The sequence below is a fragment of the Enterobacter cloacae complex sp. IR5384 genome (genome assembly GCF_049237265.1).
GTDB lineage: Bacteria > Pseudomonadota > Gammaproteobacteria > Enterobacterales > Enterobacteriaceae > Enterobacter > Enterobacter cloacae.
In genome coordinates, this window is sequence record NZ_JBMKHJ010000017.1 from 1 (window position 1) to 57450 (window position 57450).

Sequence of the window (57450 nt, forward strand, 5' to 3'; positions counted from 1 at the left end):
AACAGTAAGCGTCGGCATGGTTCTAGCGAACAGATGTCACCGACAGAATATGAAAACCAGTATTATCAACGGCTCGGAAGTGTCTAGATTATCCGTGGCGATTCAAACTCCATCGCATTGACAGTGCCAAACCAGTTGCCCCATTGCTGCTCCTGGCCCATGGCGTGCACAACACAGCTAAACAATGTTGCACCGAAAAGAAGTACAGATGTGATCTTCAACATAGAAATTCCTTACTATTGTTTTACAAACGAAAAATGGCCTTTTGTAGTACAAAGGGCCATTCGATCGTATGCATTTTGTCCGGGGCGGGATAATCGTTATTACTGATCAGTTACCAGGAATTGATCGTTATTATCTATGCAAATAACGATCAATAATTCACTATCGATAGGTAGTGACTATCATTATTTGAAGTATCGATCGGTGTTGCAGATCAATGCGGTGAGACACTCCAGAATCTGTCCGGAATGATCTCACCGTGGTAATACAGGTCTGAAAAAAAATGGGATGCGTCAGAACGCGGGGATGCTCAGTCTTCGTCCTTGTCACCTTCCATCATCGCTTTTTGCAACCTCGTCCAGATTTTTTTTGAGGTTGAGCCCGGATTTTTATCTGGCATCGGTGCTGAGTGTTCATCACTGCGAGGTAATTTCCCCATACGTTTCAGAGCTTCCCCAATGGAAATATGCGTAACCTGGCCATCGCTGGAATTATCAGTAGGAGAGGCGTGCAGTACCGTTGCATTATGAGTTTGACAGTCCTTTTCTTCCTTTTCCGTTATTTCATTGACCGGAGCATATTGGCTATAGGACTGTATTTCCGGTATGAAGGACATGTTACTGATAGTAGCAAGCTCGGTAAGTGTTGTGACTGTAAATGGTTCAGAAACGGGATTGGGCGCGGATGTTTTATTCTTTATCCGGGCACGCAAAGATGCTTTTCTTTCTCTGGTATCAGAAGTTGCTCTGTACTGATGTACCTGCCATGCCTTTTTAAAACGTTGCATAAATAGTTCATCTTTTAAAAACAAATAAATGAACAAAAAATAAAACTTAACAGCCATGTATTTTTCAAAGGAGCCTGACGGCCTCAGCATGGACAGCATACTGCTGTTAGTAAAAGGTGCCGGATTGGTTTCTCCTGTATAATGCCCCTCACGGTCTTTTCTCCGGGTATTCATTCGACTTCTATCTTTCTGAATGTATTTCCATGCCCAGTCGCATTTTTTCTTGCTTTTTGGTGAAAGAGGGAAATTTATACTCGAAGGATAAATTTCCTCCCACTTGTTACGAATCTGGCGCATCAGATCGAGCCTGGCTTTAAGGGTCGCAGGTGCACGGTCAAAAAAATCCTCTATAACTGATAGACGCTCTTTATTATCGACAGGGTAAGCATCCAGTTCCAGTTTATTGTAAAGGGAATCATGTATATTGGGATAGCGTTGGTTCCTTATTCTACCAACTATAAAAACGTCCAACTCAAGCAATTTGAATGAATCGTGTATCTGGCTTTTGATAAACAGCCATGTGAAGTAGCAAGCATCAGGTGATTTTTTTACCCAAGAAAATTCAGATGCGGGTATCTGGAGTGATTTAAACTCATTAAAATCTATTGTGTAGATCCTCTTAACCTCATTATCTTTTATCAGTCGCACAGCCTGATTAATTGCCTCTTCAGCGATTTCAATATTACTGCCAAATATGTCATCTGCATTGTAAATGTTTTTAGTTGATGCCAGTTTATTGGTCAGTATGGCCAGATCCTGATCAGATAGATACCACAAGAATAATCTCATGGCCCTCCTGTTATTTATTATTGCACTGTGCAGTGAATTTTCCACAAGTTACGTCCTGTAATACGTTTCGATTAAATTTCAATCATCATAAGGTCAGGTATAAAAATAGTCAAAAAAGAAGAGTGAAAACTAGTTATTTTCATAGCTATAAACGTAGTTTTTTATGTAGTAAAAAATGTAGTACATGACTGGCCTGTAAGTCTCGTAACGTCAGGGCTTTTACCATATTTATGGATGTGATTTCAGCATGGATTTCTGCTTCCAGTTTATCAAAGTGTGACGACAGGGTGACTTCTGAGCATCTGCAGTAAAAGGTTGCAGCTTTTCAAATGCTGCCCAGATCACTGGGAATGTAAAATCGTACATACGCGACCAATGACATGAAAGGATGCCGACCGGTGTCCTCCTGATAAATTACGGAAACATGTCATGAGCACTATTAATATTCACGAAGATAAATTCGTTAGCATGCAGTTCATTACTGAACTGACAGGGTTATCTGATAAATGGTTTTATAAGCTGGTGCATGAAGGTAAGTTTCCAAAGCCGGTGAAGTTTGGTCGCAGCTCCCGCTGGATTGAAAGTGAAGTAAAAGAGTGGATCGAGGAGAGGATTAAATTATCGCGTTCTGGTTCTATTGTAATCTTTAATGAGGAAAACAAGTAAGCCCTTTCCTTATGAAAAACCAGCTAACTTCGGAGTGAATTCTAAATATAGAATGTGAATATCTCCTGGAATTCAGCGGTCGTTTAATACACCAGTTGTGTTGGTATGGTAATATATACTCATCAGTACATACCTGCTATACATGCGTAATATAAACATCAACACCAAGTATCACACTAAAATAAGCAACAATAATTACCACATAAACTTCATTAATATCACATCAGTGATATATGTCCGATACGTTTATCAGTTAAACATGGCATCTACACTCTAACAATCTGAAGTGATATCACTCCCATCCTTTAAAACATTATGGCATCAGCAATGATGCTCTTCATTCTGAGAAAAGAAACAATGAATAATATCTATACACTCAATATGAACCATGCACCATTCAACACTCATTACTTACATCGATTGTCGAATGTCATTCATAACGCTGTGCGTGAACATCCAAGAACAACAGCCATTCGTGTTGACCTTCATGTACCCAATTATAAAGATACCGGTGATAGCATTTCTTGCATCATCGATATGAATAAAGGACTCATGTCCCGTTTTATTGAAGCACTTGATGCCCGTATACAGATATTCCTGAAGAACAAAAGTAAAAATGGCATGAGAGTCTATCCGTGCCATTTACGCTACGCCTGGGTTAAAGAAATTGATAAAGATAAAAGTGATAAACCACACTGGCATGTGGTGTTATTCCTCAATAAGGATGCCTTTCTCGGTCTCGGTGATTATACGGGGAATGATTATAACGTGGCCTCTATGATTCAGGCTGCATGGTTGAGCGCTTTAAAGCTACCTTTAGCTACTGAATATTTAACGCTGATTCACTTCCCTGATAATCCCTGTTATCACCTGAATATCAATAATCCTCCAGCCTACTCTGAGTCATATAACGGTTTAATGTACCGCCTTAGCTATCTGGCAAAGGAACGTACGAAAGTATACAGCAATGAGGAACGGTCATTTGGCTGTAGCCAGTCTTGATCGAACAGGGGCTGGTCAGGGTGTTACCGCCAGCCACATCTCTCAACCAAACACAAAGCCAGCTAACCATGCTGGCTTTTTTATTTTTCTCCGGAGTTCATGATGAATTACTTCGTTTTAGCCACTCATGCCGTCACCGCAAAGGGCGAATGGGTTACACCAGAATCTGTTCAACAGGTTGATTTTGATTCAATGTATTGTATTTACTGCAAACTGCAGATCGGCGTTCAAGTTGATCCACTGACATCTACAAAAACGTTTGTGCACCTACCGGGACATATCAACAATGTTGCTCGGCTCAAAACATGTCGATTTAACAAGCTACAAACAGCACCAGAGCAAACCTCGCTAAAAATCATCCCAACTTCGGAAAAGCCCATTCGACCTACCAACACGAAGATAAGGCAATGGCGATGCTGCTGGTGCCATGTTTGTTGGCATGGAGAGAAGATATGTCCTCAATGTGCTGACTGGATCTATGCAACTGATGTGTAAGAGCTGTATCGATTGCTTGACGCCAAAAAGCGGAAGTTATGCCAAGTAATTATTAAAACAACATCCGGCTCCAAAAGACCTATTGAAATGCGGTCAGCAAAACAGATACATTACGCACGTTGTTACCTTGTATCACCAGGATGTCGTTGACTGTGTTTTTTAGCCGTGAAGTCATTTCCAGAATCGTGCTTATCATCATGGCTGTTGCCGTGCTGAGCAGTTCGCTTATGGCAAAACCACAGGCTATGTATAACGTTCAGGATACAACGTCTGTCAGTGAGCATCAGCACGACAGCGATGAGCCGCTGAATGAACACGATCCGCTACTGTTCCACTCGCACGGTAATGTGCATCACCTCAATGCCGATCATTCCCACGATCTGAACAAGCTCTTCACTCTGACTGCCTTGCAGGCCTGGAACGCAGGTATGCGCGCGACGTTTGCACTGAGTTCAGAACAAATTCTGCGAATGCCACAGGCCACCCCCGAACGCCCTCCGAGATCCCTGTCTGCGTAATAACTGCTGTTAATTCGTTATTATTCAAACTGTAAGGATTTTGTATGAACACCTGCCTTAATTTACAAGGCCGGTTGAGCGGTGGCCTGTTTTCGACTCAGGCGCGTTCGGCTTGTCTGTTTTTCTTATTGTTATTGCTTTTCTACAGCCAGGGTGCGGCCGCACATGGCGTAGCCGAAGGCGACAAAGGGTACATTCAGGAAATCACCGGGATTAACATCATCCCGTTTATCTACCTTGGCGCGAAGCACATGGTCACCGGCTACGATCATCTGCTATTTCTGTTCGGCGTGATTTTCTTTCTCTACAAAATGCGTGATATCGGGCTGTACGTCAGCCTGTTTGCTATCGGGCACTCCACGACGCTGCTTATTGGTACGTTCTTTGATATCAGCGTCAGCGCCTATCTCATTGATGCCATTATCGGACTGTCCGTGGTCTACAAAGCCCTTGATAACCTTGGCGCATTCCAGCGCTGGTTTGGCTTTCAGCCTAATACGAAGATGGCTACGCTTATCTTTGGTTTCTTCCATGGCTTTGGCCTGGCGACCAAAATCAAGGAGTTCGAAATTTCCCCCGATGGCCTTTTCGTCAACCTGATTGCCTTCAATGTCGGGGTCGAGATAGGTCAGCTTCTGGCGCTGAGCGCCATCCTTATCATCATGAGTTACTGGCGGCAGACGGCGAGCTTTTTCCGCCATGCCTACACCGCCAACGTAGTGATGATGAGCGCCGGTTTCCTGTTAATGAGTTACCAGATTTGTGGCTACATTTTAGCCTGAGGGAGAAAAGAGAATGTATAACACCGATTTACCGACCCGCGCAGAGCTGCCGTCTGCGATGAAGCTGATGCAGTCCACTATTCTGGCGGCTATCGTCGCTTTGACGCTGCTGATAACCATCGTGATGCCTTCAGAATACGGTATCGATCCAACGGGCGTTGGCCGTCTGCTGGGCCTTAAACAGATGGGCGAAATCAAAACGCAGCTGGCGGAGGAAGCCGCCACGGACAAACAGGCGAGTACGAGCCAGTGGGGACAGTCAACCACTCCGGTGAATGAACGTCCGGTGCCGGATAACCCGCCGACAATCACGCAAAACAACTATCCGGAGCTGAGCGTTCCGGCGACAACTCGTGCGCCAGAAGCCCCAACTGCCGGTTCTCAGCGCAATCAGCTGTTAATTACTCTGAAACCGAATGAGGCGGCTGAAGTTAAGATGGAAATGCGTAAGGATGCCCGGGTGACTTACCAGTGGACAAGCTCTGGACCTGTCAACGTGGATGCACACGGCGATCCGGTTAACGCACCGAAAGGGTTTTACCACGGCTATGGTAAGGACCGGCAGATAACCTCAAGGGATGGTGTGTTGCAGGCCGCCTTTGACGGTAAGCACGGCTGGTTCTGGCGAAATCGTGGTTCACAAACGATTACTATCCAGCTTGATACCAATGGCGAATACCAGAGCATTAAGCGCGTAATCTGATTAATCAGGCCCGCATTATGCGGGTCTTTTTACACACTTCGGCAATACAAGACTTTACACTCCAGCCTCTTACATCCCCCCCAGGGGGATGCTAATATTTTTAAACCGTTGTCACTGTCCATTGAGAGAAGCACTCAGCGATGTACCTGATGTTTAAACGTTCACCCCGTTATATTCTGATGATTGTCATCATGGCCGTTGGCATGATGATGTCGTCGATGGGCACGTTTGCGTCACACGGTACCAACGGCCTGACAGGTTACGAGATGAATCTGCATGATGCAGAAGTCACCATGACAGTGCAGGATCACTCCCACGACTCGGATATCCCTCAGTCTGGTCACGCAGGCCATCATCAGACAGACCATTTCCATGAAACCCCTCAGCAGCCGCCCTCTGTGGAGATCACCCTCTCTCCTATAGCAGACAGATGGTTGCCGCTCGCCGATCTTCGCAGCCCGGTTAAGGCTACGGACATAATTTACCGCCCTCCAAGCACCCGCAAGATCTGATCGCTGTTGCCGGTAGCAGTTTGCTGCCTGGCGTTTACCAACTTCAGATTTAGCGGAGAAGCTATGTACACAGACTCCATACAGGCGCGTCGTGAGATTGCGCGTAATTTTACTGAACTTAATTATCGCATTAACCCTCTGCACTGGCAGACACTGTGCATGGGCGTGAATCGCGATCTCCAGGCCAAAAAACTGCGTCCGAACGTCCCTGTTCCTTCGCGGCGTAAGGTCATTCCGTTCCTGAAAATGATGCACAAAGAAACGGGTTCGATGCTGAAAGCTATTCTTGCTTTTGGTTTCGATGGTCCCTGGACCTCCAGCGGTGGTTCTTTTCGTCTGGCGCGAGAAATTGGGTTCGACATTGCCCACCATGCGAAAAATATTCACCACAAAAACGGTACCGTCACCTTCCTTGAAATTGGTGCTGCCTGGGCAGGTTTTCGTGCTGAAGAAGCGACCAGCCATCAGGCGACGATTTCCGGGCTTGCCCAGAGTTTCAGGGAGCAGCTTGGGGAGAGTGCATTCCTGCATTTCACCAATCTCACGCCATGGCACGAATCGCTGCCAAAGGGGGTGACTGAGCATCCCTACGTGACGGCAGCCGGTCTCTGCGCACTGGAAAATCGCGGCGTTCAGGCCGGTGGGGTCGATATTATTTATTCCCAGGCCGCAGCCTATTTCGAGCAGGACTACACAACGTTCCTTCGCAGCGCAGCCCGTCTGCTGAAAGGGGATGGCGTCTTAATCTTCAACCATGATCCTGTTCTGGCGAGCGCGATGGATGAAGTCGCGTGGGAGCACGGACTGCGGCTGGTCAGACGTAAGCAAATGGGCGGAATGAATGGCGCGATTGCCCGTTATCACCGGCTTCGTTCATCCCCAGTGAGTCAAATGGTTTTCCCCGGCGTAAACCGGGAACAGGACGATGAAGTGGTCTGTGAATCACTGGTTATGTCGGCACTTCGTCGCAGCGTGGAGGTGTAACGCCCGATATGTTGACGCGCAGACATTTTCTCACCACCACAGGAGCGTTGCTGATGACAACATTACTGCCGGGGGAAACCCTGGCAGCCTCTCTGGCCGAAAAAGTCAGTGATACATGGCAAAGAATTATTGCTCGCCGCACTGCTAAGGAGACGATAACGCCGGGCTGGATTTTGCAGTCGCTCGGGCTTCAGCCGGGCTCAACGGAACTGCGGAGAGCCATTTTTGAACTGGTCAGGCGCGTGCCCTATCAGCTTGGGTCATGGAATAACCAAAGCATGAGCCTGTTTGAGCAGGGTTTTGGCGACTGTCGTCATAAAGCCGCCGCGGCCGAACGATTGCTGGTTGCCGGTGGGATTACGGCGAAGAGAAAACTGGTGCAGTTTGACTGGGCTGATTTACCCGTTCCTCCGGAAATACTGGCTATTTTGCCGCAAACCCAGGGATTTCATGACACAGTAACTTTTGAGTTAAACGGGAAAACCTGCCTGTTTGATGCCACCTGGGATATCGCCCTGCGCGGCGCGGGCTTCCCGGTGATGCCTTCCTGGGATGGCAACTCTGATACCTGGTCGGTGACCTCCCGGATGTCGACGCAGCAAACCGTACAGATGCCACAGCCCGGTCAGGATATTTACAGCGCTAACCAGATGAGCTGGCCTCAGCGCGAGAAAACCATGGCCTTCAATCAGGCGCTGAATAGCTGGCTGGACGACGTTCGGGCTAACCGTGATGACTGGTGCACCATCGTCCATAGCGATGTTGAAGCCACGCGGCTGAGTCTGAAAACCTGCCTGGGACTTCTGAGTTAACACCTTTCTCGTCAGAAGGGGCTTCGCAAGGAAGCGGTGATAACACCTTCGACACTCTTTATGCTGCTTCAGGTATAACGCTGGGATACCTGAAGCTTTTTTTATTCTAAATATCAGATGATTGGTCAACTTCCTATCCTCCCCACCAGGATAATGCTTGTCATTTTTTTCAGGTCGCTCTATGCTTTCAATATCCCCCCCAGGGGGATATAAATTTAAGCCAAGAGAATTCCTGATGCTCAATATTCTATCTAATCGTACCTATCGCCACCTGTTTATGGCACAGGTTATCGCCCTTATCGGCACCGGTCTGGCGACCGTCGCGCTGGGTCTGTTAGCTTATGATCTCGCCGGAGACAGGGCCGGTGCTGTGCTGGGTACCGCGCTGGCGATCAAGATGAGCGCCTATATTCTGGTTGCGCCGGTGGCGGCAGCCTTTGCCGACAAATTCCCGCGTCGCACTATGCTGGTGACGTTGGATCTGGTTCGCGCTCTGGTGGCTATTGCGCTGCCGTTCGTCACCCAGATCTGGGAAATCTATATTCTGATCTTCGTACTTCAGTCTGCCTCGGCGGCGTTCACGCCAACCTTCCAGGCAACTATCCCGGATATTCTTCCTGACGAACGCGAATATACGCGGGCGCTGTCTTTGTCGCGTCTGGCCTACGATCTGGAAAGCGTTATCAGCCCAATGCTGGCGGCGGCGCTGCTGACGGTCATGAGCTTCCACAATCTGTTTGCCGGGACGGCGGTCGGGTTCCTCGCCTCTGCGGCTTTGGTTGTTTCCGTCACATTACCAAAGATGAAAGCGTTAACGGTTAAACGCAGCATCTATGACAAAACGACGCGAGGCATGCGTATCTTCCTGAAAACACCAAGACTGCGTGGCCTGCTGGCACTCAACATGGCCGTAGCAGCGGCGAGCGCGATGGTTATCGTCAACACCGTTGTTCTGGTTCAGGCTGATTTTGGTTTCTCACAGCGATCTACCGCCATTGCTCTGGCCTTCTTCGGTGTGGGTTCCATGGTGTCGGCGCTGGTTCTCCCAAAACTCCTCGACAAAATGAGCGACCGCATGCCGATGCTTGTGGGGACCGCGCTTTTAGTGATTGGACTTGGGCTGGGTATTTTCCTGAAGGATTACGTCACGCTGGTTGTGCTGTGGGCGCTGCTGGGTGTGGGCTATTCGCTTTCTCAGACGCCAAGTGGTCGCCTGCTGCGCCGCTCATCAACGGCTGAAGACAGACCTGCGCTGTTTGCTGCCCAGTTTGCACTGTCGCATTCCTGCTGGCTGGTCACTTATCCGCTGGCCGGGTGGGTAGGTGCCACATGGGGAACACAGGCTTCGTTTGTCGCCCTGACTATTGTGGCCGTGCTGTCGCTGCTTGCCGCCGTACTGATCTGGCGTCCTGAGCATGAAGCTTACGCTCAGATTCACCGTCATACCGATTCAGACACAACCCATGAGCATGATTTCGTCATCGACGATGAACATCCGTCATGGCCGAAGAAAGATAAGTAATTAACCCAAAAAGACAAAGAATCAGGAGAGGATAAGCCGATAAAAAGTGTGACCCTGGCGTTGATACACATTATCTTATCCCCTCCACCTGGAGAGGATAAATCATGACCGTTCACGCATCACACCCTGACATTATTAAAAGACTTAAACGTGCCGCAGGGCACCTGAAAAGTACCATCCAGATGCTCGAAGATGAAAGAGCCTGTCTGGATATCGCCCAGCAACTGCACGCAGTGGAAAAGGCGATAACGAATGCGAAGCGTACCTTAATTCATGACCATCTGGATCACTGCCTGGAGGACGCCCTTCATGCCGACCACAGTGAGTCTGATAACACGCTTAGCGAATTTAAAGAGATAACTAAATATCTTTAAGGCAAGCGAAACATGACTGATTTTTCTGCTCTTTTACAGCAAGGCGTGGCGAATGCCTGGCTGTTCATCCCCAGTGCGATCCTGCTGGGTGCGCTTCACGGACTGGAGCCGGGACACTCCAAAACGATGATGGCCGCGTTTATTGTGGCTATCAGGGGAACGGTGAAACAAGCCGTATTACTGGGGCTTGCCGCGACCATTTCTCATACGTCTGTGGTCTGGCTCATTGCTATGGGCGGGATGTACATCAGTCAGAAATTCACCGCCGAGTCCGCTGAACCCTGGTTCCAGCTGATTTCAGCCATCATCATTCTTGTCACGGCGGCATGGATGTTCTGGCGCACCTGGCGCGGTGAAAAACTGTGGAAAATGGAGCAGGAAGAGGAACATGGCCACGGCCATCACGAACATGACGAAACCCGCATAATCGATACCGGCCACGGCAGCGTTGAACTCTCTATTTTCGAGGAAGGGCAACCGCCTCACTGGCGTTTACGCACACTCAGCGGCAGGAAATGGGAAGCCAGCAATATCTCTGTGGCCACAAGGCGGGGGACTGGAACGTATTCTCAGGTTTTCGACTTCGTTGAAAAAGACGGGTTTATGGAATCAGTCCTGGCAATCCCTGAGCCACACAGTTTCGATGTGCGCCTGTCTTTAGGCCATCGTGGGCATGTACACGATTATGATGTGGAGTTTCGCGAGCATGAGCACGGTCACGACCATGACCACTCCGCGCTGGAGGGGCTGGATGTTAATTCCCGCGAATACCAGGACGCTCACGAAAAAGCCCATGCTAACGACATCAAAAAACGTTTTGCCAATCGCAGCGTAACCACAGGGCAGATTATCCTGTTTGGGCTAACCGGTGGACTCATTCCTTGCCCGGCGGCCATCACCGTTCTGCTGCTGTGCATCCAGGTGAAGGAATTTACGCTCGGCGCTGCACTGGTACTGTGTTTCAGTATCGGCCTGGCGATTACGCTGGTTTCTGTGGGTGCAGCGGCGGCGTTTAGCGTTCGCCAGGCAACCAAACGCTGGAGCGGTCTGGATACTCTGGCACGCCGAGCCCCATACTTCTCAAGCGTACTGATTGCCCTTGTCGGCATTTACATGGGCTACCATGGCTGGATCGGCGTTACCCGCTGATTTTCTCTTGTAAAAGCCACATGCCTGAACCCACCGACCGGTGGGTTTTTTTATCTCTGAAGCCTGTCACATTTTTATCCCCCCGCAGGGGATAGCAATTGAGCTTTTATAGACGCTCATTTATGATTAAGTTATCCCCCCTGGGAGGATGTGAAATCATAAATGGAACCTGCTATGCAAAAACAATACTTCAGTCATATTCGTCGCCAGTTCGTCAACGTCACCGGCGTATTGCTCGCTTCATCCATCGCCATTCCAGCCCTGGCAGCGCAAGGCGGTTTCTCCGCAGAGAAAGATCCAGTCGCCACTGAGCGCATGTATGCCGGTCATAAGGTTCAGCAGGAAAACAGTCAAAGCCGCATTCAGGCCGTGTCGTCAATGCACGAAGGGGCGTGGATCACGCTGGAAGGCAATGTCATCAGCCAGCAGCAGGAAGAGTGGTACACCTTCCGCGATCCAACCGGAACCATCAAAGTTCGTATTCCGCAGAAAGTCTGGAACGGGCAGCACTTCGATGCGCAGGATCTGGTGCGGGTGAGCGGGCAGATAAGCCGTGAGAATGGCACCACGAGCGTTAATGTTGAAGTGATTAAAAAGCCTTAATGTGAAGAGTCATTAGAACTGTGAGTTCAACGGGTCGATGGAACGCTATCTTTATAGCAGCATATGCCAGTTCAAATACCATTAACGCTTTCATTCTAATACCTCACATTTGAATAAACACATATGTACAGGCAAATTTTTTAAATACAAACAGCCTTACTGCTACCCGAGCAGTTTGCTGATGCCAGCTTACGGGCGATGGCCTGTACGTCGTCCTGTTGGCTTAACCAAGCCTGCTCAATTACCTGAGCAGCCCAAGAAGAAATATGCGGAGATAAGCGGTAGTGAACCCACTTGCCCTGCTTGCGATCCAGCAATAGGCCACTTTCCCGAAGCATCGCCAGATGACGAGAGATCTTAGGCTGCGACTGTTCCAGCGCCGTGCAAAGTGAAATCATCTCCAATTTTGCTAATCATAGGTTTACAACAATGAATGAGAGGATATTATCACTAAGAGTGTTCATCATGGATGAGAGGAAAATGAGTTCGACACAGCAAGATTACCTCTACAGACAGTTCTTTCGGTTAAAAGTACACGAATGTATGGGAGACAGTTTTCAGGCGCTCTTTTCGAAGGTTATGCAATACGCAACTCCTGGCTTTCAAGCTGTTTCCCCTTGGGGAAACTGGGGAGATGGCGGGAATGATGGGTGGATTGCTCATGAAGCTCATTACTTCCAAATTTATGGGCCTAAACCTTCAAATCAAACCAAAGAGCTAGAAGCTGTTAATAAATCGATTGGCGACTTTGATAAATTAGTCGCCAAATGGGGGAAAGTATCAAAATATACTTTTGTAATGAATGATTATTTTAAGGGTATTCCAGCACCTGTTGGACTTTCATTAAATTCGCTTGCAATCAGTAAAAGTCTTAATCACGCAGGTGCAATGGGCGGGATGGAGCTCCTTCAAAAATTTATGTCATTATCTGAGGGTGAAAAGCAAGATATTGTAGGTTTCATTCCTGAGGTTGATTTGGATTTTACAGATAGTCGAGCTGTTGGCGAAGTGTTGACTTTTTTAGCACAAAAATCTTCTTCACCCATAAATTTTTTAAGTGAAACCGCCCCGGACTTCGAAGATAAAATAAAAATAAATGGTATTACAAAACCAATAAAGAGCAGGCTGGAATCTTTTAGTTATCAACTATATTTGATAAATGAATTTTTAGATTCTGTTGATAGCGGTCTTGAACAAACTATAGCTCAAGAAGTTAAAGAAACTTATGCAAAAAGCAAATTGGCGATAACTGAAGATAACCACAATTATGCAGATTTAAGATACACTTGGATGATAGATAAACTCCTTCCCCCTCAAGTTACCACAAGTGCGGTCGCGAGTTATCGATTTGCAGCAGAGTTAATTTTAGCTAAATATTTTGAGACATGTGATGCTTATGAACATCCAAGCAATGCTTCTGCCACATAAGCATGTTAGGTTTAGTAACTCCCTAATTGCGATTGCAGGATACACCCGTTCGTTAATTGATGGACCGGTATCCATAGAAGAACTATGGACAAAAGTAGAGCGAAAAAATAAATCAACGATAATCACGCCCTCTTTTACACAATTTATGCTTGCCGTAGACATTCTTTTTTGCATCAAACAAATAATGCTAGATAACGAAAACAGAATAATGCCAATATGCAGCATTGATGACAAATTACAAAATAAGGAAAGTTAAATGAAGTTAATTCGCTTAACTTGCGATCAGCCAACCTTTCATCCAGTGCATTTCAATGACACAGGGCTAACGTTGATTATTGGTGATAGCTCTAAAGAAAAAGAAGGCAGTAGTAACGGAGTCGGCAAGACACTTATTCTCGGCCTCGTTCAACATTGCTTAGGCGCTAATGCTGATAAAAAATTAACTTCAGCAGTTCCAGATTGGTGGTTCTCGTTACTTTTTTCTCATAATGGAGTTGAATACTTAATATCTAGAACGGGAAATGGGAAAAAATTATTATTAAATGACAAAACAATATCTCTAAAAGCATTTAAAGATCTATTAGACAAAATAGGGATATTTAATCTTGAGAATAACATTCCGTATTTATCATTTAGATCTTTATTTAAGCGTTTTTCGCGATATACCAGAGATGACTGCATCAGTCCAACTAGGACAAAAAAGGAGCAAGACTTTGAAGCATTGCTTCGCACCGCATTTCTTCTCGGCATAGATCATAATTTAATATTATCCAAAAGAAATAATAAGCAAGAACTGGATAAAGTAAGTCAATCCCTAAAAAATTGGCAAGACGATGATATTCTTAAAGACATGTTTAGAGCAGGCTCTCAACCTAAAGTACGCTATGAATGGCTAGAAAGAGAGATCCCAAGACTGCAAGATGAACTTAATACATTTCAAGTTCACGAGCAATACAGAGCTATTGAGAATGAAACAAACAGTTTAACTATAAAATTACGAGAAGTTGAAAAAAATAAAAATATAGCTGAATTTAAAGTTAGTAATATAGAAAAAACTTTATTATCACACCCTGATATTTCAAGAGAAGATCTTCTTGAACTGTACAATGGCTTACAAGAGATTTTCAAGCCAGAAACATTGGCCCATTTTGAGTCAGTTGAAAATTTTCACAAATCATTATCTTTTAACAGAAAGAAAAGACTTGAAAATGATAAAATAAAACTTTTGTTAGAAATTGAATCTCTTAAAATTGACATTAATGATATTTCGGCATTACGTGATTCATATTTGGAATCCCTGCAAGGCAAGAAAGCATTTGATGAATACGCAGTCATAGCGAGACAACTGGCTGAATTTAAAGAAGAAAAAGAAAGGCTGCATGATTATTTAAATTTCTCTATTAACCTTCAAAAGAAAGCTCAAAATCTAAGAGAAAGAAAAGTTGAACAAGACAGATTAGCGGTGAACTATGCTTCTACAAATCCTCTTTCAGAATATGATAAATTTTTTGCTGAACTCGCAGAAATAATGTACCCGAGGGTACCAGCAGGAATAGTTTTAGATGTTAATACTGGTGACAACAAAATCCGTTATGATCTAAGCATCCAAATCGAGGGTGATGATTCGGATGGGATCAATGATGCTAGGATATTATGCTTTGACTGGTTAGTATTTACATGTGGCGAAAACCATGCCATGGATATGCTATGGCATGATAATCGTCTTTTTGCCGATATAGATCCAGGTGTTCGCGCAAGATGGTTCTCTTTTGTCAATCAGTCATTAAAACGAAGCGGAAAGCAATATATAGCATCTTTAAATACTGAAAACTTTAATGCTATGGAAACAACTTTATCTGAAATCGAAATGTTAGAACTGAAATCAAAAATTGTCCTTACTCTTCGTGGTGATAAAGCAGAGAATAAACTTCTCGGCATTCAATTTGGAAGTAAAAAGTAATCCTCAGGCAGGCACTGCCTGCCGAGTATCAGTTGCTTGCTCGTTATCGGTAGCAGTATTAACCGACCTCGAGACTCAAAATTCACTCTCATCTTTTTTCTGTAATGCCACACCAAGGCTATCAAACAATTTTTCTCCAAGAGCTTGTGCGTGATCCAGCAACATTTCTAAATCTTGTTCGGTGATCACTACCGAATTACCTTCTTTATCTTTTCCGCCACGATGGACTAAATGATTACGCTTTTGTGTAGCTATTTCTATCGCATCTATTGGCCACTCTTTATGTACATTAATATCAAATGTAGCTTTATAACGACCTACAACTTTGTTTGTACTATGCCAACTTGCACTAATCAGATGTTCTTTGATTGCTTTAATCAATTCCGCCCTCATGTTTTCAATAGATTCTCCTTTGAATGGCAAAGCCAATATTTCTTTACTTACCTTAAATTCCGTCTTACCTTTTTCTATGAAATCTTTAAGGTATGAGTCATTTTTATCTATGGAGTTAATAAACAACTCAACATAAAGAGTTTCCAAAGCTGTAATGACGTTAATGTATAAGATGCTAAGCAGATGTTCTTTTTGCTTATCTTTAAATTCGCCTTTAGCCAGCATTTTTATTCCATCAATGCTTTCAACGAACTTAGAAAAGGGTTGTTCGGAAGATGTAACAGCATCGTACAAGTCTTCGTCGTACCAATCATTAATATTATTTGAATTACCTGACCACTCGTAGCACTGTTCTTGTAAATCATTAACTAGTTCTTGGATATAATCAAATTTCACGTACCCTTCAAACATCGCTTGCAACTCTTCACTTGCTTCGTATGGGCCACCATAAATGTAAGCATATCCGCCTTCACGGGATTCATACGGACAAGAGTTTGCGGGATCTTCGAAATTTTCAAAAAACCAATTCCGCATAACTTCAAGTTGATTTGCTTTACTTATATATTGCAGAGATTCGAGCGGGACTTTTTTACCATTAACATTAAAGACAACTTTCACGATACAACGCCTCTTTGAAAAAGTTATAACATTTTGACTCACTCCTCAGTGACTAACATAGCATGATTTTCATCTCTAACCTCCGCAGATCTTCACATCCTACGGTACAACAAAAAATTTGCGTAAAGCATTAACTTCGAAGGCAAAAAATAAACTCACGTTGGTTCAGCCTCTTCGATGAGAAGAGGCTCTACTTGCCCCTTACCACTCTATCAAGCAATCAAGCTAATAGCTGCATAAGCTAGGGGTTAGCTGGAATTTGCCTACTTGACCGATGAAATCTGCATACCACTGCATCATCTCCCTTCGCCCTTCTAGATACAACGCATGGTTATACGTCCCTCGAATCGCGTTCTTATCAACATGCGCAAGCTGGGTTTCGATCCATGCCGTATTGAACCCTTCCTCGTGCAAAATCGTACTCATCGTGTGACGGAAACCATGCCCCGTTACCTTCCCCGTATACCCAATCCGTTTGAATACCTGATTAATACTCGCTTCGCTCATCGACTTGCGGGGATCATTACGCCCTGGGAACACCAGCGGATATTGCCCTGACATAACTTTGAGTTGCTGTACGATTTCCAGCGCTTGGGTAGAGAGAGGCACAAGATGGGGCCGCTTCATTTTCATTCGTTCGGCAGGAATTTCCCACACCGCTTTTTCAAGATCAAACTCACTCCAGAAAGCACCTCGGAGCTCACCGGTGCGTACTCCCGTAAGAATCAGCAGACGTGCTGCAAGAACAACTAACGGGCTTCCTGTATAGCCTGCGAGAGCTTTAAAGAAGTCTGGTAACTCCTCAACAGTAAGGAAGGGATAATGCTTCGATTCATGCCCTGACATCGCGCTGGTTAGATCCGCTGCAGGATTGTATTCCGCACGACCGGTGACGATGGCGTAACGAAAAACTTCGCTGCAGCGCTGGCGAACCTTCTTGGCCTTCTCTGTCGCGCCACGGTTTTCCATTCGACGTAGCACATTCAGCAGAACCAAAGGTTTGATATCATTCACCGGCTGCTGGCCGATATAGGGGAAAATATCTTTATTGAAGGCTTCGATAATGTCAGAAGCATACCCTTCTGACCATCGGCTCACCTTCGTTCCGTGCCATTCAAGCGCCACTGCCTGAAACGTATTATTGAGCTGGACATCGCGAACCAACTTTTCTTCTTTCTTAGCAAACGATGGATCGATACCCTCGGCCAGTTTTTTCTTGGCTTCATCTCGTAGTGCCCTCGCTTGTGCAAGGGACACTGCTGGATAGACACCAAAAGCCATACGCTTCTCTTTTCCATTGAAGCGATACTTCATCCGCCAATATCTGGAACCAGAGGGAACAACCTCAAGATACAAGCCAGCACCATCTGCCAGCTTGTAGGCCTTCTCTCTGGGTTTAGCGGCGTCTACCTGCCGTGCATTTAGCTTCATTGGGGGCATCTCCCTGGACCGAACACAGAATGCCCCCACTTATGCCCCCAACTGTAACTTGATTCCGGTTGAGTCCAGTTGATAACAGGAGATAAGATACGGGCTAGAAACCGCATTATACGGGCTTTAAGTTGATTTCGGTAGACTTGAGAAGAGTTTGAAATGGTGCCGATAATAGGAGTCGAACCTACGACCTTCGCATTACGAATGCGCTGCTCTACCAACTGAGCTATATCGGCCCTGAGAGGCCGGTTACGAGCGTAACCACGGGGCAAAAGGTTAGATCTATCCGGGTGATGCGTCAATGCCCTTTTGAATCAAACGGCTATTTTTGCATCACCCGTGATTATTTACGCACGAATCGTATCGTCGCCGATGCCGATCCACTTGTAGGTGGTCAACGCTTCCAGGCCCATCGGACCACGCGCGTGCAGTTTCTGCGTGCTGACGGCCACTTCCGCGCCCAGACCAAACTGTCCACCGTCGGTGAAGCGGGTTGATGCGTTCACGTACACGGCAGAAGAATCCACTTCGTTTATAAAGCGGTCGGCATTGCGCAGCGTGCGCGTCAGGATGGCGTCAGAGTGCTGAGTACCATGCTCACGGATGTGTGCTATAGCGTCGTCGAGATCGGCCACGATCTTCACGTTCAGATCCAAAGACAGGAACTCGTCGTCATACTGCTCCGCGTTTACCGGCACCACCGTCGCCGGGCCGTCTTTCAGCAGCGCCAGCGCCTTCTCGTCCGCATGCATCGTGACGCCACTCTCGGCCATCTGCTTGCTCAGGGCTGGCAGGAAGGTGTTCGCGATACCCTGATGCACCAGCAGCGTTTCAACGGTATTACAGGTGCTTGGACGCTGGGTTTTGGCATTCACAATAATCTTCAGCGCCGGTGCAATTTCGGCGCTCTCGTCCACCACGATATGGCACACGCCGATACCGCCGGTGATCACCGGGATCGTCGACTGCTCGCGGCACAGCTTGTGCAGGCCCGCGCCACCGCGTGGGATCAGCATGTCGATGTATTTGTCCATGCGCAGCATCTCGTTCACCAGCGCACGGTCCGGGCTTTCGATGGCCTGCACGGCACCTGCCGGTAAGCCGCACTCCTGCAGCGCCTGCTGGATGACCTTCACCGTCGCGGCGTTGGTGCGCCAGGTCTCTTTCCCGCCGCGCAGAATAGCGGCGTTACCGGTCTTCAGGCACAGGGAAGCGACATCCACCGTCACGTTCGGGCGGGCTTCATAAATCACGCCGATAACGCCGAGCGGCACGCGACGGCGCTCCAGACGTAAACCGCTGTCGAGCAATCCGCCGTCAATCACCTGCCCGACCGGGTCGGCCAGATTACAAACCTGACGGACATCGTCGGCGATGCCTTTCAGGCGTGCCGGGGTCAACGCCAGACGGTCGAGCATCGCTTCGCTCAGACCATTGCGGCGCGCTTCCAGCAGATCCTGTTCGTTGGCGAGGAGGATTTCCTGCGACTGCGATTCCAGATAATCAGCGATTTTTTCCAGCACGCGGTTTTTCTCGCGGCTGGAAAGGAGCGCCAGTTTGTAAGAGGCGGCCTTGGCGGCGGCACCCATTTGTTCCAGCATTTTCTGGCTCCTTAACGAATAATCATGTCGTCACGATGCACGGCAACCGGGCCATACTCGTAGCCCAGAATGGCGTCGATCTGCTGCGAGTGGTGACCCGCAATACGGCGCAGGGCATCGCTGTTGTAGCGACTTACGCCGTGAGCGATGTCGCGACCTTCAAGGTTACGGATACGGATCACTTCACCACGGGAGAAGTTGCCTGTCACGTTTTTAATTCCTTTAGGAAGCAATGAACTCCCTCTTTCCAGAATCGCGGCGGTCGCCCCTTCATCCACGGTCAGTTCACCTGCCGGCGGCGCGCCGAAAATCCAGCGTTTGCGGTTTTCCAGCGGGGATTCCTGGGCGTGGAAGCGCGTGCCGACGGAAATGCCTTCCATCACGTCGCCAATGACGCCAGGACGGCTGCCCGCCGCAATGATGGTGTCGATACCGGCGCGGCAGGCCACATCCGCCGCCTGCAGTTTAGTGCCCATGCCGCCCGTTCCCAGGCCAGAGACGCTGTCGCCGGCGATGGCGCGCAGCGCATCGTCAATGCCGTGTACATCGGTAATCAGTTTAGCTTCCGGGTTGGAGCGCGGGTCTGCGGTAAACAGCCCCTGCTGATCGGTCAGGAGCAAGAGCTTGTCGGCACCGGCCAGGATCGCCGCCAGCGCAGAGAGGTTATCGTTGTCACCCACTTTGATTTCAGCGGTAGCCACGGCGTCGTTTTCGTTAATCACCGGGACGATATTGTTGTCCAGCAGCGCGCGCAGCGTATCGCGGGCGTTCAGGAAGCGTTCTCTGTCTTCCATATCCGCGCGCGTCAGCAGCATCTGCCCGACGTGAATGCCATAGATTGAGAACAACTGTTCCCAGAGTTGAATGAGTCGGCTTTGTCCCACGGCGGCCAGCAGCTGTTTAGAGGCGATCGTCGCGGGGAGTTCGGGGTAACCCAGATGTTCACGCCCGGCGGCAATCGCCCCGGAGGTCACAATAACAATACGATGCCCTGCGGCATGCAGCTGAGCGCACTGACGTACAAGCTCAACAATGTGGGCGCGATTTAGGCGGCGCGATCCGCCTGTTAAAACACTGGTGCCGAGTTTTACCACCAGCGTCTGGCTGTCACTCATGATTCTCTGCCGTTCAACGATAAGGGAAAGTGATGTCGAACGAACGTTTTAACAGGTGTCAGGCCCGTTGCCAACTGCCACAGCACATCGCGAAACACTTTGTTGCGCGGGATCAGGAAGCGTAGCGGCGGACTTTGACAATTTTATTACCGAAATAATAAATCACAGTTTTTTAAAATTAATCTTACTTTGTCATAAAAGTTTCATTCCGTAACGTTAAAACCCTTTCTGTTTTTTCACGGGACTTAAGCATGAGCTTATCGTCCAGCGAATTTTTAAGCGCGTTTATAAGACAGGATCGAAAATGAAAAAGAGCACTCTGGCATTAATGGTTATGGGCGTTGTGGCTTCCGCATCTGTTCACGCTGCCGAAGTTTATAATAAAAACGGCAACAAACTGGACGTGTACGGCAAAGTTAAAGCAATGCACTACATCAGTGATGACGATTCAAAAGATGGTGACCAGACATACGTGCGTTTCGGTTTTAAAGGTGAAACTCAGATTAACGATCAGCTGACGGGCTATGGCCGTTGGGAAGCGGAATTTGCGGGCAACAAAGCAGAGAGCGATTCCACTCAGAAAACACGTCTGGCATTCGCCGGTCTGAAGCTGAAAGACTTTGGTTCTCTGGATTACGGTCGTAACCTGGGCGCGTTGTATGACGTGGAAGCGTGGACCGATATGTTCCCTGAGTTTGGCGGCGACTCTTCCGCGCAGACCGATAACTTCATGACCAAGCGTGCAAGCGGTCTGGCCACTTACCGTAACACCGACTTCTTCGGCGCGGTTGATGGTCTGGATATGACCCTGCAATACCAGGGTAAAAACGAAAACCGCGACGTCAAAAAACAGAACGGTGACGGTTTTGGTACGTCTCTGACCTATGACTTTGGCGGCAGCGATTTCGCGGTAAGCGGCGCGTACACTAACTCTGACCGTACCAACGCGCAGAACCTGCTGACCCGCGGCGAAGGCAAAAAAGCCGAAGCCTGGGCAACCGGTCTGAAATATGATGCGAACGATATCTACCTTGCGGCGATGTACTCCGAAACCCGCAATATGACCCCAATTTCTGGCGGCTTTGCCAATAAAGCGCAGAACTTTGAAGTGGTCGCACAATATCAGTTCGATTTCGGTCTGCGTCCATCCCTGGGTTATGTCCAGTCTAAAGGCAAGGATATCGAAGGTATTGGCGATGAAGATCTGGTGAAATATATCGACGTCGGCGCGACCTATTATTTCAACAAAAATATGTCCGCGTTTGTTGATTATAAAATCAACCAGATTGATGACGATAACAAACTGGGCGTGAGCAGCGATGATATCGTTGCCCTGGGTATGACCTACCAGTTCTGAGTCGGCAGTAATAAAAAAACCGGCATTAAGCCGGTTTTTTTGTGCCCGGTGGCGCTGCGCTTACCGGGCCTACGGGATCATCACCCGGCATTATTTCGTCTTTACGCCGTCAATTTCGCCTTTTCACTGGAAAAATCATCGGCAGGCTCAAGCTTCAGGTCCAGCGTGGCCAGTAAATCGCGCGCCTTGTCGTGGAACTCTTTCAGGGTATATTCCAGGCGGTCAATCACTTCCTGATCTTTGATGGTGGTGGCCTGCCAGTTGCCGTCTTTATTAAACAGGCCAAACTGGTAGCTATAGGTAAAACGTTTCTCTTCTGCTTCCATTTCCATCCACCAGCCCCAGAATTCACGTTTTTCGGGTGCAGGCTTCACGTTGACGCATACAGCCAGGCAGTCGAAAAAAAAGCGATTCTCTTCACACTGCTCTTCTCGAATATACGGGCCAAGAGCCATGAACTTCTTAATCAATCTACTTTTCGGGTGTCCACTCGGTAACGTCATTACGATCTCCTTTTGTGAAGCCACTGTTTTACCAAACCATCAAAATTTAGCAATCTCTTAACACAATCTCTGGGCGATCCAACGCGTAATCTCTTTTAATGCTTTGTCAAAATTCTGATACACCGGGCTGAAGGGAACTTCCAGCAATTTGCCATCCGCAGATGACGATGTGATTAAGCGTGACTCCTCTTCCGGGCTAAACGGATCGTTTTTCCAGAAGCCGGACAGCATCGGCGTTGGACACCGGCGTCCCAGCAGGCCCTGCGTTTTTAACGAATAGCGATTGAGTTCCACGCGCAGCGCTTCGTCTGAAGCATCATGCATGCCAAGGCGGCTGGCCAGCACGTCGAGGTACATTTCCGGCACGCTGCCCTGACGGGCAGGATCGCTGAGCAGAGCGTGAACCACCGGCCCAAGACAGGCTACGGCCTTCAGGCGTGACGCCTCAAGATAGGCCAGACGCACGGCCACGTTCGCCCCAAAGCGGAAACCAAACGCCGCGACGCGGGTGTGGTCGACCCAGGGAATGTTTTCCAGCGCTTTTAGCGCATGCTGGTGCAGAAGACTGGAATCCTGCGTCAGTTTCCATTTAGAGGAAAAACCGATAGAGGGCATATCAAGCGTCAGCATCGCGATCCCTTTTGGGGCGAAGTAACGCTCATACAGGCTGTAATAGTCGATTTGCAGCGAATCCAGCCCACCGCACATCAGCACGGTCGGAAACGGGCCGTCGCCTTCAGGCATATGCAGGAACCCAGTCACGGGCGCGCCGCCGGGGATGGTGAACTCAAGCTCGCGCATCCGGCCCGGCAAGCGTTGGGCAGCCTCTTCATAGGCACGGTTTGCCAGCGCCTGCGCCTGCTCCGCCAGCTCATCCCCTTTTAAGTGCGGATAGGCGGCAATGGCGTAAAGGTTGGCTGCGTGCAGCCAGTGCTTGCCGCTGAGGGTGGCGTCCTCTTCCTGGCTGGCTTTTTGCTGCCAGAGCATCGCCTGTTTCGACCATTCGTAGATCCAGTTGCCGCCGCGGTAACCCACCACCGTATCGTAGAGTTCGCTGTCGGTACGTTCGGCTTCACTCATGACGATACGCGCCTGCACATCAAGGATTTCACGCGGATCGATACCGCGCCAGATCCACATCAGGCGGTTAATCATGCGATACCAGTGAGGCACGTTTTTACCGTCTAATGCAGACTGGACGGCAGGCTGGTTCCCCGGATTGAAGCGACGCACCAGCGTCGAGGTTTCAGGGTGCTTGAAACGGGGTTTGAAGAGTGTCTCGGTGAGATTCGCCTGCGTCATTGCGTTGCCTCCATGGATACGTCATATAGTGTCCATTGTAACGCGTGGCAGGATAAAAAGAACAACGCCCGGCATAGCCGGGCGTGTAAAGTTACGTACGGAAATTAACGGCCGGAAATAGGCGGTACGAAGACCACGCCCATGTCCCATGGCTGTTCAATCCAGGTATCCTGTGGGATATCAATCACGTAATCATCCACCAGTGGGCGGCCCGCCGGTTTCGCAAAGATGGTGACGAAGTGTGCTTTTGGGTACATTTCGCGGATAGCCACCGCGGTACCGCCGGTATCCACCAGGTCATCAATAACGATGAAACCTTCACCGTCTCCTTCCGCGCGTTTCAGCACTTTCAGCTCACGCTGGTTGTCGTGGTCATAGCTGGAGATGCAGACGGTATCGACATGACGAATACCCAGCTCACGCGCCAGCAGCGCCCCCGGTACCAGACCGCCACGGCTAACGGCAATAATGCCTTTCCACTGTTCAGAAGGCATCAGACGCGCGGCCAGTTTGCGTGCGTGGATCTGCAACATGTCCCAGGTGACGACGTATTTTTCGCTCATGTGAAGTGTCCCAGCCTGTTTTTATACGGCTTAAAAAGTGTTCGAGGGGGAAATAGGTTGCGCGAGATTATAGAGATCTGACGCACTAAAAACCAGTGTTTAGCGCCCTCTGCCTGAGTTTTTACATGCTTTATGCTACCAGCCATCGGAGAAAGTGGTATTCTCAGTTGCATCTCGCAAGCCTGACTTGTGGTAACTATTAACCTGCTAACCCTGTGACCTGCAACTCGCTTTGCAGGGCATCGACAAGGAGACTTATCGTGTCTGAACTGTCTCAATTATCTCCCCAGCCGCTGTGGGATATTTTTGCCAAAATCTGCTCCATTCCACACCCGTCTTACCATGAAGAACAGCTTGCCGAACATATTATGGGTTGGGCGAAGGAAAAAGGTCTGCACGCTGAACGCGATCAGGTTGGCAACATTCTGATCCGCAAACCGGCGACCGCAGGCATGGAAAACCGTAAACCGGTTGTGCTGCAAGCGCACCTGGACATGGTGCCACAAAAAAACAACGACACCGTTCACGACTTCACGAAAGACCCGATCCAGCCGTACATCGACGGCGACTGGGTGAAAGCGCGCGGTACCACGCTGGGTGCAGATAACGGTATCGGTATGGCCTCTGCGCTGGCGGTACTGGCGGACGACAGCGTTCAGCACGGTCCACTGGAAGTGCTGCTGACCATGACCGAAGAAGCGGGCATGGACGGTGCGTTTGGTCTGCAGGCGAACTGGCTGCAGGCGGATATTCTAATCAACACCGACTCCGAAGAAGAAGGCGAGATCTACATGGGCTGCGCGGGCGGGATTGATTTTATCTCTACCCTGCCGCTCTCCCGTGAAGCGGTGCCTGCTGGCTTCCAGACCTTCAAGCTGACGCTGAAAGGGCTGAAAGGCGGCCACTCCGGCGGTGATATTCACTTAGGCCTGGGCAACGCCAACAAACTGCTGGCACGCTTCCTGGCGGGCCACGCGGCTGAGCTGGACCTGCGTCTGGTCGATTTCAACGGCGGTACGCTGCGCAACGCAATCCCACGTGAAGCGTTCGCGACGGTAGCCGTTCCAGCTGCCAAAGCGGACGAGCTGAAAAAGCTCTCCAGCGTCTATCTGGATATCCTGAAAAACGAACTGTCCGCGAAAGAGAAGAACCTGACCGTAGTGCTGGAGTCTGTGTCCACGGATAAAGCCGCGCTGACCACCCTGTCTCGTGACACCTTTATTCAGCTGTTGAACGCGACGCCAAACGGCGTGATCCGCAACTCAGACGTCGCGAAAGGGGTGGTTGAAACCTCTCTGAACGTGGGCGTGGTCACCATGGGCGACGACAGCGCAGAGATCATCTGCCTGATCCGATCGCTTATCGACACCGGTAAAGAGTACGTAGTGAGCATGCTGGAATCTCTGGGCACGCTGGCCGGAGCGAAAACCTCTGCCAAAGGCAGCTACCCAGGCTGGCAGCCGGACGCAAGCTCTCCGGTGATGGCACTGGTGCGTGAAACATACCAGCGTCTGTTCAACAGCACCCCAAACATTCAGGTGATCCACGCGGGTCTGGAATGTGGTCTGTTCAAGAAGCCGTACCCGAACATGGATATGGTCTCCATTGGGCCAACCATTACCGGGCCGCACTCACCGGATGAGCAGGTTCACATTGAAAGCGTGGGCCATTACTGGACCCTGCTGACTGAACTGCTGAAAGCGATTCCTGCTAAGTAACACCCTCACCCCAGCCCTCTCCCAAAGGGAGAGGGTGAACAACGTCGCGCCACTGGCCTTTTTACAATCCCAATACCAGCTGTCGTTCCAGCTGCGGATCCAGCAAGGTAACGTGTAACCCCACCAGCCTGACCCCTCGCCCGCCCCGACGTTCATCCCAGGCCTTTTTCGCCGTCGCGATGAGATCCTCTTTATTCAGGCGCGGCCAGACATGCTCCTGAGTCGTCTGCTGAAAATCATTGAACTTAAGCTTCACGCCCTGACGGGCAATCAGCAGGTCCGGTTTGACCTTGATTAAGCGCCGTTCCAGCTCAGGATAGAGCTGCTCCGTAATGATGGTTTCGCATTCAGACCAGTCATGAATATCTTCAATCAGTGTGCGTTCAACCCCGACCGACTTTCGCAGCCGCTCGCTGCTGACACTGCGCTCGTCTATCCCCTGACTGCGCTCCCACAGCACGCGGCCAAATTTTCCGAAGCGTTTAAGCAGCATGGCTAAATCGCTGCGCTGTACATCTTCGCAGGTTCGCAACCCCATGCTTTCCAGCTTTGCCGCAGAGACTTTGCCTACGCCCGGGATTTTGCCGAGCGGCAGCGTTTTTAAAAACGCCGGGACCTCTTCCGGGGTGATAACGTACTGGCCGTCGGGCTTGTTGAGATCGGACGCTATTTTGGCGAGGAATTTCACCGGTGCGACACCTGCCGACGCGGTCAGATTGAGTTCCTGGAAGATAGTCCGGCGGATCTCCTGCGCCATCAGCGTCGCGGAGCCGTGACAGTGCACGCTGTCGGTGACATCAAGATAAGCTTCGTCCAGCGACAGAGGTTCAATCAGTGAGGTGTAGCGAGAGAAGATTTCGCGGATATGCAGGGACGCTTCTTTGTACGCCTCAAAGCGACCGGGTAAAAGCGTGAGATGAGGACAAAGCTTAAGCGCCATGGCGGTAGGCATGGCGCTGCGCACGCCAAATTTGCGCGCAGGATAGTTGGCGGTGCTGATTACACCGCGCTGGACACGGCTACCGCCAATGGCAATAGGAATATCCCGCAGCGCCGGGTTGTCACGCATCTCCACTGCGGCAAAAAAACAGTCCATATCGACATGGATTATTTTGCGCATTACGACCACCACACATGTATTTATATACAGTATATCAAAGTCTAAAAAATGCGACAGCAGATTTACCTTCTCTTATTTGTCATAAAAATATGATACAAAAAACAACACGTAACTTTTTGTATATATTAATTTTTTATGTGAATAAGGATATAAATTCATGAGGAAAATACTCGCGCTCTCTCTGCTGCTCGTGACGGGAACGAGCTTCGCTGGCCCACAGATCGTTGCCCACCGGGGCGGAACAGCCGATGCGCCAGAAAACACAGTACAAGCGATCAAACTGGCCTTAGAGAATCAGGCTCAGGCAGTCTGGATAACCGTGCAGCTCAGTAAAGATGGCGTTCCGGTCCTGTATCGTCCTTCTGATTTAAAAGCGCTGACGAACAAAACAGGCAAAATCTCGGACTACACGCTTGCGGAGTTATCGGCAGTTGACGCTGGATGGAGCTGGGGCGGTGAAACCCATCCGTGGCGTGGCAAAGGGGTGACGATCCCCACCCTGAAAAGCGTGCTGGAAACCTGGCCACAAACCCGGTTTTATATTGATATCAAATCACCTGACGCCGATCCGGCCACGATGGGAAAAGCGCTTCTTGCGGTGCTTAATGAGACCCAGAGACTGGGGCGGGTGAGGGTTTATTCTACTGAGGACCGTTATCTTGCCTCGCTTCCGGCAGCAATCCCACGCTTTGTTACCCGCAGTGAAACGCGCTCCAGGCTGGTAACGGTATCGCTGAGCCACCAGTGCCTGCCACCAGAGCAGACGATGCAGGAGTACTGGTACGCGCTAGAGCTGAACAGAACCGTTGACGTGGTTGAGAAATTTACCCTTGGTGAAGGGGTGTCCCGCTCAACCCTCACCTGGGATAAAGAATCCATGGACTGTTTCCGCTCGCAGGGCAACAGTCACGTTATCTTGCTGGGCGTGAACACCGCCGAAGATTATAAAAAGGCAGAGGCGCTGCAGGCGGATGCGGTGATGGTCGACTCGCCCGCCGACGCAAAAGCGTGGGCTAAATAAGCCAGCAGGCCGCAATAATGCGGCCTGCTGTTATCGTTACGTCGCGATTTACAAAATTCGGCGCTGCTGCTCCCGCGCCATCCTTTTTTTACGGGCATCGCACGGTTCCGGGCAGTCGCAGACCTTTTCCATGCCAATGGACGAGATCCCACCGCAGCTGCCCTGAATGCTTTTGCGCTTGATGATCCAGCCTAACGACATGCCGAATATGACCAGTACAAAGACCGCGAAGGTTGCCAGAAACGTCAGCATCATCAGCCTCCAAAATCATCCAGCAGGATGTTCTCATCTTCCACGCCCAGATCTTTAAGCATTTTGATCACGGCGGCGTTCATCACTGGCGGACCACACATATAAAACTCGCAGTCTTCCGGCGCAGGATGCTGTTTGAGGTAGTTTTCATACAGCACGTTGTGGATAAAGCCCGTATGGCCGGTCCAGTTATCTTCCGGCTGCGGATCGGAGAGCGCCACATGGAAGGTGAAGTTAGGGTTTTCACGCGCCAGCTGTTCGAACTCATCATCATAGAACATCTCACGCAGCGAACGCGCCCCGTACCAGAAGCTGATTTTACGCTGACTGCCAAGCCGCTTGAGTTGGTCGAAAATGTGCGAACGCATCGGCGCCATACCTGCACCACCGCCGATAAATACCATTTCGGCATCGGTCTCTTTCGCAAAGAACTCGCCAAACGGGCCGGAGATGGTCACCTTGTCGCCCGGTTTTAATGACCAGATATACGATGACATGACGCCCGGCGGCGCATGCGGTACCGCTGGCGGCGGCGTGGCGATACGCACGTTAAGCATGATGATACCCTTCTCTTCCGGGTAGTTCGCCATGGAGTAAGCACGAAGCGCGGGCTCTTTAACCTCAGAGACAAAGCGGAAGAGGTTGAATTTATCCCAGTCGGCACGGTATTCGTCAGGCACATCGAAGTCAGCGTAGGCTACGGTGTGCTCCGGACATTCAATCTGGATATAGCCCCCCGCCCGGAACGGAACGCTCTCTCCTTCAGGCACCCGCAGTTTAAGCTCTTTGATAAACGTGGCTTTGTTATCGTTGGAGATAACTTCGCATTCCCATTTTTTAACGCCGAAAATCTCCTCCGGCAGTTCAATTTTCATGTTCTGGCGCACCGCGACCTGGCAGGCCAGACGGCAGCCCTCTTTCGCCTCACGCTTGGTGATGTGCGACAGCTCAGTGGGCAGAATATCGCCACCGCCCTCTTTCACCTTTACGCGGCACTGCCCGCAGGAGCCACCGCCGCCGCAGGCCGAAGAGACGAAGATGCCGTTGCCGGCAAGCGTATTCAGCAGTTTATCGCCGGCTGGTGTGCGGATCTGGTTTTGCGGTTCATCGTTGATATCGATAATGACATCGCCGGAATTCACCAGCTTCGCGCGCGCCACCAGAATCAACCCCGACAGCACCAGTACAATCAGCGTGAACATCGCCACGCCAAGCATAATTTCCATCAGTTAGCCCTTATAGCTGCACACCGGAGAAGGACATAAAGCCCAGCGCCATGAGACCGGTGGTGATAAAGGTGATCCCTAAGCCACGCAGGCCTGCAGGCACGTTGGCATATTTCATTTTTTCGCGGATCCCCGCCATGGTGACGATAGCCAGCATCCAGCCGATCCCGGAGCCGAAACCATACACAATTGATTCGCTGAAGTTGTAATCACGCTGAACCATAAACGAGACGCCACCGAAGATGGCGCAGTTCACCGCAATCAACGGCAGGAAGATCCCCAGCGCGTTGTAGAGTGACGGGAAATACTTATCAAGGATCATCTCAAGGATTTGCACCAGCGCCGCAATCACACCGATAAAGGTGATGAAGTTCAGGAAGCTGAGATCCACCCCCTCCACCAGCGCGCTGTCACGCAGGACAAAGTTGTACACCAGGTTGTTGATCGGCACCGACAGGCCAAGCACCACGGTAACCGCTATGCCCAGGCCAAATGCTGTCGATACCTTTTTGGACACGGCAAGGAACGTACACATGCCGAGGAAGAACGCGAGCGCCATGTTTTCAACAAACACCGCGCGCACAAATAAACTCAGGTAATGAGCCATTGTCGGTTACTCCTTTTCCTGCTGTTCTGGCTTCAGGGTACGAATCAGCCAGATCAGCAAACCGATAATGAAAAATGCGCTTGGAGCCAGCAGGAACAGGCCGTTTGGCAGATACCAGCCGCCGTTCTGTACCGTGTCCAGCACCGTGATGCCAAACAGCTTACCGCTGCCAATCAACTCACGCAGGAACCCTACGGACAGCAGGATCACGCCGTAGCCGAGGCCGTTGCCGATGCCATCCATAAAGCTCGCCAGCGGGGGCATTTTCATGGCATAGCCTTCTGCACGCCCCATCACGATACAGTTGGTGATAATCAGGCCCACAAATACCGAAAGCTGTTTCGATATTTCATAGGCAAAGGCTCGCAGCAGCTGATCGACCACAATCACCAGCGAGGCGATGATCGCCATCTGCACGATGATCCTCACGCTGTTGGGGATATGGTGGCGGATCATCGAGATAAACATGCTGGAAAACGCGGTTACCAGCGTTACTGCCAGCGTCATCACCACCGCCGTTTCCAGCTTGGTGGTCACCGCCAGGGCTGAACACACACCCAGCACCTGCAGCGTTATCGGGTTATTGGCTAAAAGTGGGCCAATCAGCACCTTTTTAACTTCTTTCAGTTCACCCGTATCAGCCATGGTTCAGCGCTCCTTCACGTACATTTTTCAGGAAAGGACCAAAACCGAGTTCGCCCATCCAGAAATCAAAACTGTGCTGCACCCCTTTGGAGGTGAGCGTGGCCCCGGATAGCCCGTCAACGGCATAGACATCGTCAGGACGCGCAGACCCTTTCATCACCTTCAGCGCAGGCGCTCCGCTGTCGTCGAGCACTTTCTTCCCGACAAACTGCGCGCGCCAGTTAGGGTTCTCCACTTCTCCACCGAGCCCCGGCGTTTCACCCTGGTCATAGTAGGTGATGCCTTTCACGGTGCGGCCATCCGTATCAAGCGCCACGAAGGCGTACATCATTGACCACAGGCCGTTGCCGTAGATGGGCAGCACCACTTCCTGCACCTGTTTTTGCTCATCACGTACGAGGTAGATTTCAGCCAGATTGCTGCGACGCTTAATGCCCGCCGGATCCTGAGATGCCTCCAGCGTCATGCTCATCTTCGGGTCTTTTAATGCCAGCGCCTGGTTATATTTCGCCGGATCTTTATCCAGCAGTTGACCCGTTTTTAAATCAACCAGACGCGCGGTGATGCGCTCAGCAAAGACGGCCGACACATCGTCTGCACTCATCCCTTCCTGCATCAGCCCGGCGACGGCCAGGATGTTGCGCTGTTTATCCAGCGCGCGCTGCTCCTGCTGTCGCGGCTTTAACCCCACGGCAGAACCAGCCACCACAATGGAACAGACCAGACACAGGACCAGCACCACCAGCAGCGTTTTGCCGATGCTGTCGTTATTTTTGATTTCAGCCACGTGCCTTCCTCCGCTTAATGTTGGCGCGCACGACCAGATAATCGAACAGTGGTGCAAACAGGTTGGCAAACAGAATGGCCAACATCATCCCTTCCGGATAGGCCGGGTTGACCACACGAATCAGGACACACATCACCCCGATGAGCACGCCATAGCTCCATTTCCCTCTGTCAGTAAAGGAAGCAGAAACCGGATCGGTGGCCATGAACATCATGCCGAAGGCGAAACCGCCCAGCACCAGATGCCAGTACCAGGGCATGGAGAACATCGGGTTGGTGGCGGAACCGATAAGGTTGAACAGTGTGGCAGTCAGCACCATGCCGATCATGACACCGGCGACAATCCGCCAGGAGGCCACGCGACCAAACAGGATGATCGCCCCGCCAATCAAAATCATCAGCGTGGAGACCTCCCCAATGGAGCCCGGGATGTTGCCCATAAACGCATCAAACCAGGTCACGGGTTGGCCTGTCGCATTGTTCACCAGCGTTTCACCGCCGTGCGCCGCCCATTGTGAAAGCGGTGTCGCCCCAGAGAAGCCGTCCGCAGCGGTCCAGACCAGATCGCCGGAGATTTGCGCCGGATAGGCAAAGAACAGGAACGCACGCCCTGCCAGCGCAGGGTTGAGGAAGTTACGCCCGGTTCCCCCGAAGATCTCTTTCGCGATGACCACACCAAAGCTGATCCCCAGCGCGGCCTGCCAGAGCGGTAACGTTGGCGGGACAATCAGGGCAAACAGAATGGAAGTAACAAAGAAGCCTTCGTTGATCTCATGTTTACGAATAATGGCAAACAGCACTTCCCAGAATCCACCCACGATAAATACCGTGATGTAGATCGGGAGGAAGAACACCGCCCCCAGCGTCATCATGCTGATCCAGCCCGCGTCTGGGGCAAAACTCACGCCAAGCGACTGTGCCAGACGGTAATGCCAGTCAGACTGGAGCACCTGCGCCAGTTGCTGAGCATCGTACAGATGATGCAGCGCCGGAATGGTCTGCAGCCCCACGTTGTACATGCCCCAGAACATTGCCGGGAAGACGGCAAACCAGACCAGAATCATCATTCGCTTCAGGTCGATGGCGTCACGAACGTGCGCCGCGCCTTTCGTCACCAGACCTGGCGTGTAGAAAATGGTCGTCGTCGCTTCATACAGCGGGTAGTACTTCTTCAGTTTACCCTCGGTAAAATGCGGCTCTATTTTTTCAAAGAGGTGTTTTAAGCCCATGGTTATCCTTCCTGCTCAATGCGGGTTAACACCTCGCGCAATACCGGTCCATATTCGTATTTTCCCGGACAGACATAGGTACAGAGCGCCAGATCTTCTTCGTCCAGCTCCAGGCAACCCAGCGCCTGGGCGCTGTCGGTGTCCCCGGCAAGCAGATCGCGCAGCAGCACGGTGGGCAGAATATCAAGCGGCATAACACGCTCGTAGTTGCCAATCGGCACCATGGCGCGCTCACCGCCGTTTGTGCTGGTGGAGAAGTTGAACAGCTTATGACGCAGGAAGTGGCCGAGCGTGGTGCGGGTGACGGAATACTTTTCTGCACCTGGCAGTACCCAGCCGAAGAGCTCTTTCTCACGCCCTTCCAGCACAATGCTCACCTGCAGATGGAAGCGCCCCAGATAGGCCTGCGGCCCAACGGCATGACGGCCGCTGAGTACCGAACCGGAAATCAGACGGTTTTCACCCGCTTTGGTTTCGTCGTCCAGCAGTTCATTGATATCCGCACCCAACAGCGTTGTCACCAGGCGCGGGTTTGCCGCCTGCGGCCCGCCAATCGCGATCACTCGCTCTGTGCAGAGCTTACCGGTGGTAAAGAGTTTGCCGATGGCAATCACGTCCTGATAGTTAAGGTGCCAGACCTGTTTTGTCAGGCTGACCGGCTCAAGGAAGTGAATATGCGTTCCCGCCAACCCCGCCGGATGCGGGCCTGCAAATTCATTGAACGTCACCTGTCCCTGCGGATGGCCGCCAAGTTTACCGGCACTGGCCTGGCACACGTGGACTTTCCCGGGCGTCAGCCGCGTGAGAACGGTCAGCCCGGCATCAAAGGCCTGGCGTTGTGCCAGAATAACCGGCTGCGGGTCTGCACTGAGTGGGTTGGTGTCAATTGCCGTAACGAAGATAGCGGCCGGAACCGTGCCAGGCACAGGCGTTTTGCTGAAAGGGCGTGTGCGAAATGCGGTCCACAAACCGGCGTCCAGCAGTTGCGCCTGAACGGTTTCACGGCTCAACGCCGCGAGGTCTGCGGCCTCATAATGGGCAAACTCACGCTGTTCTTCCCCTTCAATGCGGATAACCACCGACTGCAACACGCGGCGTTCGCCACGGTTGATCGCCACAACGGTGCCGCTGGCAGGGGCGGTAAACATCACGCCGGGATTTTTTTTATCTTCGAAGAGCGCCTGCCCTTTAATGACGCGATCGTCCTGCTGGACCAGCATTGAGGGGCGCATCCCCACGTAATCGTCGCCCAGAATGGCAACATGGCGAACGCTTGCGCCTGCCGAAACGTGCTGTTCGGGCACGCCTGCGATGGGCAGGTCAAGTCCTTTTCTTATTTTAAACATGTGGTTAGCAAGTTTCCGTGAACAACTATTCTGAGGGCGTGAAGTGTACCATTTCCGGCGTTTTCCGGGCAGATAAAACTCAGCTGCAGGTGTCAAATTGCGAACTGATACGCAAAGTTCCTGGAGCCAGCGCGATTTTGATGGGTTATAAAGTAAAACTAATTTGTAAACTAACAGCTCCGCTCTTGCGAAAATCTATAGCGGTGCTAATGTGAGCGCTCCTAACAGATTAATCTGATTTCGGGTCTCTTTTGCCGTTCTGGCAAGTTGGTCTTAGTTTTATCAAGGAACTTGTAGTATGCGTAAAATCGCATTGTTCATTGCGATGCTCCTGATTCCGTGCGTGTCGTTTGCCGGGCTGCTCAGCAGCAACAGTTCAACCACGCCTGTGAGCAAAGAATATAAACAGCAGCTAATGGGATCCCCCGTTTATATTCAAATCTTCAAGGAAGAACGCACACTCGACCTGTTTGTGAAAATGGGTGAGACATATCAGCTGCTCGACAGCTACAAGATTTGTAACTATTCCGGTGGGCTGGGGCCAAAACAGCGTCAGGGCGATTTCAAAAGCCCGGAAGGGTTTTACAACGTTCAGCGTAACCAGCTAAAACCGGATAGCCGTTTCTATAAAGCGATTAATATCGGCTTCCCGAATGCCTTTGACCGTGCGCACGGTTACGAAGGTAAGTATCTGATGATCCACGGTGCCTGTGTGTCCATCGGCTGTTACGCGATGACCGATTCCGGCATTGATGAGATTTTCCAGTTTGTCACGGGCGCACTGGTCTTTGGTCAGCCAAACGTTCAGGTCAGCATCTATCCGTTCCGCATGACCGATGCCAACATGGCGCGTCACAAGTACTCTTACTACGCGGATTTCTGGAAACAGCTAAAACCGGGCTATGACTATTTCGAGCAGACGCACAAGCCGCCTGTCGTCTCGGTTGTGGATGGCCGTTATGTGGTCAGCAAACCGCTGAGCCACGAAGTTGTCCACCCACAGCTGGCATCAAATTACACGGTCCCCGAGACAAAATAACACCCACTCGCCTGGCATAATCTTCTGCCAGGTCTCGTTGCCGGTCAGCGGCTGCGTGGCGATAACAGTGACCACATCATTTGGTGTGGTCTCTTTCTGAAAATCAATTTCCACATCCTGATCGAGCAGTTTTGCCACGCCAAACGGTGCACGGCGGGTGATCCAGAAAAGATTCGTCGAGCAGAACGCCATCACATAGCGCCCGTCAGACAACAGCATGTTAAACACGCCCTTCTCGCGCAGTTCAGACGCCAGCGACGCAATATATTTAAATACCGCCGCCATGTTGCCAGGGGTGCGCGGATAACGCTCGGTTAGCTTATGCAGCAGCCAGCAAAAGGCTTTTTCGCTGTCGGTTTCGCCAACCGGGCGAAAATTACCGGTCTCCAGCGACTTATAGCCCGCAAGTTGCCCGTTATGCGCGTAGGTCCAGTTACGGCCCCACAGCTCACGGGTAAACGGATGGGTGTTTTCGAGCGCCACTTCGCCGCGGTTTGCCTGACGAATATGGGCGATTACCGAGCAGGATTTAATGGGGTAATCCTGCACCAGTTTGGCAATCGGTGAGTTAAAGCTGGGTTGTGGATCCTTGAACGTGCGACACCCTTTGCCTTCGTAGAAGGTGATACCCCAGCCGTCTTTATGCGGCCCGGTTCCCCCACCGCGCTGTACCAGCCCGGTGAAACTAAAGCAGATATCGGTTGGCACATTGGCGCTCATCCCGAGCAGTTCGCACATAGATTACCTCCACTCCACAACTGCGGGGGGCACCGGTGCCCCCCAGCGAAGCCTTACTTAACCATCTCTTTTTCGATCAGCTGGATCAGGATGTGGATCACTTTGATGTGAATTTCCTGAATGCGGTCAGCATAACCGAAGTGCGGAACACGGATTTCAACGTCCGCGGTACCGTCCATCTTACCGCCATCTTTGCCCGTCAGGGTGATGACTTTCATCCCTTTTTCACGCGCCGCCGCAATCGCTTTGATCACGTTACCAGAGTTGCCCGAAGTGGAGATACCCAGCAGCACGTCACCTTCACGACCAACCGCTTCAACGTAGCGGGAGAAGATGTAGTCGTAACCGAAATCGTTGCCCACGCAGGAGATGTGGCTCACGTCGGAGATCGCAATCGCCGGGTAGCCCGGACGGTTTTCACGATAACGCCCGGTCAGCTCTTCTGCGAAGTGCATAGCGTCGCAGTGGGACCCCCCGTTACCGCAGGAGAGCACTTTGCCACCGGCTTTGAAACTGTCGGCCAGCAGGACCGCCGCGCGCTGAATAGCGTGAATATTGGCATCATCTTTCAGAAAGTTAGCCAGCGTTTCCGCCGCTTCGTTCAGTTCGTTACGAATAAGATCCTGGTACATGAGGATAATCCTTCAGTATTGATGAGATAACACAGTGGAGTGTACCGGATAGCAATAAAAGCGAGAAGCTAAAGGGATGCGAATCGTCTGACGTTTTGCGTTTTCGTGCCGGCAAACAAACGAACAATGTGAACCAGGTTGTAATTATTTTGTAAACACATTGCTAAAGGAAATAACATCAACTACAACCATATCATCACAAGTGGTCAGACCTCCTACAAGCAAGGGAGCTTTTCTTTATGATGATTTTGAGCATTCTCGCAACCGTTGTCCTGCTCGGTGTGCTGTTCTATCACCGTGTAAGTTTATTCCTGAGCAGCCTGATTCTTCTGGCCTGGACGGCTGCGCTTGGCGTCGCAGGTCTCTGGAATATCTGGCTTTTAGTGCCGCTGGCCATCATCCTTCTGCCGTTTAACTTTGCCCCGATGCGTAAGTCGATGATCTCCGCGCCGGTATTCAAAGGTTTCCGCAAAGTGATGCCACCGATGTCGCGCACCGAGAAAGAAGCGATTGACGCCGGTACCACCTGGTGGGAAGGCGATCTATTCCAGGGCAACCCGGACTGGAAAAAACTGCATAACTACCCGCAGCCGCGTCTGACAGCGGAAGAACAAGCCTTTATTGACGGCCCGGTAGAAGAAGCCTGCCGTATGGCCAATGACTTTGCCATCACCCATGAAATGGCCGACCTGCCGCCGGAGCTGTGGGCATACCTGAAAGAGCATCGCTTCTTCGCGATGATCATCAAAAAAGAGTATGGCGGTCTGGAATTCTCCGCGTACGCTCAGGCTCGCGTGCTGCAAAAACTGGCTGGCGTCTCCGGGATCCTGGCGATCACCGTGGGCGTACCTAACTCCTTAGGCCCGGGCGAACTGCTGCAGCATTACGGTACAAAAGAGCAGAAAGATCACTATCTGCCGCGTCTGGCACGCGGTCAGGAAATTCCATGCTTCGCACTGACCAGCCCGGAAGCGGGTTCCGATGCAGGCGCCATCCCGGATACCGGTGTGGTCTGCATGGGCGAATGGCAGGGCGAACAGGTGCTGGGTATGCGCCTGACCTGGAACAAACGCTACATTACGCTCGCGCCTGTCGCTACCGTGCTGGGCCTGGCGTTTAAACTCTCCGACCCGGAAAAACTGCTGGGTGGTGAAGAAGATCTGGGCATTACCTGTGCGCTGATCCCCACCTCTACCCCGGGCGTTGAAATTGGTCGTCGCCACTTCCCGCTGAACGTGCCGTTCCAGAACGGTCCGACCCGCGGTCAGGATATCTTTGTCCCGATTGATTACATCATCGGTGGGCCGAAAATGGCCGGTCAGGGCTGGCGTATGCTGGTGGAATGTCTGTCCGTTGGTCGCGGCATTACCCTGCCGTCGAACTCAACCGGCGGGCTGAAATCGGTGGCGATGGGGATTGGTGCCTACGCGCACATCCGTCGTCAGTTCAAAATCTCCATCGGCAAGATGGAAGGGATCGAAGAGCCGCTGGCGCGTATCGCAGGCAACGCCTACGTGATGGATGCCGCCGCGTCGTTAATTACCTACGGCATTATGCTGGGTGAAAAACCGGCCGTACTGTCCGCGATTGTGAAGTACCACTGCACCCACCGCGCACAGCAGTCGATCATTGATGCAATGGATATCGCAGGTGGTAAAGGCATTATGCTCGGCGAAGGCAACTTCCTGGCGCGTGGCTATCAGGGCGCACCGATCGCCATCACCGTAGAAGGGGCAAACATCCTGACCCGCAGCATGATGATCTTCGGCCAGGGGGCGATTCGCTGCCATCCGTACGTGCTGGAAGAGATGGCCGCCGCGCAGAACAACGACGTGGATGCCTTCGACAAGCTGCTGTTCAAACATATCGGTCATGTAGGCAGCAATAAAGTGCGCAGCTTCTGGCTGGGTCTGACCCGCGGGCTGACCAGCGCCACGCCAACCCATGATGCGACAAAACGTTATTACCAGCATCTGAACCGGCTGAGCGCCAACCTGGCGCTGCTGTCCGACGTCTCCATGGCGGTGCTGGGCGGTAGCCTGAAGCGTCGCGAGCGCATCTCTGCCCGCCTGGGTGATGTGCTGAGCCAGCTCTACCTGGCTTCTGCAGTACTGAAACGCTACGACGACGAAGGCCGTCAGGAAGCGGATCTGCCGCTGGTGCACTGGGGCGTGCAGGATGCGCTGTATCAGGCCGAGCAGGCGATTGACGATCTGCTGGTGAACTTCCCTAACCGTCTGGTGGCAGGTGCCCTGCGCGTGGCGATCTTCCCGACCGGTCGTCATCATCTGGCGCCGTCTGACAAGCTGGATCATAAAGTGGCGAAGATCCTGCAGGTACCGAGCGCAACCCGCTCACGTATCGGCCGCGGTCAGTATCTGGCGCCAACGCCACATAACCCGGTGGGTCTGCTGGAAGAGGCGCTGCTGGACGTGATGGCCGCCGACCCGATTCACCAGAAGATCTGTAAACAGCTGGGCAAAAACCTGCCGTTTACCCGCCTGGACGAACTGGCGAAACAGGCGCTGGCGGGTGGCATCATTGACAACAGCGAAGCCGCACTCCTGGTGAAAGCCGAAGAGAGCCGTCTGCGCAGCATTAACGTCGATGATTTCGAACCGGATGAGCTGGCGACACAGCCGGTAAAGCTGCCGGAGAAACACCGCAAACCTGAAGCCGCTTAACGCGTTTCGTCCTGAAAAACCCCGCCACGAGCGGGGTTTTTTATTGCCATCTTTTCTCTTTATGTCGTGCTACAGTGTCAAAAAGGGTCGTTTGAGGAGTCTGAATTGTGCCTGGTCTGAAGATTTCTATTTTGCAGCAACCTTTAGTGTGGATGGATGGCCCTGCCAACCTGCGCCACTTTGATCGTCAACTGGAAGGCATTACCGGGCGCGATGTGATTGTCCTGCCGGAGATGTTCACCACGGGCTTCGCGATGGAAGCCGCACAACAGTCGATGCCGCAGGATGAGGTGGTCGCCTGGATGCACGCCAAAGCGCAGCAGACCAACGCGCTGATCGCCGGTAGCGCCGCCCTGCAAACGGAACGCGGCCCGGTGAACCGCTTCCTGCTGGTTGAGCCGGAGGGGAAGGTCCATTTTTACGATAAACGTCACCTGTTCCGCATGGCCGATGAGCATCATCATTATCAAGCCGGCAACGAACGCGTGGTGTTTGAATGGCGCGGCTGGCGTATTCTGCCGCTGGTCTGCTACGACCTGCGCTTCCCGGTCTGGTCGCGCAACCGCAACGATTACGACCTGGCGCTGTATGTCGCCAACTGGCCTGCGCCGCGCTCCCTGCACTGGCAGTCGCTGCTGGTGGCACGCGCAATTGAAAACCAGGCGTACGTGGTGGGGTGTAACCGCGTGGGAACAGACGGCAACGGACATCACTACCGGGGCGATAGCCGGGTGGTGAATCCGCAGGGCGAGATCATCGCCACCGCCGAACCGCATCAGGCGACGCGCATTGATGCCGAGCTGTCGTTGACGGCGCTGAAGGAGTATCGCGAGAAGTTCCCCGCATGGCAGGATGCGGATCCGTTTAGTATTGGCTGAAAAAAGCCGGGTGGCGGCTATGCCTTACCCGGCCTACAAAAAGCACAGCGTAGGCCCGGTAAGCGCAGCGCCACCGGGCGTTAATCAACTCACCAGCGCCTGCCCGTCTTTGCGGCTCTCCGTCGCGGCCACGTAGTGCCCTTCCGGCATCCGGTAAATCACCTGCGCACCGCCAAAGTTATACTCCTGGAGCGGATCTTCCACGACGATGTGGTGGCCACGTTCACGCAGGGCAGCAATGGTGTTGCGATCGAACGTCGATTCGACGATCACCTCCCGGCCCTGCACCACGCGCCAGCGCGGGGCGTCGATTGCTGCCTGCGGGTTTTGCCCGTGCAGCATGATCCGCAGCGCCATCTGCATATGCCCTTGCGCCTGCATTGGCCCACCCATCACACCAAAAGACATCAGCGGCTGGCCGTTGCCGTCCATCGCAAAACCCGGAATGATGGTGTGGAACGGACGCTTGCTGCCCGCCAGCGCGTTCGGGTGCTTCGGATCCAGCACAAATCCGCAGCCGCGGTTTTGCAGGCTGATGCCGGTATCCGGTACCACAATCCCTGAACCAAAGCCCATATAGTTGGACTGGATAAACGAAACCATCATCCCGCTGGCATCTGCGGTGCTGATGTAGACCGTGCCGCTCTGCGTCGGCGAACCGTACTCAAAATCCGAGGCTTTATCAGGGTCGATAAGCGCCGCGCGCGATTTCAGATAATGGTCGCTCAGCAGCTCTTTAGCCGCAAACTCCATGTGCGCTTCATCCGCCACGTAGCGGTCGAGATCCGCCAGCGCCAGCTTCATCGCCTCAATGGATAAATGCAGGGATTGCACGGAGTCCGGATGATGGTGCTCAATGCCGCACTGCTCCAGAATGCCGAGCGCAATCAACGTGGCGATCCCCTGCCCGTTCGGCGGCAGCTCCTGCACCGAACCGCCAGCAAAGTCGCGCGACAACAGCTCCACCCAGTCCACACGATGGTTCGCCAGATCCTCAGCCGTCAGATGTGCGCCGTGCGCTTTGGCGAAGGCGGCAATTTTCTGCGCCAGCTCGCCCCGGTAAAATGCCTCGCCGTTGGTTTTTGCAATCAGCTCCAGCGAGTTCGCCTGCGCCGGGTTACGGAAGATCTCCCCTACGCGCGGGGCGCGGCCTTCCGGTGCGAAGCAGGCGCTAAAGCCCGGCTGGTCTTTGAGTTTGTTATAACCGCGCTGCCAGAGATGGCCAATCAACGGTGAGACCGGGAAACCGTTACGCGCATACTCAATGGCAGGCTGCGCCAGCGTGGTCAGCGGCAGCGTGCCAAAACGTTCCGCCAGCGCCACCCAGCCCGATACCGCACCGGGCACGGTTACCGCATCCCAGCCGATTTCCGGCATCGCCGTTTTGCCAGCGAACAGATCTGCATGCCAGCTCGCAGGCGAACGGCCAGAGGCGTTCAGGCCGTGGAGCTTTTCGCCATCCCAGACGATGGCGAAGGCATCGCTGCCAATCCCGTTACCGGTGGGTTCAACCACCGTCAGCGCCATCGCGGTGGCGACAGCCGCATCAACGGCGTTGCCGCCCAGCTGCAGCATCTTCATTCCCGCCTGCGCCGCCAGCGGCTGCGAGGTGGCTACCGCGTTATGGCCCATCATCGGCGGGCGTCGTGAAGCGTAACCGGACGTAAAATCAAGCGCTTTGGTCATCATGACTCCTTAGTCGTGGCGCGGATCGAGCGCATCGCGCAGCCCGTCGCCGAGTAAATTAAAGCCCTGCACGGCAAGGAAAATCGCCACGCCGGGGAAGACGGACATCCAGGGCGCCTGCTCAAGGAAGCCTTTGGCGGTGTTAAGCATTGAGCCCCAGGAGGGGTTTGGCGGCTGCTGCCCCAGACCCAGAAACGAGAGACTGGCTTCGGCGATAATCGCCGAGGCAATGGCCAGCGTGGCCTGCACCAGAATGGGTGACATGACGTTCGGCAGGACATATTTGATGATGATCCAGCGATCCGGCAGGCCAATTGCCCGCGCGCCGTCGATGTACTCTTCGTTGCGAATGGCGATCACCTGGCCGCGCGTGAGACGGGCGAAGATCGGCATCGCGGAAAGGCCAATGGCGATCATGGCGTTGGTCAGGCTTGGCCCTAAAAACGCCCCGAGGGCGATCGCCATGATCAGGAACGGACAGGCCAGCAACGCTTCGATAACGCGTGAGATCACCCCATCCCACATCTTCTGAAAGTAACCAGCCACCAGCCCCAGCGGCACGCCGATGACCACGGCGATGACTACCGACATACACCCCGCCATCAGCGAGGTTCTGGCTCCCCAGATAATGCGGGATAAAATATCGCGCCCCAGCTCGTCGGTGCCGAACCAGTACATCGCCGAGGGCGCTTTACGCACCGCGAGGAAATTCGCCTTCACCGGCTCGAACGGCGCGATCCACGGTGCAAGCAGCGCCACCAGCACAAAGAAGCCCACAATCACCGCGCCGATCACCGCGCTTTTATTGGCGAGAAATTTCTTCAGCACCCGGTTCTGCGCGCGGGGCAGAACCGGCGCAACGGTTTGAGTTGTCAGTTCCGCCATGGTTAACCTCGCATTTTCGGATTGATGAGAACGTACAGCACATCGGCCAGCAGGTTCAGCAGCAGGAAGCCAATCGCCACGATCAGCACCACGCCCTGCACCACCGCGTAGTCGCGGTTAAACACCGAGTCGACGATCATTTTGCCAAATCCCGGAATGGTGAAGACCTGCTCGGTCAGCACCGCGCCGCCCAGCAGCTCGCCGAACAGCAGCGTGGTAAGCGTGATCACCGGTACCAGCGCGTTGCGAAACGCATGCTTGATAATGACGGCTTTTGGCAGCAGCCCTTTGGCCCGCGCGGTGCGGATGTAGTCAGCTTTGAGCACGGCGATCATGGAGGCGCGGGTATGGCGCATCAGCGTGGCCGCCAGCCCAGTGCCGAGCACGGCGGCAGGCAGCAGCAACGTCCGCAGGTTCTGCACCGGATCTTCACTAAACGGCACAAACCCGGACGCTGGCAGCCACTGCAGATTGACCGAAAAGACCAGTATCAGCAGGATCCCGAGCCAGAAGTGCGGTATCGAGATCCCGGAGATCGCCACAAAGTTCGCCCCGTGATCGACCCAGCTGTTTTTGTTCACCGCCGCGAGGATCCCCATGCTGATGCCGAACACCAGGGCGATGATCATCGCCAGCAGCGACAGCTCCAGCGTGACCGGCAGTTTGCTGGCGATAAGCTCGGTCACCGGTTCGTGAGTGCGTAAGGAGACCCCTAGATCGCCCTGCAGCGCGCGCGTCAGCCAGTGGAAATACTGCACCGGGATAGGCGCATCCAGATTGAGCTCAGCGCGCAGCTGGGCGATCACCGCCGGATCGCGCTCTTCGCCCGCCATGGCGATGAGCGGATCGCCGGGCAGCAGCTTCTGCAGCCCGAACACCATCATACTCACCAGCAATAGCGTCGGAATGGCCAGCAGCAGCCGTTTGCAAATCAGTTCCAGCATGGTCTCTCCTCGGGACGGTTATTTCGCCAGCGTCACACCGGCCAGACGCACGATGCCGTCCGGGTACGGCTTAAAGCCCTGCACGCTTTTGTTCAGGCCGAAAATACGCGGCTCGAAGTAGAGGTAGGCAACAGGCATGTCGGTTTGCAGCTGCTTCACTACCTTGTCGTACAGCGGCTGGCGAACGTCTTTATCGTTGCTGAGGCGCGCCTGGGTCAGCCACTCATCGACCTGCGCATTGCTGTAACGGCCGTCGTTAAGCGTCCCTTTGCTGTGGATAAAACCGTAGATGCTGCCATCCGGGTCCGGGCGTCCTGACCAGCCGGAGAAGCTCAGCTGGTAATCACCGCTCTGCTGGCGATCGAGCAGCGTGGCGAACTCGGTCATCTGCAGATTCAGGGTAAAGCCCGCCTCGGCCACCATCGCCTGCAATACCTGGCCGACCTGCTGCGAGGTTGGGTTGTTCGGCACCAGCAGATTCACGTTCAGCGGCGTCGCGACGCCTGCGGCTTTAAGCAGCGCTTTCGCCTTGTCGACGTCACGCGGGGGCACCGGCAGGTTGACGTGATACGGGCTTACCGTCGAAAACGGCTGGTTGGCAGGCGTATACAGCCCCTCAAAGACCACCTGATTGAGTGCATCGCGGTCAATGGCCTGAGAGAACGCTTCACGCACGCGGGCGTCCTTGAACGGATCGTTCGCTGGCACCTTGCCATTATTGATATTGAAGGTGATGCCCTGATACCCGAGGCCGGTCACCTTCGCCAGCGCCAGCTTGCTGTCGGCTTCGACGGTTTTAACGTCGCTGGCAGCAATGCCCTCGGTCAGATCGAGATCGCCCGCGCGCAGGTTCGCCAGACGCACGGAGGCATCCGGGATCGGCAGATAGATGATCTTGTCGAAGTGGTAAGCGTCTTTATTCCAGTAGTTGTCGAAACGAGTCAGAACAATGCGATCCTGGGAGACGCGGCTGTCGAATTTATAAGGACCGGAGCAGACGGGATGGGCGGCAAAGTCCGGCTTTTTCGCCGCTTCGGGGGCCATCATCGCCCCGGCGCGGTCGGTTAGCTGCATTAACAGGGCAGCATCGGGGGTTTTCAGGTGCAGGGCGATCTGCATCGGGCCGGTGACCTCAACGGACTCCACGGACGATATTTCACTTTTACGCAGAGAGCCTTTTAAGGTCAGCGCCCGGTCGAGGTTGTATTTTGCCGCTGCCGCATCGAATTTTTCGCCGTCATGGAAGGTGACGCCTTCACGCAAATTGAAGGTCAGGGTTTTGCCATCCTCGCTCCAGGTCCACTCTTTCGCCAGACCCGGCACCACTTTCAGGTTTTCGTCCACATCCACCAGCCTGTCGCACAGGGAGGCAAAAACGAAGCGGCCATAATAGGTGCGTGCCAGATGCGGATCGAGCATGTCCGGGTCTGCACCCAGCCCTACTCGCAGCACGCTTTCAGCCTGGGCGGGCAGCGCCGCGCCGAGCAACATAACACTTCCCAGTACGGTCAAAAGAGAATTACGCATTGTCATTATCATGAGTTCCTTGAAGGAAGGGAGGAGTGAGAGGCCGCGTGTTCAAACAGCGCGCGGCGGCGCAGAAAGGCGGCAGACGGCGGTGCTATCTGGATAACACTGCGATCGCGGTTAATCTCCTGCCAGCGGTGGCAGGCAATCTGGCGTCCGCCTTCCAGCACCTGGTTAATGGGCTCGGCAAGGCGACATTCATCCGTGGCATACGGGCAACGGGTATGGAATCGGCATCCGGACGGGGGATCGGCCGGGTTCGGTAAATCCCCTTGCAGCAACGGGGCAGCGCGTCGGGCGCCCGGCTGCATCTGCGGTGCAGAGGCGATGAGCGCCTGGGTGTAAGGATGGAGAGGCGCGTCAAAGATCTCGTCGACGCTGGCAAGCTCAACGATCTGCCCGAGATACATCACTGCCACGCGGTCACTCATATGGCGGATGACCGCCAGGCCGTGGGCAACAATCACCATCGTTAGCCCCAGCTGATGCTTCAGGCTTTCCAGCAGATTGATCACCTGCGCCTGCACGGAAACATCCAACGCCGAGACGGGCTCGTCTCCCAGCAGCAGTTTTGGCCCGGAGGCCAGCGCACGCGCAATACCAATGCGCTGGCGTTGCCCACCTGAAAACTCGTGCGGAAAACGCGCCGCCCAGGCGGCAGGCAGACCCACCGTTTTAAGCAGTTCCGCAACGCGATAGTGACGATCGGCTTTTTTCATCTCCTGATGCAGCCACAGCGGCTCACCCACAATCTGCTCAACCGTCATGCGCGGGTTTAGCGACGCAAAAGGATCCTGAAAAATAATCTGTAATTCCCGGCGCAACTGGTTGAGACGAGCTCCTGAGGCGTGTGTAATCTCCTCCCCCTGATAAAACACGCGTCCTTCGCTGGCGGCCAGCAAACGCAGCAGCAGACGGCCTAGCGTGGATTTGCCGGACCCGGACTCCCCGACAATCGCCAGCGTTTCGCCGGGCATCACGGAGAGGGAGACGCGATCCACCGCCGTCACAAAGCGGGCTGGAGTAAAGAGCTTCTTCGGGCCGGGGAAGCGCTTGCTCAGGTCATGGGCTTCAAGAATGGGCGTGGTCATGCGATCTCTCCCAGCGCAATGTGTTGTTCCAGCGGCACGCGGAAGCAGGCGACCAGATGGTCAGCCCCCTGCGCCGTGAGCGACGGTTTTTCGTTATGGCAGCGCGTTTGCGCGAAGGGGCAGCGGGTCGCAAAGCGGCAGCCTTTCGGCATGGATTCCGCCAGGGGAACCGCGCCGGGAATGGTGGCGAGCGGCCCTTTACGCGCGCCCGCGGACGGAATAGAGCCCATCAGACCAATGGTGTACGGGTGCTGCGGATCGGCAAAGATGGCCTCAACGCTCCCCTGCTCCACCACCTGCCCGGCATACATCACCGCCACCTGCTGCGCCACTTCCGCCACCACGCCTAAATCATGGGTGATCATCAGCACCGCCGTACCGGTCTCCTCTTTTAAGGTGTTGAGCAGCGCGAGGATTTGCGCCTGAATGGTGACGTCCAGCGCGGTGGTCGGCTCGTCGGCAATCAACAAACGCGGATGGTTAATCAGCGCCATCGCAATCATCACGCGCTGGCGCATGCCGCCGGAAAGCTGGTGCGGATACGCTTTCAAACGCATCTCTGCCGCCGGGATCTGCACCTTCTCCAGGATTTGCAGCGCGGTATTCATCGCCTGCGCACGCGAAACGTTCTGATGGCGCATAACCGCTTCGCTGAGCTGGTCCCCAAGGGTAAAGGCGGGGTTGAGCGACGTCATCGGCTCCTGGAAAATCATCGCCAGCTCGTTACCGCGGAGATCGGCATATTCCCGCGGGGAGAGCTTTCGCAAATCGTGGCGACGAAACTGCATATCGCCGCTGACAATCTGCGCGCTGGCGGGCAATAGCCCCATCAGCGCTAAGGAGGTGATACTTTTCCCGCAGCCGGACTCCCCCACCAGCGCCAGCGTTTCACCCGCTTTGACCGTCAGCGAGATACCGTCAAGCACGCTCACCGGCGATCCGGCGAACTTAACGTTGAGGTTTTGCAGGCGCAGTACCGGAGTGGCTTCCTTAAACGGAATCGTCGTCATAGCGTGATGTCGTCCTCAAGGTGGATCGCCTGTATCAGGGCGTTTTGCAGGCTAAGCAGATGTTCGCGCATGGCGGCCGCTGCTTCGTTGGGCTGGCGATGGATAATCGCGGACATGATTTTATGATGATGGTCGTTGTAGACATCGACCCGTTCGGGGGTTCGGGCAAGCTCACGCAAATGCTGCCAGCCTGGCTCACGCCTGACGGCATCAATGGCATCAAAAAGACCGAGCATCAGGCGATTGCCTGCGGCCTCCGCTATGGCGCGGTGAAAGGCGCTGTCCCACAGTTCATTCAGATCGCGGTCGTCCGGGCTGACCTTATCGATGCGTTCCAGCATGCGCTGCATGAGCGCGAGGTTTTCCCTGGTGGCACGCAGTGCCGCAAGCCGGGCTAAGCCGGGTTCGAGCTGTAGACGAGCTTCCATCACTTCCAGAAGGTTGGTTTGCTGAACCAATCCCTGAAGGGCCAGCGGTTCCACAGGCGCAGCAGGACCAATAAAGGTACCTTTGCCCTGCTTACGCCAGATCCGCCCCTCTTCTTCCAGCACATCCAGCGCACGACGTACTTCACGTCGTCCTACGCCGAGAGTTTCCGACAGCTCACGTTCCGTGGGCAGCGGAAGGCCTGGTGTTGACTCGTGCTGGTGAATAAGACCGCGCAATTGTTCAAGCGCGGTGCTGGAATTTGCCAGAAACCGTGACGGTTTTTCCATATTGGTTCGCTCGCTTTCATCATGACTTTATTGTTATTAACGATAAGTTATTGATATGAGGCGCTACTTATCGTGCTAATGATTAAGCAATAAACGAACCAATTTTATATTGGTTCAAAATTTCGCAGTGTAAAGAGAGATAACCTGTTAATTGATAAGCAAAACATCAAAAACGAATTGGCACGTCAAACGTTACGCCAGCACATTAGCCCCCCGCTCACTGCACAAAAACAGTGCGACAAATGCACCAAAAACGATCAAATGTTAAATAAATGCACCTGTTATGTATATTCTTTGTTAACTAAAGATTATGTAACCGATAAAACAGGCAACGATGCCGCCGGTTGGTAACGCCGGGCACTGATATAACGGACGACGAGTCACAAGATACAGGTAAATAATACGCTTTATAAACAGGACAACTATTTTCTGCGGCTATATCTAAATGCGTATTTTATTGCTTCACACCGCTTACTTTAGTTAATAAAGTCCGTGCTTTTTCGGCTTATTAAATCGTGTCCCTCACCCGGTATTTCAGAAAGTAAACGACTCTGCCAAAAATTAACCAAAAAACAACAATTACAGCATTTTAGATAAAAATAAATGAATCTCACTCTCATTTAAGGACTTGTACAACCCCTTGTTTTATATAAAATTAGTTCTTAAATCGCATTCATAACAGTCAGTTCAGACTATTTAATTAAGATTATTGCCTGGTCCAGCATATGATTATTCCTAAAGAACGACGGCGTTTGTCAGACTCCGGCTTAATATCATTAACGTAAGAAAACATCGCGTGTGAGGTATAATATGTACTGTGCAACTAACAATCCTGGCTATTTATCTCATACGGGTGGACAACCCGTTTGTCATACCCCTGACATGCGTTGTTATGGTTGTGAAAAGCAATGCCGCTTTAATACGTCTGAAGATGGCCAAAACCGTGATTGCCACGCGCTTGAATATTATATCTGGCCTGATAATAATACCTTTTTGGTTGAAGGCATTCGTCATCACTTTGGCGAGGTAAATGATAAATATATTTCGCAGCCGGTTGTCATCATCGACTTCAGTCATAAAAACATCAATTATTTTTTATCTGAAAACTGGTTAGATCAGTTCAAAAACATGAGACTGATTCTTGTCACTGATAAAAAGATGACGGCAATTGCGCACTACTGGTTTTACAACGACACGTTAGAAACCACTATCAGTTCAATTATCTTTTATGACGATAGCGCAGAAGAAGTCTCGACGAAACTGAAAAAAACGTTCCTGGCAAAAACGATTAAACCGACAGGTAACAGACCCAAACTGAGTCAGAATGAATACAGCCTGTTTTCATTCCTCTTTAATGGATGGTCGCCAAAGAAAATCGCCTACCGGAACGGCACCAGTGTTAAAAACACCTACGCCATGAAGAACCGCATTGAACGCAAGCTGGGCGTGTCCATCACGCGGCTTGCAAGTTAGTGTAAAACTGACAATACGCTCTGTCGAAAATTCCTGGACAAACAGAGCGTATTCTGACTGTCACTCGTGTTTTTCCGTAATGCATAATTTATCTGATTGTTGATATATTACATAATATTTTACATATATTATATGGACGCGTAGCGTTTGATCACATGAACATTATTACTATTAAACAAAATGAGAATGACAACTACACTATGCGTTGTTACGGATGTGTGCATAAATGCGCCTATGCCTCCATTCGCAGCACAAAGTGCGATGAATGTTCGGGAGCCGAGTTTTATATTTGGCCAGAAAATAACTCATTTCTGATAGAAGGCATTTTACAATACTTTGCTGATATTAATTCAAAAATAATTTCACAACCCATTGTCGTGATAGACTTTAATTACAAAAATATAAATTATTTCTTATCAAACAATTGGTTAGCTCAGTTCAGAAACTCGCGCCTGATTCTGATCACCGATAAAAAAATGGCGGCCATTGCCCACTACTGGTTCTACAACGACACGGCAGACACGATCATCAGCACGGTCATTTTTCATGATGACCTGGCCGAGGATATCAAAATGAAGATCAGCCAGTCTTTTATGGGGAAAATAATACGACCTTCAGAAAAAAGAGCCAAACTTAGCGCAAATGAATATGCACTCTTTTCTGAACTGTATAAAGGCCAACTGCCTGAAAAGATTGCCATGAAAAATGCCACGAATGTCAAAAACATTTACGCCATGAAAATAAGAATTGAAACAAAGCTGGGCGTTCCCATTTCAAGGCTGGCGAGCTAATACGTCCACGTAAGAAAGAGACGTTAAAACATCAGCATAGCAAATATGACGTAGAGTATTCTTAAAGGAACAGTTACTTTTCCTTATTGTGTGTAAGAGGGATAAAACCCTACACTACGATATTACCAGTGCTTGTATTTTTACATAATCCACCCGCGTCACCCGTTGTATTTACGGATGCCCCTGGTCGTTTTTAAATAACATATTCTTTACTTTTTAATTCTAAGTGAGGAACGCAACTACAGGTCTGAATTCAAAATGAATACGCATCTCTCCACGGTAAAAATTAATTCAGAGCATACTCTTGATGATATTGAAGCCCCTGAAAAAGATTCTCTTCTGTGGGGCGTTGAATGGCTTTGTGGGCATCATTCTAAGTATGCCAGCAAAGAGGTGCTGTATGCAGGCCTGCCAAAAAGCGACAAGCTGGAGCCTGAAATGGCATTACGTATGCTTGAGCAGATGGGCATATCCGCCGGTTGGGTTAAGCGCGATCTGAATTCGCTTTCCTCCTGGCTGTTCCCTTTGCTTATTGCACGCAAAGACGGGACATACTGCATTCTTACCGCACGCAAGGGAAAGCGCGGGCAACATACGTATCAGATTGTGGTACCTGAAAACGACGGAACGCTCCTCGTTGCAGAGGCGGATTTACACGAGGCTTATGGCGGTTATGCCCTTGTGACGACGCCAAAACCCACGCTGGACGCGCGTGCTGAAGACCAGCTGTTACCGAAAGCCAAGGATGAAGGTCACTGGCTCTATTCGACGCTGTGGCGCTACCGGCATTACTTCTACAGCGCGGCACTGGCGGCGCTGCTGGCGAACATTCTTACGCTGGCCGGTACCTTCTTCACCATGAACGTCTATGACCGCGTGATCCCCACCCAGGCGTACGTCACCCTGTGGTCGCTGGCGATTGGCGTGGTGATTGCCATTATTTTTGAATTTGCCAGCCGACAAATCCGCGCCTATTTGATCGACATCGCCGGTAAAAAAGCAGATCTGATCCTCGGGGCGAAGCTGTTTCGCCAGGTGATGTCGATGCGTATGGAATACAAGCCGCAATCCTCCGGAACCTTTGCGAACCAGTTACGCGATTTTGAGGCCGTCCGCGACTTTATCACCTCTGCGACCCTCGCCACGCTGTCCGATTTGCCGTTCTGTCTGCTGTTCATGTTCATCATTTACATGATTGGCGGCCCACTGGCCGTTGTACCACTGGTCGCCATGCCACTGATTTTGATTGTCAGCGTCATTATCCAGTGGCCACTGGGTCGCTACATGGAAGAAAACGTCCGGGAAATTTCGCTTAAGCAGGGTCTGCTGATCGAGAGCATCGAAGGGCTTGAGGCCTTAAAAGCCGCTCAGGGCGAAGGGGTGATGCAAAAGCGCTGGAATGATTTCAGCGCACTGGCTGCGGCCTCCTCGATGAAAACCCGCTATCTCTCCATGCTGACCACTAACTTTGTCTCTTTTGTGCAGCAAATCACCACCGTCTGCATCGTGGTGCTCGGCGTCTATTTAATCCACGCCGGAGAGCTGACCATGGGGGCCATGATTGGGGTGGTGATCCTCTCCAGCCGTTCGCTCGCGCCTCTGGCCTCCGTGGTCGGTCTGGCGCTGCGTTATCAGCACGCTAAAACCGCGCTGAAATCCCTTAACCAGCTGATGGAAACGCCGACCGAGCGCGATGCGCTGATCAATTATCTGCCGACGCCCAATTTCACCGGCAGCCTGCGTCTGAAAAAGGTGGGGTTTACCTATCCGGTACCGGGAATGATGGTCGCGCCACGCATTCTGGACAACATCAATATCAACATCGAGGCCGGGGAGCAGGTGGCCGTGCTGGGCAAAATTGGCAGCGGGAAGTCGACCCTGCTGCGCGTGATGGCGCGCCTGTACCAGCAGAGCAGCGGACAGCTTTTCATTGATGGTGTGGATGCGACACAGGTTGATCCCGCCGACTGGCGCGCTGCGGTGGGTTACGTCGGGCAGGACTGCCGCCTGTTTTACGGCACCCTGCGCCAAAACATCATCATTGGCAACCCGGGCGTGAGCACGGAAGAGTTTCTGCGGGTGGTTCGCCTGACCGGGCTTGATCACGTGGCGGCCAGACATCCACTGGGTTTTGACATGCCTATCGGCGAAATGGGCAATTGCCTTTCCGGTGGACAAAAACAGCTCGTCGCCCTCGCCCGCTGCCTGTTGCTGCGGCCAAAGATTTTACTGATGGATGAACCCACCAGCTCAATGGATGCGATGACGGAAACCCTGTTCCTTCGTCGGCTCAAAGAAGCGACGCAAGGACAAACGCTGGTCATTGTGACCCACCGCATGTCCGTACTGAGCCTGGTAGAGCGTCTGATCGTCATGGAAGACGGACACGTAGTGAAAGACGGTCCCAAAGATCAGGTGATGGCCAGCCTGAATGAGAATGTCATGAAGAAAAAACAAGCAATGCATTCAGTCGAAGAGAAGCAACAGAAACAAGGTGTGAATGAATGATGAACGAGGACGAAGTGAATCATAACGCCTCAAAGGGAGAGGCCGAAACGGATGCAGGCGTACCCTCAACGGCACTGGAAAACGTGAACGCTACGCAGAGAGCGGGCACCGGGCTGGCATTACACCCCGCACAGCCAACGGGGAAAGTGAAAGCCGACGATCTGAAATTCATGCACGACCTGCAGGGCGCGCTGATCGCACAGAAGACCCCTTTCAGCATGATCATGCTCTACACCATCACCCTGGTTGTGGTGGTGGCGCTGGTCTGGGCGCATTTCGCCCGGGTTGAGGAGATTACCCGTGGCGACGGGAAAGTGATCCCCGCCAGCCGCGAGCAGCTCATTCAAAGCCTGGAAGGCGGCATTCTCGAAGAGCTGAACGTGCAGGAAGGCGACATCGTCGAGAAAGGCCAGATTCTGCTGAAGATTGACCCGACTCGCGCCGGGGCCAGCTATGGCGAATCGTTGTCCAAAGTGCAGGGGCTGAAAGGCAGCATTGCCCGTCTCAGGGCGGAAGCCTACGACACGCCACTGACCTTCCCGCCGGATATCGCCGGGATTGAGTCAATCGTGCGTGATGAGACCCAGGCCTATAACGCCCGCCTGAAAACCCTGAATGAAAGCGTAGAGGCCTTAAAACGGAGCCTGACACTGGCGCAAAACGAGGTCAGTCTGTCGGAGCCGCTGGCGCGCAGAGGGTTAATGTCGGATGTCGAAATCCTGCGCCTCAAGCGCCAGGCGAACGAATTCAGCCTGCAGATCACCGAGCGTACCAACCGCTTCCGCTCTGATGCCAACAGCGAACTGAACCGACTGGAATCCGAGCTGGCGCAGGCGGAAGAAATTCTGCGCGGACGCCAGGACGTAATGAACCGTACCACGGTGGTGGCGCCCGTGCGCGGCACCGTCAACAACATCCGGGTGACAACCCGTGGCGGCGTCATTCAGCAGGGGGCGGAGATCATGACCCTCATTCCGCTTGAAGATAACCTGCTGGTTGAAGCCAAAATCAAACCCTCTGATGTGGCCTTTATCCATCCGGGCCTGCCCGCCACGGTAAAAATTACCGCCTACGACTATGCCATTTATGGCGGATTAAACGGTGTCGTTGAACACCTCAGTTCAGACACCCTGATCGATGAAGAGAAAGCCCGTCAGGGGCGTGGAGATTCTACCTATTACCGGGTGTTCGTCCGCACCGACCGTGCCGCGTTACAGGTAAAAGACAAGTCATTCCCGATCATGCCGGGAATGGTGGCAAACGTAGAAATCAGAACGGGGGAGAAGACCATTTTGTCTTACATCCTCAAACCGATACTGAAAGCGCGCGAAGCCTTCAGGGAGAGATAATTATATGGTTAAGGCACGTAAAGAGCGTCGTTGGGCAAGGGTAGCAACCGCAGTTGCACTCTGCTTGCCCTGCTCTTCTTTTGTCATTCCGCTGCACGCGGCTGACATTGCTCAGGCTAAAAGCAGCCTGGCGTCATTGCCGCCGATGCGCACACAGTCACAGCTCAACCGCGAAGTGCAGCCTGTGCAGCGGACGGTGTCGCACAGTGCGGCATCGTCGCGTTCGCTGCCCGCCATGCGTACCCAGTCGCAATACGTCAGTACGCAAAAGGCGATGCCAACGCAAGCCACTGCGCGCCCTGAACGTTACGCCTCTGCACCGACAGCCAGGGAGTTTGCCCCCGCCCCGTCAAAACCGGCGGAAAGCCGGGCTGCGCTAAAGAAAAACGCAGACTTCTTCCCGCCCGTCACCGAGTATTACAAACCGGACCCGGCGTACGCCGGGGTGCGTCGTGACGGCGGTGCGCGTCAAGCCATCAGCGGCATGTCGCAGGGCTACCGTGCCGGCAGTCAGGATTCGCTTGTTTTTCTGCGCAACATGGTGGCCAGAGCGCTGGCGTATAGCCCGGAACTGCGGGCCGCCTCAGCAGAGGTGATGGCGTCTGACTACATGGTCGATCAGGTAAAAGGCCAGCGCATGCCCCAGGTACGTCTGGGTGTAACCTCGCCGCTGTCGACCGTGGGCGGCGATCGCCAGTCGTCATCCAACAATAGCCATATCAGCGACTCAAGCGGCACGGTCTCCGTAAATACGCCGATTATTGACTGGGGAAGGATCAGTAACCAGGTGGACAACTCTCTGGAAACGGCAAAAGCAGCCCGTTATTCAAAAGAGTATTCCCGCGAACAGCTAGCCTACAACACCGTGTCCGAGCTGATGAACATGGGGCGTTACCAGCACAGTAAGGTTGTGGCGAAACAGTATGTTGGCCGCATGAAAGAGCTGGTCACCATGCTGTCGCAAATTACCCAGGCAGACCGCGGCAGAGAAAGTGAACTGGTGCAGGCCAAAGCAAAACTGATGTCGGCCCAGGCAAGTCTCGACAACATTGAGCATCAGCTGAGTGCCAGCAAAATTAAACTGGTGCGTCTGCTGGGGATCGAGCCTGAATTACCGGAAGGCATAAGCTGGCACGACACGGTCATCCCGGCGTCGGTGGCGCTTTCTGGGCTGGATAAGAACCCGATGATGCTGAACCTGCAGTCCAAAGTCCGGGCGGCAGAGTATGAGGCAGAAAGCATTAAATCGTCGGCCCTGCCGCAGGTGAACTGGGTCATCTCCAAAAGCACCGCCAAAGACAGCAACGGCAACGAAGCGGGTTGGTATACGGGTTTAAACGTCGAGTGGGAGGCGTTTAGCGGCGGCTCTCAGCGTGCCGCTGAGATGTCGGCACGGGCGAAAGCCAATATGGCGCAGCAGCAATATGAAGTGAGTTACAAAGATCTGGAGTATCAGATTAACTATCAGATTCAGGTACGTGACTCCTCTTTCCTGCGCGCCGATGATTACGATCGCCTGACAAGTGAAACGGATCGGGTGCGTCGTATGTTCTACGAACAGTGGTATCACCTTGGCAAACGCACCTTGCTCGACGTGCTGACGGCAGAAAACGATCATTTTAATAATCAGCTTTCTGCCATTAACAACCGCTACGACGGCTATATTTCCAACATTAACGTCATTGCCAGCGCCTCCATGCTGCTGTCATGGATGAAAATGAGCTAAGCGAAACAGACGTAATAAAAAGCCAGACCGTCAGTGATGAGGGTCTGGCTTTTTTATGTCTTTCAGAAGGCGACTACCAGGGGGTGTCCTCTCTGCTGATCTCCGCCCAGCGCAGATACATATCGCTCGACATCATAAAATCGGTATGCCATTTCCACCAGGTGTGCAGCGTGTAGTACACCAGACATGGCAGATAGCAAAGCAGGAAATAGACCTCAAACCAGACCTGCCATCCCGAAAGCGTAAGCAGCACGCCGATAACAGCCGACCAGACACATTCCACGCCCACCAGCATCACCAGCCGCAGCCATAATGGTTTCTCAGACAGCGTCCTCCACGGGATTGACGGGGAGAAATAGAGATCAATCTCGTTAAGGAACAGATGGCCCAGAAACACATAGCGTCGGGTAAAGCGCAAGAACAGCAGATTGATTCCCAGCACCACCACGCAGAGCACCACCATGGTAATGATGGCGGTTAAGGTGAAGTAGCGCCCATAGAGATCAAACTGCGCACTGTTGCGTAAGGGGCTGATGGTCAGGAGATTCATCACCACACTCATCACGACAGCAACGGCGACATACTGTGAAAGCTGCGTGTATTTTGCCTTGTCTCTGGCTGAGGCAACGACCTGCTGAATATAGACATGACGCAGTGCGGCAAAGATCCCCCAGATAATCAGCGGCGCCACGAAAACCATGATCAGCAGCGTGATGCCTGGCGTGGTCAGCGCAAGGAAGAGCCCCGTGATGCCCGCGAAAATCAGGATCGAGACGGCAAGCACAACGAACGGTTCGAAGATGATCGAATTCGTTTTCGGGCTCTCTTTGCCGACAAATACCGACAAATCAACATTCTTGACGACGCATTTATAGGCCCAGAAGGCCTTAAGGTCGGCAATGAAGCTATACCCGATCAGCGCGAAAATACCGCTCGCGACCCAGGCATCCTGCCGGGAAAAAGAGAAACCGGCATTTTTCCAGTAAAAGCCCAGCAGGATAAACGTCACGATATAGATAAAAAGCACGTTCCTTTTATCCTGATAGCGGATGAAGGTTAAATAATCTGGAATCATAGCTCGGCCATTACATCCCTAACACTTTTCTGCAGTGCAGGACACGCCCGGCAGAAAAACCGGAAAAATCATTTAGCATCTGTCCCAGATAGGGTTTGTTGCTCATCTCCAGGAACAGCGGCTGGTCTGGATGATGGATGAATCTGGCCATGGAATCGGCCCATTTCACCGTCTGCGTCAGATGCAGGGAGAGGTTCTCTTTGATGTTGCCCGGCACCGTTTCGACTCTGGCGGTCACATTCATCAGCACGTCATAGGCTGGCGAGGTGAAGGGCTGTCCCGCCAGGAAGTCACGCATCAATTGCACGCCCTCAGCCATTAAACGGGTATGCCAGGCCCCGCTGACGCCGAGCTTGATCGGCTCATAGCCTTCATCGGCCAGCACTTTGGCAAAATCACTCAGCGCAGACGGGGTCCCGCCAATTACCTGCTGACGCGGGGTATTGTCGCAGCTGATATCCAGCGCGATCCCGGAACGGGTGATGATGTCACTCAGCGTGGCAAAATCGGCCCCCTTCAGCGCCAGCATCGCGCCTTTCTGCTTTTTACTCACC

The 57450-nt window shown here is 52.3% G+C and carries 55 protein-coding genes, 1 tRNA gene and 1 pseudogene (1 of these 57 only partly in view); 27 read left to right on the top strand and 30 right to left on the bottom strand.

From position 1 onward, the window contains the following. Positions 1–83: 83 nt before the first annotated feature. A complete protein-coding gene (locus ACOTX3_RS14855) occupies positions 84–224 on the bottom strand; it encodes a hypothetical protein (protein ID WP_250116763.1) in 141 nt (46 codons plus the stop codon). Positions 225–532: 308 nt separating this feature from the next. Continuing rightward, positions 533–1798, bottom strand: a complete 1266-nt coding sequence (locus tag ACOTX3_RS14860) for a hypothetical protein (protein ID WP_023303143.1) — start codon at positions 1796–1798, stop codon at positions 533–535. 429 nt (positions 1799–2227) lie between these two features. On the opposite strand from ACOTX3_RS14860, the gene ACOTX3_RS14865 reads away from it, so the two are divergent. The 13 genes from ACOTX3_RS14865 to ACOTX3_RS14925 all read left to right on the top strand — a co-directional run bounded on the left by ACOTX3_RS14865 (position 2228) and on the right by ACOTX3_RS14925 (position 11920). Then, positions 2228–2464: a helix-turn-helix transcriptional regulator gene (locus ACOTX3_RS14865; RefSeq protein WP_023303142.1), complete on the top strand. Its 237-nt coding sequence runs from the start codon at positions 2228–2230 to the stop codon at positions 2462–2464. A 357-nt stretch (positions 2465–2821) separates the two neighbouring features. Beyond that, a complete protein-coding gene (locus tag ACOTX3_RS14870) occupies positions 2822–3466 on the top strand; it encodes an inovirus Gp2 family protein (protein ID WP_023303141.1) in 645 nt (214 codons plus the stop codon). Between the two features lie 99 nt (positions 3467–3565). Then, complete coding sequence (locus ACOTX3_RS14875) at positions 3566–3961, top strand: putative zinc ribbon protein (RefSeq protein ID WP_080297790.1); 396 nt, start codon at positions 3566–3568, stop codon at positions 3959–3961. 140 nt (positions 3962–4101) lie between these two features. Continuing rightward, complete coding sequence (locus tag ACOTX3_RS14880) at positions 4102–4479, top strand: hypothetical protein (RefSeq protein ID WP_223259293.1); 378 nt, start codon at positions 4102–4104, stop codon at positions 4477–4479. 44 nt (positions 4480–4523) lie between these two features. Beyond that, on the top strand, positions 4524–5261 hold the full coding sequence (locus tag ACOTX3_RS14885) for a HupE/UreJ family protein (RefSeq protein WP_023303139.1): 738 nt from the start codon (positions 4524–4526) through the stop codon (positions 5259–5261). 13 nt (positions 5262–5274) lie between these two features. After that, positions 5275–5964: a hypothetical protein gene (locus tag ACOTX3_RS14890; RefSeq protein WP_023303138.1), complete on the top strand. Its 690-nt coding sequence runs from the start codon at positions 5275–5277 to the stop codon at positions 5962–5964. Between the two features lie 149 nt (positions 5965–6113). Further along, positions 6114–6476 carry a hypothetical protein gene (locus ACOTX3_RS14895; RefSeq protein ID WP_223826472.1) on the top strand — a complete coding sequence of 121 codons (363 nt, stop codon included), beginning with the start codon at positions 6114–6116 and terminating at the stop codon, positions 6474–6476. A gap of 63 nt (positions 6477–6539) precedes the next feature. Next, complete coding sequence (locus ACOTX3_RS14900) at positions 6540–7460, top strand: hypothetical protein (protein ID WP_023303136.1); 921 nt, start codon at positions 6540–6542, stop codon at positions 7458–7460. A 53-nt stretch (positions 7461–7513) separates the two neighbouring features. Then, the gene (locus ACOTX3_RS14905; protein ID WP_023303135.1) at positions 7514–8272 is read left to right on the top strand and encodes a hypothetical protein; all 759 of its coding nucleotides are present in this window, start codon (positions 7514–7516) and stop codon (positions 8270–8272) included. A gap of 235 nt (positions 8273–8507) precedes the next feature. Next, entirely contained in the window at positions 8508–9794 is a 1287-nt protein-coding gene (gene nirA / locus ACOTX3_RS14910) for an MFS transporter (RefSeq protein WP_023303134.1), read from the top strand. A gap of 104 nt (positions 9795–9898) precedes the next feature. Next, on the top strand, positions 9899–10168 hold the full coding sequence (locus ACOTX3_RS14915; protein ID WP_023303133.1) for a metal-sensing transcriptional repressor: 270 nt from the start codon (positions 9899–9901) through the stop codon (positions 10166–10168). A 12-nt stretch (positions 10169–10180) separates the two neighbouring features. Next, on the top strand, positions 10181–11317 hold the full coding sequence (locus ACOTX3_RS14920) for a nickel/cobalt efflux protein RcnA (protein WP_023303132.1): 1137 nt from the start codon (positions 10181–10183) through the stop codon (positions 11315–11317). A gap of 162 nt (positions 11318–11479) precedes the next feature. Further along, complete coding sequence (locus ACOTX3_RS14925; protein WP_135702047.1) at positions 11480–11920, top strand: YgiW/YdeI family stress tolerance OB fold protein; 441 nt, start codon at positions 11480–11482, stop codon at positions 11918–11920. A gap of 140 nt (positions 11921–12060) precedes the next feature. Here ACOTX3_RS14925 and arsR read toward each other — a convergent pair. Continuing rightward, positions 12061–12315 (bottom strand): annotated as a pseudogene (gene arsR, locus ACOTX3_RS14930) (As(III)-sensing metalloregulatory transcriptional repressor ArsR); the annotation flags it as partial. Between the two features lie 85 nt (positions 12316–12400). Here arsR and ACOTX3_RS14935 point away from each other — a divergent pair. Genes ACOTX3_RS14935 through ACOTX3_RS14945 form a run of 3 tightly spaced genes read left to right on the top strand, consistent with a single transcriptional unit; the run spans position 12401 to position 15308 of the window. Beyond that, positions 12401–13348, top strand: coding sequence for an ABC-three component system protein (locus tag ACOTX3_RS14935; protein ID WP_077064325.1), 948 nt, complete (start codon positions 12401–12403; stop codon positions 13346–13348). After that, the gene (locus tag ACOTX3_RS14940) at positions 13332–13604 is read left to right on the top strand and encodes an ABC-three component system middle component 6 (protein ID WP_350029641.1); all 273 of its coding nucleotides are present in this window, start codon (positions 13332–13334) and stop codon (positions 13602–13604) included. Before ACOTX3_RS14935 ends, ACOTX3_RS14940 begins: the two co-directional genes overlap by 17 nt. Beyond that, entirely contained in the window at positions 13605–15308 is a 1704-nt protein-coding gene (locus tag ACOTX3_RS14945) for a DUF2326 domain-containing protein (protein WP_023303128.1), read from the top strand. It begins immediately after the preceding gene. 75 nt (positions 15309–15383) lie between these two features. Here ACOTX3_RS14945 and ACOTX3_RS14950 read toward each other — a convergent pair whose 3' ends face one another. From ACOTX3_RS14950 to proB, 5 genes are all read right to left on the bottom strand, one after another. Beyond that, positions 15384–16319, bottom strand: coding sequence for a hypothetical protein (locus ACOTX3_RS14950; protein WP_023303127.1), 936 nt, complete (start codon positions 16317–16319; stop codon positions 15384–15386). 225 nt (positions 16320–16544) lie between these two features. After that, a complete protein-coding gene (locus tag ACOTX3_RS14955; RefSeq protein WP_023303126.1) occupies positions 16545–17750 on the bottom strand; it encodes a tyrosine-type recombinase/integrase in 1206 nt (401 codons plus the stop codon). A gap of 163 nt (positions 17751–17913) precedes the next feature. Continuing rightward, positions 17914–17989: transfer RNA gene (locus ACOTX3_RS14960), tRNA-Thr, on the bottom strand. 111 nt (positions 17990–18100) lie between these two features. Then, the gene (gene proA, locus ACOTX3_RS14965; protein ID WP_045901775.1) at positions 18101–19354 is read right to left on the bottom strand and encodes a glutamate-5-semialdehyde dehydrogenase; all 1254 of its coding nucleotides are present in this window, start codon (positions 19352–19354) and stop codon (positions 18101–18103) included. 11 nt (positions 19355–19365) lie between these two features. Next, on the bottom strand, positions 19366–20469 hold the full coding sequence (proB, locus tag ACOTX3_RS14970) for a glutamate 5-kinase (protein WP_058678566.1): 1104 nt from the start codon (positions 20467–20469) through the stop codon (positions 19366–19368). 304 nt (positions 20470–20773) lie between these two features. On the opposite strand from proB, the gene phoE reads away from it, so the two are divergent. Beyond that, positions 20774–21826: a phosphoporin PhoE gene (gene phoE / locus ACOTX3_RS14975; RefSeq protein WP_013095744.1), complete on the top strand. Its 1053-nt coding sequence runs from the start codon at positions 20774–20776 to the stop codon at positions 21824–21826. 101 nt (positions 21827–21927) lie between these two features. On the opposite strand, the gene crl is transcribed toward phoE, so the two are convergent. The 3 genes from crl to gpt all read right to left on the bottom strand — a co-directional run bounded on the left by crl (position 21928) and on the right by gpt (position 24194). Next, complete coding sequence (crl, locus tag ACOTX3_RS14980) at positions 21928–22329, bottom strand: sigma factor-binding protein Crl (protein ID WP_023620943.1); 402 nt, start codon at positions 22327–22329, stop codon at positions 21928–21930. 57 nt (positions 22330–22386) lie between these two features. Beyond that, on the bottom strand, positions 22387–23631 hold the full coding sequence (gene frsA, locus ACOTX3_RS14985) for an esterase FrsA (RefSeq protein ID WP_023620942.1): 1245 nt from the start codon (positions 23629–23631) through the stop codon (positions 22387–22389). Between the two features lie 104 nt (positions 23632–23735). Further along, entirely contained in the window at positions 23736–24194 is a 459-nt protein-coding gene (gene gpt / locus ACOTX3_RS14990) for a xanthine phosphoribosyltransferase (RefSeq protein ID WP_003863205.1), read from the bottom strand. A gap of 260 nt (positions 24195–24454) precedes the next feature. Between gpt and pepD the strand changes: the two genes are divergently transcribed. Then, on the top strand, positions 24455–25912 hold the full coding sequence (gene pepD / locus ACOTX3_RS14995) for a cytosol nonspecific dipeptidase (protein WP_058678567.1): 1458 nt from the start codon (positions 24455–24457) through the stop codon (positions 25910–25912). Between the two features lie 61 nt (positions 25913–25973). Here the strand turns inward: pepD and dinB are convergent, their stop codons facing one another. Next, entirely contained in the window at positions 25974–27032 is a 1059-nt protein-coding gene (dinB, locus tag ACOTX3_RS15000) for a DNA polymerase IV (protein ID WP_013095738.1), read from the bottom strand. A gap of 157 nt (positions 27033–27189) precedes the next feature. On the opposite strand from dinB, the gene ACOTX3_RS15005 reads away from it, so the two are divergent. Next, on the top strand, positions 27190–28053 hold the full coding sequence (locus ACOTX3_RS15005) for a glycerophosphodiester phosphodiesterase family protein (RefSeq protein ID WP_058678568.1): 864 nt from the start codon (positions 27190–27192) through the stop codon (positions 28051–28053). Between the two features lie 48 nt (positions 28054–28101). On the opposite strand, the gene nqrM is transcribed toward ACOTX3_RS15005, so the two are convergent. From nqrM to ACOTX3_RS15040, 7 genes are read right to left on the bottom strand one after another with little or no spacing between them, the layout of a single operon-like run. Beyond that, the gene (gene nqrM / locus ACOTX3_RS15010; RefSeq protein WP_020686315.1) at positions 28102–28308 is read right to left on the bottom strand and encodes a (Na+)-NQR maturation NqrM; all 207 of its coding nucleotides are present in this window, start codon (positions 28306–28308) and stop codon (positions 28102–28104) included. Continuing rightward, positions 28308–29531, bottom strand: coding sequence for an NADH:ubiquinone reductase (Na(+)-transporting) subunit F (gene nqrF, locus ACOTX3_RS15015; protein ID WP_014830784.1), 1224 nt, complete (start codon positions 29529–29531; stop codon positions 28308–28310). Before nqrF ends, nqrM begins: the two co-directional genes overlap by 1 nt. 10 nt (positions 29532–29541) lie before the next feature. Beyond that, positions 29542–30138, bottom strand: coding sequence for an NADH:ubiquinone reductase (Na(+)-transporting) subunit E (gene nqrE / locus ACOTX3_RS15020; protein ID WP_013095734.1), 597 nt, complete (start codon positions 30136–30138; stop codon positions 29542–29544). A gap of 6 nt (positions 30139–30144) precedes the next feature. After that, on the bottom strand, positions 30145–30783 hold the full coding sequence (locus ACOTX3_RS15025) for an NADH:ubiquinone reductase (Na(+)-transporting) subunit D (protein ID WP_013095733.1): 639 nt from the start codon (positions 30781–30783) through the stop codon (positions 30145–30147). Beyond that, entirely contained in the window at positions 30776–31570 is a 795-nt protein-coding gene (locus ACOTX3_RS15030) for a Na(+)-translocating NADH-quinone reductase subunit C (RefSeq protein WP_058678569.1), read from the bottom strand. Before ACOTX3_RS15030 ends, ACOTX3_RS15025 begins: the two co-directional genes overlap by 8 nt. Next, positions 31563–32798 carry an NADH:ubiquinone reductase (Na(+)-transporting) subunit B gene (locus ACOTX3_RS15035; protein WP_020686314.1) on the bottom strand — a complete coding sequence of 412 codons (1236 nt, stop codon included), beginning with the start codon at positions 32796–32798 and terminating at the stop codon, positions 31563–31565. The genes ACOTX3_RS15030 and ACOTX3_RS15035 overlap by 8 nt, the downstream gene beginning before the upstream one ends. A 2-nt stretch (positions 32799–32800) precedes the next feature. Then, positions 32801–34144, bottom strand: coding sequence for a Na(+)-translocating NADH-quinone reductase subunit A (locus ACOTX3_RS15040; protein WP_058678570.1), 1344 nt, complete (start codon positions 34142–34144; stop codon positions 32801–32803). A 298-nt stretch (positions 34145–34442) separates the two neighbouring features. Here ACOTX3_RS15040 and dpaA point away from each other — a divergent pair, with 298 nt between their 5' ends. Continuing rightward, on the top strand, positions 34443–35183 hold the full coding sequence (gene dpaA / locus ACOTX3_RS15045) for a peptidoglycan meso-diaminopimelic acid protein amidase (RefSeq protein ID WP_013095729.1): 741 nt from the start codon (positions 34443–34445) through the stop codon (positions 35181–35183). Here dpaA and ACOTX3_RS15050 read toward each other — a convergent pair. Together ACOTX3_RS15050 and lpcA are read right to left on the bottom strand one after the other, a co-directional pair. Further along, on the bottom strand, positions 35154–35921 hold the full coding sequence (locus ACOTX3_RS15050) for a class II glutamine amidotransferase (protein WP_058678572.1): 768 nt from the start codon (positions 35919–35921) through the stop codon (positions 35154–35156). The two genes, dpaA and ACOTX3_RS15050, sit on opposite strands and share 30 nt — an antisense overlap. A 53-nt stretch (positions 35922–35974) precedes the next feature. Next, positions 35975–36553 carry a D-sedoheptulose 7-phosphate isomerase gene (lpcA, locus tag ACOTX3_RS15055; protein ID WP_013095727.1) on the bottom strand — a complete coding sequence of 193 codons (579 nt, stop codon included), beginning with the start codon at positions 36551–36553 and terminating at the stop codon, positions 35975–35977. A gap of 239 nt (positions 36554–36792) precedes the next feature. On the opposite strand from lpcA, the gene fadE reads away from it, so the two are divergent. After that, the gene (gene fadE / locus ACOTX3_RS15060; RefSeq protein ID WP_029882430.1) at positions 36793–39237 is read left to right on the top strand and encodes an acyl-CoA dehydrogenase FadE; all 2445 of its coding nucleotides are present in this window, start codon (positions 36793–36795) and stop codon (positions 39235–39237) included. Between the two features lie 107 nt (positions 39238–39344). Continuing rightward, positions 39345–40115 carry an amidohydrolase gene (locus ACOTX3_RS15065; protein WP_029882429.1) on the top strand — a complete coding sequence of 257 codons (771 nt, stop codon included), beginning with the start codon at positions 39345–39347 and terminating at the stop codon, positions 40113–40115. An 84-nt stretch (positions 40116–40199) separates the two neighbouring features. Here ACOTX3_RS15065 and ACOTX3_RS15070 read toward each other — a convergent pair whose 3' ends face one another. The 7 genes from ACOTX3_RS15070 to ACOTX3_RS15100 are packed head-to-tail and all read right to left on the bottom strand — an operon-like array spanning position 40200 to position 47974. Continuing rightward, entirely contained in the window at positions 40200–41801 is a 1602-nt protein-coding gene (locus ACOTX3_RS15070) for a gamma-glutamyltransferase family protein (protein WP_045901791.1), read from the bottom strand. A 9-nt stretch (positions 41802–41810) separates the two neighbouring features. Beyond that, on the bottom strand, positions 41811–42686 hold the full coding sequence (locus tag ACOTX3_RS15075) for an ABC transporter permease (RefSeq protein ID WP_058678573.1): 876 nt from the start codon (positions 42684–42686) through the stop codon (positions 41811–41813). Between the two features lie 2 nt (positions 42687–42688). Next, positions 42689–43630: an ABC transporter permease gene (locus tag ACOTX3_RS15080; RefSeq protein ID WP_013095722.1), complete on the bottom strand. Its 942-nt coding sequence runs from the start codon at positions 43628–43630 to the stop codon at positions 42689–42691. Positions 43631–43648: 18 nt separating this feature from the next. Further along, on the bottom strand, positions 43649–45163 hold the full coding sequence (locus tag ACOTX3_RS15085; RefSeq protein ID WP_072205092.1) for an ABC transporter substrate-binding protein: 1515 nt from the start codon (positions 45161–45163) through the stop codon (positions 43649–43651). Positions 45164–45165: 2 nt separating this feature from the next. Beyond that, positions 45166–46248, bottom strand: coding sequence for an ABC transporter ATP-binding protein (locus tag ACOTX3_RS15090; protein ID WP_040023296.1), 1083 nt, complete (start codon positions 46246–46248; stop codon positions 45166–45168). Then, a complete protein-coding gene (locus ACOTX3_RS15095) occupies positions 46245–47258 on the bottom strand; it encodes an ABC transporter ATP-binding protein (RefSeq protein WP_020686305.1) in 1014 nt (337 codons plus the stop codon). The genes ACOTX3_RS15090 and ACOTX3_RS15095 overlap by 4 nt, the downstream gene beginning before the upstream one ends. Beyond that, the gene (locus tag ACOTX3_RS15100) at positions 47255–47974 is read right to left on the bottom strand and encodes a FadR/GntR family transcriptional regulator (RefSeq protein WP_013095718.1); all 720 of its coding nucleotides are present in this window, start codon (positions 47972–47974) and stop codon (positions 47255–47257) included. Before ACOTX3_RS15100 ends, ACOTX3_RS15095 begins: the two co-directional genes overlap by 4 nt. A gap of 810 nt (positions 47975–48784) precedes the next feature. Here ACOTX3_RS15100 and ACOTX3_RS15105 point away from each other — a divergent pair. From ACOTX3_RS15105 to ACOTX3_RS15125, 5 genes are all read left to right on the top strand, one after another. Continuing rightward, positions 48785–49447, top strand: a complete 663-nt coding sequence (locus ACOTX3_RS15105) for a helix-turn-helix transcriptional regulator (RefSeq protein ID WP_038418730.1) — start codon at positions 48785–48787, stop codon at positions 49445–49447. Between the two features lie 155 nt (positions 49448–49602). Continuing rightward, positions 49603–50238 carry a hypothetical protein gene (locus ACOTX3_RS15110; RefSeq protein WP_127869201.1) on the top strand — a complete coding sequence of 212 codons (636 nt, stop codon included), beginning with the start codon at positions 49603–49605 and terminating at the stop codon, positions 50236–50238. A 258-nt stretch (positions 50239–50496) separates the two neighbouring features. Further along, entirely contained in the window at positions 50497–52746 is a 2250-nt protein-coding gene (locus ACOTX3_RS15115) for a type I secretion system permease/ATPase (RefSeq protein WP_058678574.1), read from the top strand. Beyond that, positions 52743–54095, top strand: coding sequence for an HlyD family type I secretion periplasmic adaptor subunit (locus tag ACOTX3_RS15120; RefSeq protein WP_013095714.1), 1353 nt, complete (start codon positions 52743–52745; stop codon positions 54093–54095). The genes ACOTX3_RS15115 and ACOTX3_RS15120 overlap by 4 nt, the downstream gene beginning before the upstream one ends. A gap of 4 nt (positions 54096–54099) precedes the next feature. After that, complete coding sequence (locus ACOTX3_RS15125; RefSeq protein WP_058678575.1) at positions 54100–55821, top strand: TolC family protein; 1722 nt, start codon at positions 54100–54102, stop codon at positions 55819–55821. 73 nt (positions 55822–55894) lie between these two features. Here ACOTX3_RS15125 and ACOTX3_RS15130 read toward each other — a convergent pair whose 3' ends face one another. Both ACOTX3_RS15130 and ACOTX3_RS15135 read right to left on the bottom strand, forming a co-directional pair. After that, on the bottom strand, positions 55895–56848 hold the full coding sequence (locus tag ACOTX3_RS15130) for a hypothetical protein (protein WP_370882416.1): 954 nt from the start codon (positions 56846–56848) through the stop codon (positions 55895–55897). A 58-nt stretch (positions 56849–56906) separates the two neighbouring features. Next, positions 56907–57450 carry the 3' portion of an ACP S-malonyltransferase gene (locus tag ACOTX3_RS15135; RefSeq protein WP_058678576.1) on the bottom strand. 389 nt of this gene lie beyond the right edge of the window, so the window shows 544 of its 933 coding nt (coding positions 390–933); its start codon lies off the right edge, out of view — the gene reads right to left on this strand; the stop codon is at positions 56907–56909.

Coding starts and splice junctions, on each gene's coding strand:
- ACOTX3_RS14855 (WP_250116763.1), bottom strand. CDS start 224: ATGTTGAAGATCACATCTGTACTTCTTTTCGGTGCAACATTGTTTAGC.
- ACOTX3_RS14860 (WP_023303143.1), bottom strand. CDS start 1,798: ATGAGATTATTCTTGTGGTATCTATCTGATCAGGATCTGGCCATACTG.
- ACOTX3_RS14865 (WP_023303142.1), top strand. CDS start 2,228: ATGAGCACTATTAATATTCACGAAGATAAATTCGTTAGCATGCAGTTC.
- ACOTX3_RS14870 (WP_023303141.1), top strand. CDS start 2,822: ATGAATAATATCTATACACTCAATATGAACCATGCACCATTCAACACT.
- ACOTX3_RS14875 (WP_080297790.1), top strand. CDS start 3,566: ATGATGAATTACTTCGTTTTAGCCACTCATGCCGTCACCGCAAAGGGC.
- ACOTX3_RS14880 (WP_223259293.1), top strand. CDS start 4,102: ATGTCGTTGACTGTGTTTTTTAGCCGTGAAGTCATTTCCAGAATCGTG.
- ACOTX3_RS14885 (WP_023303139.1), top strand. CDS start 4,524: ATGAACACCTGCCTTAATTTACAAGGCCGGTTGAGCGGTGGCCTGTTT.
- ACOTX3_RS14890 (WP_023303138.1), top strand. CDS start 5,275: ATGTATAACACCGATTTACCGACCCGCGCAGAGCTGCCGTCTGCGATG.
- ACOTX3_RS14895 (WP_223826472.1), top strand. CDS start 6,114: ATGTTTAAACGTTCACCCCGTTATATTCTGATGATTGTCATCATGGCC.
- ACOTX3_RS14900 (WP_023303136.1), top strand. CDS start 6,540: ATGTACACAGACTCCATACAGGCGCGTCGTGAGATTGCGCGTAATTTT.
- ACOTX3_RS14905 (WP_023303135.1), top strand. CDS start 7,514: ATGACAACATTACTGCCGGGGGAAACCCTGGCAGCCTCTCTGGCCGAA.
- nirA (WP_023303134.1), top strand. CDS start 8,508: ATGCTCAATATTCTATCTAATCGTACCTATCGCCACCTGTTTATGGCA.
- ACOTX3_RS14915 (WP_023303133.1), top strand. CDS start 9,899: ATGACCGTTCACGCATCACACCCTGACATTATTAAAAGACTTAAACGT.
- ACOTX3_RS14920 (WP_023303132.1), top strand. CDS start 10,181: ATGACTGATTTTTCTGCTCTTTTACAGCAAGGCGTGGCGAATGCCTGG.
- ACOTX3_RS14925 (WP_135702047.1), top strand. CDS start 11,480: ATGGAACCTGCTATGCAAAAACAATACTTCAGTCATATTCGTCGCCAG.
- ACOTX3_RS14935 (WP_077064325.1), top strand. CDS start 12,401: ATGAGTTCGACACAGCAAGATTACCTCTACAGACAGTTCTTTCGGTTA.
- ACOTX3_RS14940 (WP_350029641.1), top strand. CDS start 13,332: ATGCTTCTGCCACATAAGCATGTTAGGTTTAGTAACTCCCTAATTGCG.
- ACOTX3_RS14945 (WP_023303128.1), top strand. CDS start 13,605: ATGAAGTTAATTCGCTTAACTTGCGATCAGCCAACCTTTCATCCAGTG.
- ACOTX3_RS14955 (WP_023303126.1), bottom strand. CDS start 17,750: ATGAAGCTAAATGCACGGCAGGTAGACGCCGCTAAACCCAGAGAGAAG.
- proA (WP_045901775.1), bottom strand. CDS start 19,354: ATGCTGGAACAAATGGGTGCCGCCGCCAAGGCCGCCTCTTACAAACTG.
- proB (WP_058678566.1), bottom strand. CDS start 20,469: ATGAGTGACAGCCAGACGCTGGTGGTAAAACTCGGCACCAGTGTTTTA.
- phoE (WP_013095744.1), top strand. CDS start 20,774: ATGAAAAAGAGCACTCTGGCATTAATGGTTATGGGCGTTGTGGCTTCC.
- crl (WP_023620943.1), bottom strand. CDS start 22,329: ATGACGTTACCGAGTGGACACCCGAAAAGTAGATTGATTAAGAAGTTC.
- frsA (WP_023620942.1), bottom strand. CDS start 23,631: ATGACGCAGGCGAATCTCACCGAGACACTCTTCAAACCCCGTTTCAAG.
- gpt (WP_003863205.1), bottom strand. CDS start 24,194: ATGAGCGAAAAATACGTCGTCACCTGGGACATGTTGCAGATCCACGCA.
- dinB (WP_013095738.1), bottom strand. CDS start 27,032: ATGCGCAAAATAATCCATGTCGATATGGACTGTTTTTTTGCCGCAGTG.
- ACOTX3_RS15005 (WP_058678568.1), top strand. CDS start 27,190: ATGAGGAAAATACTCGCGCTCTCTCTGCTGCTCGTGACGGGAACGAGC.
- nqrM (WP_020686315.1), bottom strand. CDS start 28,308: ATGATGCTGACGTTTCTGGCAACCTTCGCGGTCTTTGTACTGGTCATA.
- nqrF (WP_014830784.1), bottom strand. CDS start 29,531: ATGGAAATTATGCTTGGCGTGGCGATGTTCACGCTGATTGTACTGGTG.
- nqrE (WP_013095734.1), bottom strand. CDS start 30,138: ATGGCTCATTACCTGAGTTTATTTGTGCGCGCGGTGTTTGTTGAAAAC.
- ACOTX3_RS15025 (WP_013095733.1), bottom strand. CDS start 30,783: ATGGCTGATACGGGTGAACTGAAAGAAGTTAAAAAGGTGCTGATTGGC.
- ACOTX3_RS15035 (WP_020686314.1), bottom strand. CDS start 32,798: ATGGGCTTAAAACACCTCTTTGAAAAAATAGAGCCGCATTTTACCGAG.
- ACOTX3_RS15040 (WP_058678570.1), bottom strand. CDS start 34,144: ATGTTTAAAATAAGAAAAGGACTTGACCTGCCCATCGCAGGCGTGCCC.
- dpaA (WP_013095729.1), top strand. CDS start 34,443: ATGCGTAAAATCGCATTGTTCATTGCGATGCTCCTGATTCCGTGCGTG.
- ACOTX3_RS15050 (WP_058678572.1), bottom strand. CDS start 35,921: ATGTGCGAACTGCTCGGGATGAGCGCCAATGTGCCAACCGATATCTGC.
- lpcA (WP_013095727.1), bottom strand. CDS start 36,553: ATGTACCAGGATCTTATTCGTAACGAACTGAACGAAGCGGCGGAAACG.
- fadE (WP_029882430.1), top strand. CDS start 36,793: ATGATGATTTTGAGCATTCTCGCAACCGTTGTCCTGCTCGGTGTGCTG.
- ACOTX3_RS15070 (WP_045901791.1), bottom strand. CDS start 41,801: ATGACCAAAGCGCTTGATTTTACGTCCGGTTACGCTTCACGACGCCCG.
- ACOTX3_RS15075 (WP_058678573.1), bottom strand. CDS start 42,686: ATGGCGGAACTGACAACTCAAACCGTTGCGCCGGTTCTGCCCCGCGCG.
- ACOTX3_RS15080 (WP_013095722.1), bottom strand. CDS start 43,630: ATGCTGGAACTGATTTGCAAACGGCTGCTGCTGGCCATTCCGACGCTA.
- ACOTX3_RS15085 (WP_072205092.1), bottom strand. CDS start 45,163: ATGACAATGCGTAATTCTCTTTTGACCGTACTGGGAAGTGTTATGTTG.
- ACOTX3_RS15090 (WP_040023296.1), bottom strand. CDS start 46,248: ATGACCACGCCCATTCTTGAAGCCCATGACCTGAGCAAGCGCTTCCCC.
- ACOTX3_RS15095 (WP_020686305.1), bottom strand. CDS start 47,258: ATGACGACGATTCCGTTTAAGGAAGCCACTCCGGTACTGCGCCTGCAA.
- ACOTX3_RS15100 (WP_013095718.1), bottom strand. CDS start 47,974: ATGGAAAAACCGTCACGGTTTCTGGCAAATTCCAGCACCGCGCTTGAA.
- ACOTX3_RS15105 (WP_038418730.1), top strand. CDS start 48,785: ATGTACTGTGCAACTAACAATCCTGGCTATTTATCTCATACGGGTGGA.
- ACOTX3_RS15110 (WP_127869201.1), top strand. CDS start 49,603: ATGAACATTATTACTATTAAACAAAATGAGAATGACAACTACACTATG.
- ACOTX3_RS15115 (WP_058678574.1), top strand. CDS start 50,497: ATGAATACGCATCTCTCCACGGTAAAAATTAATTCAGAGCATACTCTT.
- ACOTX3_RS15120 (WP_013095714.1), top strand. CDS start 52,743: ATGATGAACGAGGACGAAGTGAATCATAACGCCTCAAAGGGAGAGGCC.
- ACOTX3_RS15125 (WP_058678575.1), top strand. CDS start 54,100: ATGGTTAAGGCACGTAAAGAGCGTCGTTGGGCAAGGGTAGCAACCGCA.